Below are 45,635 nucleotides of genomic sequence, written 5' to 3' on the forward strand. Positions count from 1 at the left end.
GTAGGCTTTACTCATCGCTCTCACGGGGCTGTAGTCTTAGTAATCTCAGCCTAGACCGTGTGAGCTTTTTTACTGCCCAATCAACTTTTCAAACGCCCTCTTAGACCACAGATAAGGTGAGCGTTGTGGAGGAGTAGTTTTTTGACCAGCTCCCAACTGATATCCCCAACCATTAAAACGCTCACAATACCATAGAATTTCTTCAGGAGTATCTAAAAAATCAACTTCATCGGTATACTTCATTGCTAAGGCATCAGATGCCGAATGAGCCCATATAAAGGGAGGATTTCCATCAGTTGGTCTACCGGCAGGAACATTGCGGGTTCTTGAAGTTAATGGATCACCGTTGTGGAGATGTCCTTTGAAAGACAATGAAGATTCCAGATTATGGATAGCAGCAATTACAGGCCACCATATCCGACTCCCTTTTTGGGCCTCTTCATAAATAGCCTTGTTTTGCATAATTCTAGTGACAGCCTTGTCAGTGGATGAAATGTCGGTGACTGTCACAGTTGACCAAAGTGTACTGTAAGTCGCTTTGATGTCAGAAAATTTTACTCTAGCCATAGTTAACCTTCATTTTCCTAGATTAGAAATTGTGATAAGACTCATCCGTGACATTGGGCAAAACTCTCTCCGTCATAAAATTTCAGAGAGAGCTTGATTTTCTTCTATAAGGTAGATATGCAGATCACTTGCAGCCCAAGCGCCTTGGTAGGGTAGATAGGCAGCAAGTAACTTGCATAATATCTCTCGCCTAGATAGACAGGCAGAAAAAAATCCGTATGTTTTTAACTTTGCCAGGTGCATGCGCATAGGATCATGACGTTATATTTTGACGCCCGCCCTGGAGGTAGGGCATAAAACCGCGCCGCTCTAAAGCGTTCCTGCTGATATACGGTTGACGGGGAGCTTTTGTACCAGTACTTTTTTGCGTTAAGCCGTTCAGCAGAGCGGTGACCACACAGAACTCGGAAACTTTAGCGCTGCCGGAAGGTGTTTGCACCACCAACCGACAGCTGACCCCGCAAATCTACGCCGCAGATTGCGTGGCTAGGCTCATGGTACCCTAGCCCCCCAGTTTGCACCTCAAGCTGCGGGTGGCTAGGGTTTTCGCGTTCTGTTTCTTGCCACCCTACGTCAAGGAAACAGAACCGATGTTTGAATATCTCGAACCCGATAATCGCGGCGCATCTAACCTGCCGCCGTCTTCGCGCAGCAACCCCCAAACTCACCCCGAGAAAGTGCGTCACCTGCTTTACGGCAGCCTGGCCGCCATAGACCGCACCATCAAAATTCTCCATGCCCACGGCTACGCCGACCCCAACGACTGGAGCGACCCCATCCCCGTGCCACCGGGCGGAGTCGTAGGCACAGCCTCCCCAGACATGCCGTGGATGGTGATTTTGACTAAAACTCTACTTATAGAGGAGTAGCTCTACCGATCAGCGAAGCCGGGGCCGCGCTAGCTTTGGCCCAAACTGAGCTATGGGCCAAAGCACCCGGCCTCTAACCACCATGATTGAGCAAAGTGGCACAGCGGGTTACGTTCGCGCAGCGTTGCGAAGCAATCTGCATCCTCAGATCGCCAATGTGGCACAGCAGATCACCGATCTGGCACAGCAGTTTAGTGATCTGCACCCTTAGATCGCCAATGTGGCACAGCAGATCATCGATCTGGCACAGCGGTTTGGTGATCTGAGGGCGCAGATCGCCAATGTGGCACAGCAGATCGCTAATGTGGCACAGCAGTTTGGCATTGCAGACCCAAAGTACGGCTCTGCGGTAGGTTAGCTTAGGATATTTCGTTTTGCATTGAGATAGGGCTCACCATTTGACCAATGTTGGCCGCAAACTTGTCTGCGAAGCAGCCATTGCTCAATTCTCCCGCCTACAATAGCGGCATTCTACTTCCCTGCCCTTTCTGTGCTCGACGCAGTTCCTCAGCCGCTGAAATCTTCGCCGCCCCTGGCCAGCGACGGGTTTTTGGTGTGTGGGTTGGGCAGCCTGGGCCAAAACTGTGTAGCCAATCTCAAGAGCTTTGGGGTGCCGGTGCACGCCATCAACAACACCCTACCCGACCAGTGGGAGGTGCCCCACCTGCGACATTTAATTGACCACTTAGAAATTGGTGACTGCCGCTCGGCGGAGGTGCTGGAGAAGGCGGGTATTCGCCAGTGTCGGGCGGTGCTGCTGGTGACTCAGGATGAACGAGTCAATTTGGAGGCGGCGCTGACGGCGCGGGTGCTGAACCCTAAAGTGCGGCTGGTGATGCGATCGGATAAGCAAAACCTCAACGACCTGATGAAGCAGCAGCTTCAAAACTTTGTTGCCTTTGAGCCTACGCAGCTAGCGGCTCCGGCCTTTGCCCTTGGGGCCTTTGGGGAAGAACTAATCGGCTACTTTAGCCTCGATGGCCACCGCTTTCAGGTGGTGAAGCAGCGGCTGGAGCTGGGGCATCGCTGGTGCGATCGCCGCCAGATTCACGAGCTAGAGACCGGCCATCGCCGGGTGCTCTGCCATACTCCCGTTGAGATCGATCCAGCGAGGGTCGCTGTCAGCCCCTCTACGCTGTTCTATAGATGGCTACCCGACACCCTGCTGCGCCCCGACGACGAGGTCGTCCTGATTGAGTGCGACGCCCATCTGCGATGGTCAGGAACCGGCCCCCAGGGGCCATCGCTCCCCGGCGAATCTCCTAAACCACTACGCCGGGGGGTGTTTAAGGGTCTGAGGCGGGCGATCGCCCGCCTGCGCGACTGGCCCGCCCTGCGGCAAGACTTGTTCAGCCTTGGGCAGCCCAGCGCTGGAGGTCAGCTGCGACAGGTGGCCATTCTTTGCGGCATTACCGTGCTGGCCCTGTGTCTAGTCGGCACCCTACTCTTAGACGCCAATGCTCCCGACGACCTCTCCCTATTTCAGGCGTTTTTGTACACCTTTGTCACCCTGTTTGGCGGCTACGGCGATGTCTACACGGCCCTGGAGAACTTTGATCATCCGCGCCTGCTGCAAACCTTTGGGGTGGTGCTAACGGTGGCCGGAGCCGCCTTTGTGGGGGTGCTCTACGCCCTACTCACCGAAAAGCTGCTCACCCTGCGGTTTGAGTTTAGGGAGCGCCGTCCCCCGGTGCCCGAAAAAGACCATGTGGTGGTGATCTGGCTGGGGCGCGTCGGGCGCTACGTGCTGGCGGCCCTGCAAGAACTCAACCAGCCGGTTGTGGGTATTTCGTCCCACGGCCTGGATGCCGACGTGCTGCCCCAGGTACCGCTGCTGACCGGAGACGTCACCGCCGCTTTAGATCGGGCCAACCTGGCCACCGCCAAAAGTGTGGTCGCCGTCAGCGAAGACGAAATTCAAAATCTGGAGATGGGGCTCTTAGCCCACCGGCTCAACCCCCACTGCCGGGCCATCATTCGCACCTACGACCAGCAGTTTACCGATCGCGTCGCCCAGATCTTTCCCTTTGCCCAGGTGCTCTGTGCCTCGGCGCTGTCGGCTGAGGCCTTTGCCGGGGCGGCTTTTGGTGAACAGGTGATTGGCCTGTTTCGACTCTATGACCAGACGGTGTTGATTACCCAGTACCAGATCGAACCTGGCGACACCCTGGTGGGCCTGCTGCTGTCGGAGGTGGCCTACGGCTACGGCGTTGTGCCCCTATGGCATCAGCCCCAGGGCCAGCCCGGTAAAATCATGCCCTCTGACGATATTCGACTACAGCCGGGCGATCGCCTGGTGGTACTGGGCACCATCAGCGGCCTGCGCCGCATTGAGCAGCGCCAGATGGCTCCCCGCACCTGGCACATTCACCTCGAAAAGGCGCTGACCGCCGATGCCCTGTTTGACGGGGCCGCTGAAATCGCCCGCCTCTCGGGCTATCGACTGGGCGACGCGCGGGAGTTTATGACCCAGCTGCCCGGCACACTGCCGCTGCCCCTCTATCGCCACCAGGCTCTGCGCCTCAGCCGCCTGCTGACCCGAGCCCAGGTCAAGGCCAAGGTGGTGCCACCGCCTGCCTAGAGAATTTCTGAAGAAATAGATAGATTCGGCGGTTTTTCGGTCGGGGCCAAAGCCTTTGCGATAGAGTTTGCCCAGAGATATTTGCAGCAGGACGAGGCTATGGCTAAGCAGGGCAGACAGATGACGCAGCACCAAGAGCCTCAGCTTCGGCTGAAGGTGCTTCTCTGGCTGGGGGGCATCGGTGCGCTGGTGCCCTTTGCCCTGCCAGGGCTGGCCCTCACCGAATCGGTGGGTGCCCCAGGGATTGACGCGCTACGGCTGCACGGTGAACCCTACAACCTCACCGGCGCAAAAATTGCCATTGGCCAGGTTGAGATTGGCCGCCCCAGCCAGTTTGGCCTTGACAAAGTGGCCTCAGAAACCCTACCCGTGGTGGTGCGGCGCGTGCTGGTGCTTGACGGCTGGGCCGTGGCCGATGAGTATGTTGACGGACACGCCGCCAATGTGGCCAGCGTCATGATCAGCCAGGACAAGCTGCGTACGGGAGTTGCCCCAGAGGCCATGCTGTACTCTGGAGCGGTGGGGCCTTTAGGCGATCGCAGCGCCCAGCCCGAAGAATGCCTCGCCGCCCAGTCGGTGGCCTCGCAAAATGGCGGTGACGTGCGGGCGATCAACTTTAGCTTTGGCGAACCCCTGGGCCGCGATCCGCGCCCCAACGCGGTGCTCGACGGCAATGCCCTGCTCACTCAGTGCATCGACTGGTCGTCGCGGGTACATGGCGCGCTGTACGTAATTGCGGGCAACCAGGGGGGTGGCGGCATTCCCATTCCCACCGACAACTTTAACGGGCTGAACATCGCCTACTCGCGCCAGGTCAATGGCCAGTTCAGCAAAATCGACTACTCTAACCTGGGCAGCGAACCGACGATGCGATCGCGCCAGACTGCCCCCGAGACCAACGAAGGCCCGCGCCGCTCGATTACCCTGGTGGCCCCCGGCAGCGACATTGAGCTAATTGACCCCGACGGGCAGGTGCGGCGCTCTAGCGGCACCAGCTTTGCCTCACCCCACGTGGTAGGCACCATTGCCCTGATGCAGCAGTTTGTCGATCGCCAGTTTCGCACCGGGTCACCCAACTGGTCGCTCAATGCCCGTCACCCCATGGTGATGAAAGCCGTGCTGCTCAACTCTGCCGACAAAATCAAAGACAGCGGCGACGGTCTGCGCCTGGGCATGAGCCGCACCCTGGTAGACGACGGCAACCGCTCCTGGCTAGAGTCTGACGCCTATCGCGACCCTCAAATTCCGCTCCACAGCGACCTGGGTACAGGGCACCTCAACGCCTACCGTGCCTACCAGCAGCTAGCCCCCGGTGCCACTGGCCCCGACCAGGCGATCCCCGCCATCGGCTGGAACTTCGCCGAACTGGAGGCCCAGCCCGCCACTGTGCAAGACTACGAATTTGCCGATGCCCTGCAAGCGGGCAGCTTTTTGTCGGCCACCCTAGCCTGGGAGCGAATAGTAGAGCTGGCCGATGCCAACAACAACGGCCTCTACGATCTGGGCGAGGGCTTTAACAACAAGGGGCTGAACAACCTCAATCTGTACCTGATGCCCGCCGACGAAGACGACATCACCAAGAGCGTGTGGTCTTCAGTGAGCGAGGTTGACAGCGTTGAGCACATTTTTTATCAAATTCCGGAAACGGGTCGGTACAAACTGAGAGTTATCTATCAGCAGCAGGCCCATAGCGAACCCACCCAGCCCTACGCCCTGGCCTGGTGGTCGGTGCCTGCGCCCTAGACGCTCCAGCAGGAGTTTCAGCCACTTCTCTGCAATATCTCTAAGGAAACCCAAGCCCCTTTTGGAGGAATGCCCTATGGTTGACTACGCCGTTGCTCTCAAATGTGCTCGCCTGTGCCAGGAGGTCTACCGCGACTTTAGCGGCCTGCGGTTTTCGAGCTATCCCGACATTGAGCCGGTGTTTGTGGAAAGCCAGGACAATGGCGTCACCGACACCCAGGTGTCGATTTTAAATGAGATGACCAGCGATCGCCTCTACATTGTCTTTCGCGGCTCCGACAAATCCATCGACTGGATGAACAACGTTCAGTTTCGCCAGCAAATCTACCCTTACGCCGACGGCAATACCGAGGTGAAGTTTCACCAGGGGTTTATGAGTGCCTATTTTGCCGTGCGCCAGCAGTTGCTAGACGCCATGGAAAAGTTTGTCGGCCAGCATGTCATCGTCACCGGCCACAGCCTGGGCGGAGCACTCGCCACCATCGCCGCCCTCGATATTCAGTACAACCTGGGCAAAAAGCGCGACCTCAGCTTTGAGGTCTACACCTTTGGTGCGCCTCGGGTGGGCAACCGCGCCATGGCCGAGTCGTACAATGGCCGCATTCCCAACAGCTACCGCTTTATCTACGGCTGGGACATTGTCACCCGCATTCCCCGCACCTGGCAGGGCTTTGACCATGTAGAAAAAGCCATTCAGCTCGGCTCTCGCTGGACTTGGCAGGTGCTCAGCCGCCGCTTTAGCGACCACTCGATCGACGGCTACATTGCCGGACTAGCAGCGGAAGTCGAGGCTGCCTGAGGAAATATGGGAGAGAATTAAAGGCGATCGCACCACGCAAGCTGCTTATAGGCTCTGCCGTCTAATCGCTTCAAACTCAGCGATCGCTCAGACAGTTCTAGCTAGGGGTAGAGGCAATGGCCCCTTTTTTGATGGGTTCAGTCTCTGTGTCAGCCAGGTTTCCCATTCAGGGAAAACCTGACATTGCACCTCTAGACTTGACTTCATCCAGTTCTTTGTTGTAAGCATAAAAATCCCCCTGCCCATTAGATATGGGCAGGGGAAATCAGCAGGTGAATAAAGCCACAGCAAGCCGCTTTTCAACCGCTCTCCAAAGGCATAAAACGAATCACAAGATAACGCAGCGCTCGTCTACCTAGTACTGGTATTGAGCCTCTGAGCGAGTGTAATCCCGCAGAGGAACAGCGTGGTTGAGTGCCATGTTTTTAGCAAACTTAAACAGACTGTCGTAGTTACGCTGCCTACAAACTAGTCGCCCATCCCCAGAGTATTGATTGCCATCATCTCGAAGCTCAATAGCAAAATCCGACACGTACACAGAAAACACTCGGGTTGCAGCGTTCATGATGGTTAACGATCTTTCGCAAGAATTATGGATGAAATAAATTTTCCTCACACATTCATTCAAACCAAAGGCAAAGCCCAGATCGATCTGGCACCAACTCTACCCAAGGTCAGAACTCAGGCTGGTTTAACCCTGATCGAACTAACAAAAGGCTTTGATGTTGGCAGGATCTACGTAGTAGCAAGCAGAGCTGTCTAAACAGATACGCGCCCAGCCTGCCGCACTGACATCGACTAATTCGTAGGTTGTATCTTGTACAAAAAAGCCCCGATGATCGCGAGTTCCAGGCAGCACAGAAAAGCAGTAGCTCTTGTCGCTCAGGGTGTTCATGGTGGTTTCTTATAGTGAGGATTGAAATTTGTGCAGGAATCTTTTCCTACTTTTTAATCCTATATGAAGGAACTGTGAGGCAAGTCTTTTTCTTGCGAATTAATTTTAATCTTTACCCTAGATTGCGCGATTGTTACCTCAGCTACGTTTAGGGCAAATTCTTCATCAATAAACGTAACGATCGCAGCTTTGATCGATAGGCTACAGCGCCACAACGCGTTCGGCCACCCGCAGCTTGGCCGAACGGGCACGGGGATTTTGGCCCACTTCAGTTTCGGTGGCAATCACGGGTTTCTTAGTAATTACCTTCAGATCGAGAGCGTCTTTTAGGGTGTGCTTAACCAGGCGATCTTCTAAGCTGTGGAAACTGATGATCACCAGCCGTCCACCGGGGGTGAGCCAGCTCGGCGCAACTTTCAGCAGAGTCTCTAATACTTTTAATTCCTGATTGACCGCAATCCGCAACGCCTGAAAGGTGCGCGTAGCGGGATGAATGCGACCGTAGCGATAGCTACGCGGCACGCAGTAGGAGATGGCCTCAGCCAAATCGGTGGTGGTCTGCCAGGGGCGCTGGTCAACAATTTTGCGGGCAATGCGGCGAGAAAGCCGTTCTTCGCCGTAGGTATAGATCAAGTTCGCCAGCTCGGTTTCATCCCAGTGGTTGACGATGTCAGCAGCGGTAAGGTCTTGGCGCGGATCCATGCGCATGTCGAGGGGGGCGGTTTGGCGAAAGCTAAAGCCGCGATCGCCCACATCGAGCTGCACCGAGCTTACGCCCAGATCGGCTAAAACACCGTTGAATAGGTTCCCGGCGGGGTTAAAGTCGGCAAAATTGCCGTGCCACAGCGAAACTCTGTCGCCAAACTCGGCCAGGTTGGCTTGGGTGGCTGCGATCGCCGCCGCATCCTGATCCACCGCCACCACCCTCACCGTGGGGTCAGCTTCGAGGATCAGCCGACTGTGGCCACCGCCACCAGCAGTCGCATCTAAATACTGCCCACCAGGCTGAATGTTAAGCCCCTCGACCACTGCCTCAGGCAGCACCGGCACATGATAAAACTCTGGCTCTGCCATCAGCAATCTCAATCCCTGCTTCGTATGCCAACTGAGGCGATACCCATTAAGATACTCAAAGATACAGCAGAACTAGATTTTGACGATTGGGTAGCCCCTATGTCGATTATTGAAACTAAGACCGAACCCATGGTGCTCAACATGGGGCCCCACCATCCCTCCATGCACGGGGTGCTGCGGTTGATTGTCACCCTCGACGGCGAAGACGTGATCGACTGCGAGCCGGTGATTGGCTACCTGCACCGAGGCATGGAGAAAATCGCTGAAAGCCGCACCAACCTTATGTTTGTGCCCTACGTGAGCCGGTGGGACTACGCAGCGGGCATGTTTAACGAAGCGATTACCGTCAACGCCCCTGAAAAGCTGGCCAACATCGAGGTGCCTAAGCGGGCCAGCTACATTCGCGTCATCATGCTGGAGCTCAACCGCATTGCCAACCACCTGCTGTGGCTTGGCCCCTTTCTGGCTGACGTCGGCGCTCAGACCCCTTTCTTCTACATCTTCCGCGAGCGCGAGATGATCTATGACCTGTGGGAAGCCGCAACCGGCTACCGCATGGTCAACAACAACTACTTCCGCATTGGTGGCGTAGCCGCTGACCTGCCCTATGGCTGGCTCGACAAGTGCCTCGACTTTTGCGACTACTTTTTGCCCAAGGTTGATGAGTACGAAAAGCTAATCACCAACAACCCCATCTTTCGCCGTCGGATTGAGGGCATTGGCACCATTACCCGCGACGAGGCGATCTCCTGGGGGCTGTCAGGCCCCATGCTACGGGGCTCGGGCGTCAAGTGGGATCTGCGCAAGGTCGATCACTACGAGTGCTACGACGACTTTGACTGGGATGTGCAGTACGAAACTGCTGGCGACTGCATGGCCCGCTACCAGGTGCGCATTCGCGAAATGAGAGAATCCGTCAAAATTTTGCGTCAGGCCTGTGCCCAAATTCCGGGCGGCCCCTTTGAGAATCTTGAGGCCAAGCGCATGGCCGAAGGCCCGAAATCGGAGTGGAACAGCTTTGATTATCAGTTCATTGGCAAAAAGATTGCCCCTACCTTCAAAATTCCGGCTGGGGAGCACTATGTGCGCCTAGAGAGCGGCAAGGGAGAACTAGGTGTCTTTATCATCGGTAACGACAACATTTTCCCCTGGCGCTTCAAGGTGCGGGCCGCTGACTTTAACAACCTGCAAATTTTGCCCCACCTGCTGAAGGGAGTGAAGGTGGCCGATATTATGGCCATTCTGGGCAGCATCGACATCATTATGGGGTCGGTAGATCGCTAGGGGCCGCACCCCGGCTCAGGTTTCTGGGCCGATAAGCTACCATGGCGATGGCCTAGGCTTTGCACTGTCTAGAGGGCACTTGCCCTGCTCTTGCTGGTGCGTCTAGCTCCCTGTTCCTGAATCATGCTGCCGCCTGTGACCTCACTGCCTTCTAGCCCCTCTCCTACCCTCGTCCGGCAGCGCCGCATTCAAAAGGCAAAGCAGCGGCGAGCGGTGTTGATTGCCTTGCTGCTGCTGGGTGCAGGGGTAGTGGGAGTGCGATCGCTGCCCTATCCCTCGCTGCGGCAGATTCAAGAGAGCGTATGGGTTAGCCATCCTGAGCCGCTGGCCATGGCGGGGGGTGACCCCTACATTCGTGCCCTGATGCGCACGATTTCTGCCGCCGAGTCAAATACCAATCAGCCCTACAACGTGCTCTACGGCGGCAACACCGTACAGCAACTCAACCGCCATCCCAATATCTGCGTTGAGATTGTAGCGGGGCCAAATCAAGGGCACTGCACTACCGCTGCTGGGCGCTACCAGTTTTTGACCGGTACCTGGCAAGAAAAAGCCCAGCAGTACCATCCCAAGTCCTCTAGCTGGTTTAGCGCCTGGGGCGACTACAGCTTTGACCCCGAATCGCAAGATCTGGTGGTCTACCACTGGCTCAGAGACACTTCTGCCTGGGACTTAGATATTCCCAGTGCCCTGCGGGACGGTCGCCTCGATGAAGTGTTGCGCCGTCTTTCTGGCACCTGGACCAGCCTAGGCTATGGCATCGAGTCAAACAGCATGACCGCCCGACTGCCTCGCGTCTACGAGAACCTGCTCCAGGAAGAGCTGGCGCGATCTGCCTCCAGCAAGGCTTTGCCAACGACCTCTGGGCAACTGCCCTAAAATTATCAGCAAAAAACCGCTGCCCCCTCAGTATAGGTATACCGAGGGGGCAGGGTGACTCAACTTCAACTTTGCCAAAGATAACTACAGCGCCAGAGAGTACCATTTCGCAAAGAACCAGCTAATTTTGCGAATATTTCGTTAAACCCTCAACTCAAGCCAGTGGCGATCGCAGCGCAGTTAGCTCAATCTGAGGGCATGATGTGGGGCGATCGTCCGTTTTCGATCGGCCTCATCTACATCAGCCATCAGCGCGATGGCTGGAATTTGCTCCCCGGCGTCTGTCCTCAGCGATCAACCATCTTTCTAGGGCATGCCAAGATCGCAAATTAGCACGCTGTACCGATGGGATTGTCTTTCAGGGCAGCTAGGGCTTCTCTAAAGAAGGCCACAGGTATTAGGTTGACTGTACAGTGACAAATAAAGTGTCACTGTACATGAAACAAGGGCGGATGATGGGGCTCGAACCCACGAATGGTGGAATCACAATCCACTGCCTTAACCACTTGGCTACACCCGCCGTATTCGCGCTACTTAATATAGCATTGATGATCGCCCCAGTGCCACGCCCGCGCTAACTTTTGTTTTGATAGTTTCTAAGGCTCAGACTCCGTAGCGGGGGCTGATTTAAAGGCACCTGAGGAGACTGAGATTCTCCCCGTTGGAGGTGGCTATTTTTGCCTCCAGGGGGCAATGTTGTGCCGTATTGGGGTTATCTGTCTCAGGGGTTGCCATGCCGGTTTCAATCATCATCCCCACCTGGAATGAGGCGGCCTGTTTAGACCGTACCCTCAGTGGGTTGCAGGGTCTCAGCCCACCGCCGCGCGAAATTTTATTGGTAGATGGGGGCAGCCGCGATCGCACTCTGGCGATCGCACTCGCCTGGGTCGATCGCCTGCCATTGACGGTGCTTCAGGCTCCTGCCCCAGGGCGATCGGTGCAGATGAATTGGGGGGCTACTGCCGCTAAAGGCGACGTGCTGTGCTTTCTTCACGCCGACACCCTCATCCCCGATGACCTGGTACAGGTAGTCGAAAGCACCTTGGCCAATCCCAGGGTGGCTGGCGGCGGGTTTATTTCCCTGATGGCCGGGCCGCAAAAAATTCGCTGGGGCATTTCGCTGCACAATGCTCTTAAAACCTACTACGCGCCGCTGCTGTTTCGGCCCCATTTGTTTATCCGTGGGCTGCGCCTGCTGTTTGGCGACCAGGTCATGTTCTGCCGTCGGGCCGATTTTATGGCCTGTGGCGGTTTCGACCCGGCCCTACCGATCATGGAAGAAGCCGACCTGTGCCTGAAGCTTTGCCGCCGGGGCCGCCTGCGCCAGCTCAGCCGAGTCGTGCAATCCTCAGACCGGCGGGTGGCCGCCTGGGGAACTTTAAAGGCCAACGCCATCTACTTAATGATCGGGGTGCTATGGGGCATTGGGGTGCCTGCTACCACCCTGAAGCGATTTTATGAAGAGGTTCGCTAGGGTCGGTGGATATAGCAAAAGAGCAACGGCTATTACCCGAGGAATCCCAGTCACGGCTACTGGTTGTTGGGGCGGCGCACAATGGATCGCCATTGCGGGTAACGCAGACGGTTCCAGCACCTGCTCAATGGCCCCAAGCTCAACCGCAGGAGCGCACAATAGTCTGTCCAGTCGTCCTAACCCTAGTTGGCTGTCTAACTAACTAGGGCAACTACCGAGGACGCTGATCGTTTAGGCTCCAGTCGTAGGTTAGGTAGCGAATCTCAGTCAGCGCCGATAGGGACGGACTCGGACTGAGGTACGTGCCAATGTAGTCGGGCACCGAGGGGGCAACCCGCAAAAAGTCTTTGCTGTACCACTTAAAGATCTTGCTACAGTAGAGCACTCCAGCGTCGGCGTCGTAGCGCACCTTGTCGGGATTGTGGATGAAGCGGTGGGCGTCGGTTTCGAGCTGGGCCTCAACAATATCGGGCCAGTAGGCCTCGTTACGCAAAATGGGGCATCCCCCCGAGGCACAGACCAGGGCAAAGTGAATGCGCGGCTCTTTAAACTGGGGGCGCAGGAGGTCGTGTTCCAGATTGTTCAAGCTGACGGATTTGCCGTCGAGTTCGTAGAGGGAGCGGCTGAAAAATCGCCAGAAGGCTAGCCAGTTAGGTATTCCCAGCACCTTGGGCAAAATCGAGTCGATGGGGTAGCGGGATAGCACCTGCTGAATGGCGAGGGCATTGTAGAGGTTGATCAGCAGGGCCAGCGATTCTTCAGCGGTCAGGCCATCGCGGCTGTCGGGCAACGAGGTCAGCCAGGCGTCTAAATCGGGGGCAGCTTCGCGCTGCCAGCGGGCGTAGTCAACCCGGCCCTGGTCGTCGACGTAGGTCTGAAGCAGCGTATTCCAAGGAGTAAAATTCACCATGCCCATCTCCTGCGCCTGGCGCATAATGCCTATGTTCCCAATGCCAAACCCAATGGTGCCGCTACGGCCCTTAGCACAGACCTTGGCCTGGTGGGCAGTAGACCGCTGGGTGCAGCGGGCGTTTCCGGAGGTGCCAACTCTGACGACCCAACAGCTCGCCGATTGGCTGAGCCAGGCCAGAGCACCTTCCCCTATTCTGCTTGATGTGCGCCGAGACGACGAGTTTGCCGTTAGCCACCTGCCGGAAGCCCACTGCGCCGCCAGTCTAGAGGCGGCGCTGGCCCTGGGGTTAGACCGCGATCGCCCCATTGTGGCCTACTGTTCGGTGGGCTATCGCTCGGCTCGGCTGGTGGAGCAACTGCAAGGGTTGGGCTACACCGAGGTCTATAACCTGGCGGGGTCAATCTTTAAGTGGGCTAATGAGGGGCGATCGCTAGCTAGCCAAAGCGAGCCAGCACCCCGCGTGCATCCCTACAATGCCAGCTGGGGAATATTGCTCAAGCCTGGCCTCGCTGCCCCCCTGTCCAGGGACGATGGGGAGTAGCCTAAAACGGCATTGTCTAGATACCCCCGCTGACGATGCGCTCCCACTGAGGAAGATCGGCGGGATAGTCGATATCGGTGAGGGGGGTCAGCAGTTCAACGGTGAGACCTTGGGCCCTGGCGATCGCCAGGGTTTGCTCCAGCACCCGATCGGTACCCCAATCGATATCTTTGAGTAGAGCCGTCTCTAGCTGCCGCAGCCCAATCAGGTAGTAGCCACCGTCGGTGGCGGGGCCGATCGCCACATCGACCCGCTCTAGCGCCTGGAGAGCGGCGGCTAAGTGCTCAACGCCCAGGGCGGGGCAATCGCTGCCAATGGCGATCGCCCCAGGGCGGCCCAGATCAAAGCTTTGGCCAAAAGCGGCGATCAGGCGATCGCCCAGGGAACCTGAGCTTTGGGCGCAATAGGTGACAGCACTGCCCAGCCAGCCCTGCATTTGACCCAGACTGCCCCCCGCAAAATGCACCTCCACCGCCAGGGGCAAACCCTGGGCCGCCGCCGTCACTTGGGCCAGCACATGCTCAGTCATCTGACGCTGGAGAGTCGCCGCCCCCTCTGGCCCCAGGTGGGAAATCAGGCGAGTTTTGGTGCGTCCGGGCTCTGGGTAGCGGGTAAACATTAGCAGGCCAAAGAGCCTCTCGTCAGCACTGGCCTGTGATCGAGCCATCGTAGAACCTGCCCCTAACGGTATCTGTGCTATCTATCATGGGTCGGTGTTGCTCTAGAAACCAACTTGGGGCGATCGCAAGGCAACGAGCTATCAATATTCCGTTACCCAACGACGCCCCGCCGCCCTAGTCCACACCAACAAAAAGGCATTGCTGATCAACGGTATGATTTGCCCCCCTAGCCCCCCAATTCTGGGGGGAACCAGACGACTTCAAAGCCCCCCAAATTTGGGGGGTTGGGGGGCGATGCAGCAACTGTTGCTTTTGCAGATTCATTCCTCAATTCAGCAACACCAACAAAAAAGGCGCGACCGAGGCCGCACCTTGATGCATCGGTTCCACCGTGACGAGGGGAACCTGGTAGATGCATTAGCGAGTCGGCACGTTGCCAGGCCGCACCGTAATCGTTTGCTCACGACCGTCGCGCCGCAGGGTCAAGGCCAGATCTTGGCCCACGGTCGAGCCCTCCACCGCTTGCTGCACAGCGGCACTTTCTTTAACGGGCTGGCCCTCAACGGCCACAATCACGTCACCCTCACGCAGGCCACCTCGGGCCGCCGGGGAGTTAGGCATCACCTGCACAATCAGTACGCCCTCCTCTTCCTCCACGGTGAAAGGCCGGTCAGGACGGTTGTTAATGTTTTCCTTAATCTCGGGTGACAGATTCGCCATTTGAATGCCGAGGAAGGCATGCTCCACCCGGCCAGTTTCAATCAGTTGGGCGCTGATCCGCTGCACGGTGTTGATGGGAATGGCAAACCCAATCCCCTGCGCTCCTTGGATAATGGCCGTGTTGACGCCAATCACCTCGCCGTTGAGGTTGAGCAAGGGGCCGCCGGAGTTACCGGGGTTAATGGCGGCGTCGGTTTGAATAAATTCAACCCGCTTGTCGGGCACGCCCACCTCGCGGCTAGAGCGGCCAGTGGCGCTGATGATCCCGGCGGTGACGGTGCTGTCGAGGCCGAGCGGGTTGCCAATGGCGATCGCCCACTCACCCGGCTGAAGCTGATCCGAGTCGCTGACGGATACGGTAGGCAGGTCATTGGCCTCAATCTTAATCACGGCCACGTCGGTCACTTGGTCGGCCCCCAGTACCTCGCCAGTAAAGCTACGACCGTCCGTTAGGGTGACTTGCACTTCATCGGCCCCAGCTACCACGTGGGCATTGGTGATAATTTGCCCGTCGGCGGAGGTGATAAAGCCAGAGCCCACGCCCCGCTGCACCTGCTCCCCTTGAGGCATCTGCATATTGCCAAAGAACTGTCGGAAGAACGGGTCTTGGAACATCGGCGGCAGGTTAGTTTGTACCGTGCGGGCCGCATCAATGCGAACCACCGAGGGTTCTACCTGGCGCACAATGTCGGCGATGACGTTGGGACTAGACACCGAGGGTGCGATCGCCTGACCATTCTGAGCAACGCTGCCCTGGGGTTCGCTCTCTTGAGCTTTTGTCTCAGGGGCGGCTGAATCGCGATCGCCATTCCAGAAGCCATTGTCCCAAAAGACATCGGTCGTAGTCGGCTGGCTGTTGGTCGAAGGCTGCACCAGGGCGCTGATGGCCTGGCCACCGGCAGTGGCAATTCCTGCCCCTAACATCACCAGGGCTAACGACTTAGCGGCGGGCCGCACACTGCGCCTAGAACCCCGCTCAGAACCATCCTTCTCCATTGCTGTTACCTCGTTTGTATCTCGCTTGATGTTTACAACAATAGAGTTATGGTATGGCGCAGCAATGGCGGGTGGGTGGCGAAGCTGTGACACTTTGGCCCGTTTGACTGTGACGATTTGGCGCAGGAGGGATGGGGTATAGGTTTGAGGGTGTAAGGGTTAGGGAACGGTCTTAAACCTTGCTTCCAAGCCCTCTAGTATTTAATCCCGTCGCGATCCTTGTCCTTTTTGGGTACGTGGGGCGCGGAGTGTTTGGCTACAAAGTCAATAATCTTGCCCGCCACGTCTATGTCGGTAGCCTTTTCGATCCCCTCTAGGCCGGGCGACGAGTTGACCTCCATCACCACGGGGCCGTGGTTAGAACGCAGCAGATCGACCCCAGCCACCCGCAGGCCCATGGCCTTGGCAGCGCGAATGGCGGTGCTGCGTTCCTCGGGGGTAAGGCGCACTCGGCTGGCCGATCCACCCCGGTGCAGGTTAGAGCGAAACTCTCCCGGTGCCCCCTGGCGCTTCATGGCGGCCACCACCTTGTCGCCAATCACAAAGCAGCGAATATCCATGCCGCCCGCTTCTTTAATAAATTCCTGCACCAAAATGTTGGCGTCAAGGCCGCGAAAGGCTTCAATCACCGACTTGGCCGCCTGCTGGGTTTCAGCCAGCACCACGCCAATGCCCTGGGTGCCTTCCAGCAGCTTGATCACGAGGGGGGCACCGCCGACGATATCGACTAGGCCGTCGATGTCTTTAGTGGAGTGGGCAAAGCCGGTCACCGGCAGGCCAATGCCTCGACGGGCCATGATCTGAAGCGACCTGAGCTTGTCGCGCGATCGGGAGATCGCCATGGAGGTGTTGGCCGTAAACACCCCCATAATTTCAAACTGGCGCACCACCGCCGTGCCGTAGAACGTGTTCGACGCTCCGATGCGGGGAATCACCGCATCAATATCGATCAGGGGTTGGCTTTGATACATCACCTTGGGCTGGTGGGAGGTGATGTTCATGTAGCAGCGCAGGTGGTCAATCACCTGTACTTCGTGGCCACGTTCTTCCCCCGCCTGCTTCAGTCGCCGCGTCGAGTAGAGGGTGGCATCCCTGGATAAAATCGCAATTTTCATGGCGCTTCTAGGAGTCATCCTTGGGGGTAGTGCTTAGGGGTAGATATCGGCAAAGGGGTCTGTTCGGGCAAGGGGTGCAGGTACGATCGCCCCGGATCCACCAAATAGCGGCGGCGTACCGCCTGGCGACCCAGCAGCATGCGAAAGCCCATCTCATCTCGATTCGTCAGCGTCAGCTCAATGGCCCATACCGCACCGCCTACCTGCACCAGGGTTTCAATCACCGGGCGCAGTTCCTCCTGCCCGCCTGAGTTGCGCACCATGCGCTCCTCTAGCAGAGCGGCCTCGGCGGTAACAATATAATCGTCATTGTGCTGGATTGGGTGGGCGTGAAAGCGCACCATAGCCCTGCCTGCCCGCTCAAATCGCTCCACAGCAAAGGCATGGAGAGCCGACGACCGCGCCCCGGTGTCAATCTTGGCTTTGATGACCTGAACTCCCAGCGTCGGCAGGGCTATCCACTCTCGCCAACCAATAATTGCAGCCGTTGCAGCACCAGAACGCATACCACCTCTGAGAGCATAACAGGACAAGGGACGGTTTTAGCCTAGGGGTTCCCCGTCTGGGGAAGAGGAGTCAAAGGCTGGTCTGTCAGCGGGTCTGGGGAGTCGCCCTCCAGTTCAGGATTGCGATCGGGTGAATTTTGCAGACCCTCAGGAGTGAGGGTGGCCAGCAGGCTCAGCAAATAGGGTTCACCGCCAAGAGCCGCCGCAAAGGCGGGAGTCAGAGCGGGCTGAAACCGCTGATCGCCCTCTAGGGTGAGCTTAAAGTAAGCCAACCCTAGCACCTGCATGTAGAACCACACCTGCTCAGGGTTTGGCCCCACAATCTCGGGCGGAATCGTCAGCGGCTGATCGCTCTGGGCAATATCGCCAATCGTTGAGAAATGAGTGCCCCGGTTGATCAGCAGCAGGTAGCGATCGCGGGCGGTCAGCCAGGTAAACGGCTCAATCTGTTCTGGAAAGGCAGGTGCCACCGTATCAGCCGTGCCCGCCACCACCATGATCGGCACCTCGATCTGGCCGTAGCCAGTCGGCCCAAACAGGGCGCTGCCAATGGGATTCATCACAAACACCGACTTGACGCGGGGATCACCCAGACCGCTGCCTGGGTTGCTCAACCGCGCCGCCTGACACTGCAACAGCAGCGACGGATTAAACGACAGCGTGCTAGGGGGGCAGGCCATCGCCAGCCCCGCCTCATCAAAATTCGCCCCGGTCAGCGCCAGGGCTGTATAGCCCCCAAAGGACTGACCAATCACCCCCACTCGCTCCAGATCGAGCCGCCTGCGCAGGGGGGAGGGGCTCTGGTTCAACCGCGCCAGTGTGTTGAGGGTTAACGAGACATCCCGAGGCCGACGCAAAAACTCTTCGTCCTGAACCACCGCGTCAGAGCGCCCCGCCAGCAGGGCATAGAGCTGCTGATCGTTGCTGCCAGGGTGCTCCAGGGTAGCCACCGCAATGCCCCCGGTGGCCAGATATTCTGCCAGATAGCTGTAGCTGTTGAGGGTGCCCCCCAGCCCGTGGGAGATCACCACCAGGGGAAACCCAGTGGCCGGTACTCCCTGTCGCCCCGGCAGCACCTCGGGCAAATAGATCTGCACCGGGCTGGGCAACCCCGGCACCACGACCTGAATGCGATCGACGCCATATTGACGCTCGCTCTCCACCAGTTGCAGCAGCGCGGTGGCATCGACTGGGTTGGCAGCGGCCTCGGCGGCGGCGATCGCCTGCACCTGGTTAAAGGCTGCTTCCGACTGCAAAATTGTCTGGTTGATCTCCTGGGCGATTGCCAGCCCCTCGATCAGGTCGATGCGCATGGCCTCGGTGGGGTAGGTCTTGAGCACATTGACCAGGGTAAAGCCGCCCTCGGGGTCAGCAGCGGCCAAAATCAAAGCCCCGCGCAGGGCCTGCACATTGGCCTGGCGCACGGGGGTTTGCACCACCCGACCAATCTGCTCCAGCAGCAGCACCCCCTGCTCGGTGTAGAGAAACTGGGCCACCGCCACCGGGCTCAGCCCCGCTGGGGTGCTCAACACCTCTCGAATTTGGCCGAGCTGCTCATCGGAAATCTGGAGCTGTCGTCGATAGGCTTGCAGCTGAGGCGTGAGCTCGCCCGTGGCCGCAAATCGTTCTAAATCGGCGATCGGAATGGAGCGCTGCAAAATGCCAAAGGTGACAATCAGGTTTTCGGCAGCGGCGCTTGGCAGGGCCGTCGCCAGCGCCCCTAAAAGCCCTAGAGACCAAGACAGCCAAAGCCGCCGCCAGGGGCGCGGGGTTTTCATAAAAGAAAGCATGGCAGGGCCTTGTCAGGTCACGGTGCGCAGAGAAGCCGCTAATGGGGAATGGCCACAGGCTGTGCTGAAATGTGGTCAAGCAGCCCTTCGCAAGCATCTAGCAGGAGATCGATGACGTAGGTAAACCCTTCAGGGCCACCATAGTAGGGATCAGGAACGTCTTTGTCGGGGTGGGTGCGGCAAAAGTCACACATCAGCCGCACCCGATCGCGATACTGGCCAGCGGGGTCGAGGGCCAAAATATCGCGGTAATTCTGGCGATCCATCGCCAAAATGTAGTCAAAGCGGTCAAAGTCAACGGGGTCAAACTGGCGAGCGCGACCCACCAGGTCAATGCCGTAGGCCTGGGCAGCCTGGGCCATGCGGCGATCGGGGGCACTGCCCACATGGTAGCTGGCGGTGCCCGCTGAGTCACACACTACCTGATCGCTCAGCTGCCGCTGCTCAATCAGGTGATTCATAATGTTTTCTGCCGAGGGCGACCGGCAAATGTTGCCCAGGCACACGAATAAAAGGCGCGTTGTCATAGCACTGACAGCCGAGCCTATAGACCGGGCAGGTTGAGGCCGCCGGTGAGCACTTCCATGCGATCGCGCATGGTGGCCGTCGACTTTTCATAGGCGTCTTTCATAGCGGTGGCCACCAGGTCAGAGAGCACCTCGGCCCCTTCGTTGAGAGCTTCGGGGGCAATGGTGACGCCCTTGGGCTCCTGGTTGCCGCTCATGGTGACCTTGACTAGGCCACCGCCCGATTCTCCCTGGATCTCCATTTGCTCCAGCTCTTCTTGTAGCTGCTTGGCCCCCTCTTGAATCTGCTGGGCTTTCTTGAAGGCTTCAGTGAGTTCCTTCATCTTGCCTAACCCAAACCCAAATCCTTGACCTTGTGACATGGAGTTTCTCTCGAACGTACAGCGCGCTGGCGGCGTGAATTCAATGGTGCCAATCAGCTATTAGATTCTAGCGCCCAGCGGCAAAATCTTAGAGTTTCAGAGTATTTCGTCTAAAAAAACCTCCCATTGAGAGACGTAGGCTCGGCCCGTCGGCCTAGCTGCGTTGAAACTACAGATAGGTATAGCAAGCGTCGGCTGATTAGAGCGCTTGCGAGCCTGTAGCGTTCCAGTGGTGTGTTTAGCTATCAGCCCATGTCCTGAGCCGTCGGGCCAACGCGATCTCTAGCTGAACACGCTAAGTAGGGTTATCTACCCTTGGCCGGGGGTTGAGCTAAACCTTAGGCTTTATAAATAGAGATACATTCGGTTGCCCGCGAGTGTGTCGCAGTTGCTCACGCTAGGGCTAAGCGTAGAACCATGGGATTTTTTGACTCAGAGATTGTTCAACAAGAGGCTATGCAGCTGTTTCAGGACTATCAGTCGCTGGTGCAGCTAGGCAGCGGCTACGGTAAATTCGATCGCGAGGGCAAGAAGATGTATATTGCCCAGATGGAAGCCATGATGGAGCGCTACCACATCTTTATGAAGCGCTTTGAGCTTTCCGAAGACTTTCAGGCCCAAATGACGGTTGAACAGCTCAAAACTCAGCTAGGCCAGTTTGGCATGACCCCTGACATGATGTTCCAGCAAATGCATCAGACCCTAGAGCGCATGAAAGCCGAGCTCGAGGCAAGCCCCAGCTAAGTCCTTCTTTATTAAAAACAGAGTCTAGAGCAGCTAGCACCGCTACGCCGGTACGATAAGCCGCTTAGTATTGACTTCGCGCAACCTGCCCGGAAGCCATATCCTGGGGAAAGCTGGAGTTTAGAGTTCTCCATCGAGTGAACTTTTCCAGAAAAATTATTCACGCAAAGCATGGTTGGAATGCGCGATCGCACCCCAGAGTTAGCCACCGTCCAGAGTGAGGTGCAGCAATATAGCCAGCTAATCGACGGGCTACTGCTCTATCGGTCGGTGTTCGAGCCACCCGTGGGGGCGACCTTTTTGGCGCTGCTAACGGCTTTAGAATCGGGAAATACGGCCCTCAGCCTGCGCGCCTACGGCAACTGGTTTCAGGCGCTGGCCGCCAGCGAAGCCAGTTGGAGTAGCTACCTGCTGCGGCAAATCGCCTACGTCGAAAATCCGTTTACGCTGCAAGCCCAGCGCACAAATTTTGACCAGTTGCCGACTGCCCTGGTGGAGGCCGCCCGCCGCGATTTAGACACCCTTCAGGCGCTTTATCAGCTTGGCGGCGACACCGTGGCAGGGTGGGTGCAGGCGATCGCCCAAATTTCCCAAGCCCCGGTAGCCTGGACTATGAACGAGACAATTCCACCGCCGCTGACGCTCCCCTCAGACGAGCCCTGGGCCAATGCCGTCGCCTCACTAGCTGCTCACTATCGCCGTCACGGCGCAGGATTACTGGCACAGTACCGTGCCTTTACCTGGCACCAGGGGCAGCTCTGCGGCATTGCCGACCCCGACCCCATTCGACTGGGGAACCTCACGGCCTATGACTACCCCCGACGGCAGCTAGTGCAAAATACCGTGGCGCTGCTCAAAGGCTACCCAGCGCTCAACGTGCTGCTCTACGGCAGTCGCGGCGTGGGCAAGTCATCTCTAGTCAAAGCTCTGGTAAACGAGTACGCCGACCAGGGGCTGCGGCTGGTGGAGGTGGCCAAGGCTGATCTGCAAGCCCTGCCGCAGATTGTGGGGGAGGTGCGATCGCGTCCCCAAAAATTCATCATCTTCGTCGACGACCTCTCCTTTGAAGACGACGACGACACCTTCAAAGCGCTCAAGGTCGTGCTGGAGGGCAGCACCACCGCCCGCCCCGCTAACGTGGTGGTCTACGCCACCTCCAACCGTCGCCACCTGGTGCGCGAATTCTTTAGCGATCGCCCCCGACCCAAGGATCAAGACGAAGTGCAATCGTGGGATACGATGCAGGAAAAGCTCTCCTTTAGCGATCGCTTCGGCCTCACCCTCACCTTCGAACCCGCCGACCAGCCCACCTATCTCGCCATCGTCTACCACCTAGCCCAGCAAGCCAACATTTCTCTCAGCGAGGAAGACCTCACTGCCCGCGCCTTACAGTGGGCCACCCGCCACAACGGGCGATCGGGCCGTACGGCGCGGCAGTTTATCGACTGGCTCACGGCAGATCTGGGTTTGGGGTAGCGATCGCCCTAGAGCCTGATCAAATCAAAGAGTTAAAGATTTTGTAGGTTGGGTGAAACGCAGTGCAACCCAACAGCGGTAAGTTGTGTTGGGTATCGCTTCACTCTACCCAACCTACAAAATCCGCTGCGGTTGGATGCCACGTCCACCCCCTACCCCCTACCCATCCACTCCTCAACTAAGGGCAGGCACGCCATAAAGTTCCTCAATCAGCGCCAGATCCCAGTAAGAGGCCTCAATTTTGTGGCCATCTAGGTCGCGCACAAAGCAGCCGTAGTAAGGTTCGCCATAGTCAGGCCGGGGACCAGGGGGGCCGTCATCCTGGGCTCCAGCAGCGATCGCCGCCTCGTAGAAAGCATGCACCGATTCTTTTGTGGGGGCAATGAACCCGATATGGGTGCCGTTGCCCACGGTGGCGGTCTGGTTGTCGTGGGGCACCCCGATCCAAAACTCGGGATAGACTTTGCCGTAGGCGATCGCTCCAGGGTGCTCCATAATGCGCTTGCAGCCCAGGGTGGGCAGGATGCGATCGTAGAAAGCTACGGCCTTTTCAAAGTCGTTGGTGCCAAGGGAAATGTGAGACAGAATGCTCGGGCTATCGGTCGCCATAGGAAAACCTCAGGGTTCTGCGGTAGCAAGTCACCATAATAGTTCAGACATACCAATCTCTCTCTAGAGTTAATTAACGTTGAAGGTTTAGTCGGGGCAGCGATCGCGACTTGTATCAGACCCCTCACCACTCAAGGGGATGATACAAAGGCCATGACCAAAGGGATCAGCCCCGGTAATAGGTGATCCCTGAGATAGGACGACTCAACAAATTAGCTGGAGCTTTGCTTCATAACGGCTAACAATCGATGCAGGTTGCGCTGGGCCTGGGGTTCTAAGCGTTCTCGCAAAAAATCAGTGGCAAAGATAGAAGGTCGATTTAGCAAGCTCTGGAGAATCTCAGCCCGCTTTTGACAAAACAAAGGCTCAGGCACCCAGGCGTACTCCTGCCGGATTTGAGCGTCGTACTGAGCAAAGCGATCCATCTCCGCCCCCAGAATGGCTAGGTCGATATCTACAACGAGGCGCATATCTACAGCGCTAGGCGTGGCATCGTGCTTTGTAGCCAAAATCATGTCATGAACGGATTGCTGTAGCCAAGAGCCGCCGCCCACACTGTTAACCACTTGAACAGCATAATCAGCGCTTTGCTGCTCGTTGTCTGCCCTATGGGTATCGTAAATAACATCGTGAAACCAGAGGGCAAGCTCTACCGCTGCTGGGTTTTCGGCCAGATCACAAGTACGGTCAAACCATCCAAGGCATTCGTTTAGGTGTTGGAGGGTGTGGTAGGCGCGCTGGGACTCAGTGTAGCGATCGCACAAATCCCCAAACACCTGCGGGTTGGGGAGAGGCAAATTTAGCTGGTGCCAGAGGACAGACCAACGAGCCGATAGATTCACAGTGATTAGCAGACCTAAGTCTAGCTGTCTATCCTAGACCTAAAAACGTAAAAGGGGGCGATCGCGCTAGCTGCGATCGCCCCCGCGCCTTAGCCGGGATCAAGCCTCAGAGGCTCAGCTTTAGCGCTTTTCGGTACCCTGGTTGGGCGCACCTTCGGGGCCTGCGCTGCTACTGCCGCTTTCGGGCTTGGCAGTCTCTTTGGCATCGTTGGCTTCATACATGCCAGTGTGACGCTGGCTCTCATCAATGGGGGTGTTATACCCATCGCTAGACTCAGGAGCTTGAGTCTGTTGGTCGCTTTCGGTGTTAGCCATAGTGGCGGGTCTCCCAATGAGGTGGTTATGTAGGCATATTAGTTAACTCCGCGCCTCGAACTGATCTCTCCAGAGGTAGGGGTAAGGCAACCCGTTAGAGAGAGATCAAGGGAGAATGGGCCTGGATTTGCCCTGGTTGCCCTGGCCAACCCCCCTCATGCCATCTCGGTTTGGCCCTATAGCAGCCCCCGATATCGAATAAACAGCAGCGTAACGGCCCACGATCCCAGCGCCACCTTGAGCGCCACCAAAATATTCAAAATAGGGATGATGCCGCCGCTTAGCAGTGTGCCGAATTGCCCCAGGGGCAGCTCCCCCCCCACCAAAGTAAACACCGCCAGCGCAATGAAAATCAGCACCGACACCTTTTCCCAAGCGGCGGCTTGCCAGCGCTCGTAGCTTGCCTGCATCCAATCTGGCGAGGCTGCTGTGATCGCAACCAGGCCGATCGCCGTGCCCCCGGCCACCCCTGCCGCGAACCCGCCCCCAGGACTGAGGTGGCCGCGAATCGCCAGCTCGATGCCCACCAGCGCGGCGATCGTCGCCCCCAAGCGGGCCAGTACAATGGAGGGCCGGTCGGTAAACCGATGAAATGTGGTTACTGGCGTCTCATCGGCCAGCAGATACTTGCCGCCCATAATGGCGATGGTAAACACCACTACTTCAAAGATAGTGTCGTAAAGGCGATTGCGGAAAATAATGCCGGAGACCGCGTTGGGAATGCCGGTATCGGCGGCGATCGCATCCACCACCGCCAGCTCGCCCCCAGCCCCAACCGGGTCGGGCAAAATCAGCATCTTCATAAAGAAAAGCACCCCCGCCACCAGGTAAACCCAGATCATCAGTGCTCCTCCCTTAGGGTTGAGGGTTGGGACAATGGTGCCGCATCTCCAGGGCTATGCAGGCGGCTCTCGGCGATCGCCACCGGCAGCTCAGCCGCAAAAATTTCGTACAGCCGCTGCACCCGCAGCACAATGCAGGGGGCATCCCCATCACTGTCGTAGGGTTGCTCCACCGCAGAGGCTAGACAGATGCCGTGCACGTCCTTAGCGGCTAACGCCTGGTGCAGGGCTCGCTGGTCGGCGTAGGGCACTAGCTCTAACCGCAGTTGGTAGCGCTTGAGCAGCGATCGCAAATAGTCGAGCAGCGGCTGCCCCAGAAAACCGGGCTTCAGGCCCTCCCCCTCCAGCACCCCCAGTCGCATCACCAAGGACGATCGCACCGCCACTACGTAGAGGGTAACCGCCAGCATCGTGCCCACCAGTGCCTCGGTCAAAGCCACATCGGCTCCACCCAGCATGACGTAAATCAGCGCAGCCACCGCCCCCAAAATACCCCGCATAATCAGCGCCTGGTAGGGGTTCGCCTGAAACACCACCATCGCCGCCGACAGCGGTAGCAGCAGCATAATCGCGTAGACGTAGCTATTGGCCATCGCTAACCTCCCGTCCCACCTCGCTGGTGGCGCAGTAGGCCAGCACATAGCCCAGCACCGTGTTCCAAATCGCCAGAGACAGCAGCGCCAGCACCAGCAGCGGCCACTCATGGGGAATGCGCAGCAGCAGCCCGACCATGATCGCCATTGACCCCAGGGTATCGGCCACCGACAGGCCGTGCAGCTTATACAGCACCGAGCGCTGCCCCAGCAGCGGCCAGGTGCCCCAGTACCAAAACACCAGGCCAAGAACAATACAGATATAGCTCAGGATATTAATCACGATCCCTCCGTCGCCTCGCTCAGGCGTTTGATAATGTGGGACAGCAGCATCAGCGACGCATTGCCCACGCTGAGAATTAGCACCCCCACCACGCCGATCATCCAGTCATCCTGCAAGACCGCAATCACCAAAATCATCACCGAGGTTTTGGTCGCAATGCTGGCAAATGCGAGCATGCGCTGCCAGATATCCTCATCGCGCAGCGCCTCAATCATGGGAATCAACAGCGCTCCAATCATTGCAATCAGCACTAGGGTCATGGCAGTGTCCCCCGTTCAATGTGGTGTACCTCATACCAACCCTGATTGTGGTAGCGCTGCACTATCGTTTTAGGCGTAAAGGCAATCAGGAAAATATCCAAAAAAATCAGGCTAGGGGTGCGCCGAGGCTTCGCGCGCTCCAGGGTGACCCGCTCTCGATGGTGCGGGTAAAGCATGATCTCAAACGCTTCTCTGTAAGATCGAGGAATTGCCACAACCACCTCCCAAAGGGTGCGTAACCAATCCTTCAGCAGACCAGGATGTTTGCTCTGGTGGGGCAGCACCAGGGCAATGCTCACCCCAATCAAAATGTTGGCCCAGCTAAGGTCGGCGGTGAGCAAAAACCAAATGGTCAACCGCAAAATTATGTTTAGGTAGCCGGTCATGCAAACACCATGCCAAACAACAACACCAGCATCAAACTCATGATTCCGATCAAATGTTCGAACTCTTCTAGCACCTGGGGCAGCTTCACCACCACTCGCTGCAAGATCAGCCGGTAGGCCAGCCAGCCCAGCCCAATGGTCGCCAGGGGTTTAACAATATTCGCCAAGGAATAGGCATCGTAGTAGGCCACATTGGCCACTACCAACCCCGCCAGCAGCAGCACCACCGCTGGCCAAAACCCTCGCTTCACGGTTTGGGTCGGGTCTGGGCCCTGGGGCAAAAAGATAAACTTGGCAAAGGAAATGGCGGTGCCCAGGGCGGCGATATTCATGGCAATCACCTGCCAGGGCAGCAGGTTTTTCATGGTCAGCACCTTGGCCCCAAAGCCCGAGAGCAGCGGAAAGCCGGAGATCGAAAAGCTGGCGATCACAAGCGCCACCCAGATCGGGGTGCGAATGGGCTGACTGTGCAGCAGCTTAAAATCGCGGCTTGGCAAAGCACCGGCAATTAAAAACAGGGCCGCCTTCACCAGGCCGTGGGTCAGGGCGTAGAAGCCTCCTACCTCGGGGGCCGCTAGCACAAAGCCCATCTGCGACACGGTGTGAAAGGCCAGCATGCGCTTGGTGTCTTTTTCAAACACGGCGTAGGCGACCCCCAATAGCGCCGTAGCAGCGCCAAAAATCCGCACGATCGGGTCGAGTTCCTCCAGCATTAAGGCGATGCGCACCAGGGGAAACACCCCCGCCTTGATCACCACCCCCGACATCAGCGCCGAAACCGGCGTCTCTGACTCTGAGTGGGTCAGGGGCAGCCACAGCCCCGAGACAAAGATGCCCCCCTTGGTCAGCAGGCCCAAGAAAATCAGGGCTAGGGCCTCGGTAGGGGCACCGGCCAGCGCCGAAAACGCAAAGGATTGATTGGTTTGGTAAACCAGCGCCGCGCCGATGAGATAGAACAGCATGGCGGTATTGCTGACAAACAGGTAGCGCAGGGCCACCCACAGGCTGCGATCGCTGCGCGGATAGGCAATCAGTAAAAATGTTGCAATGCCAATTACCTCCAGCGCCACGTACATACTGAGCAAATCGGCGCAGATAAACGCGGCATTGACGCTGCCGTGAAGGATGATGAGCTGAGTATAAAAAAAGGTGGTTTTGCCGCTGTACCAGCAGTAGAGAATCACCGCCGCCGTCACCAGCGCATTGGTGAGGATGAAAAAGGCGCTGAGCTGGTCAGCCATCAGCGTGACGCCAAAGCTGTCGAGCAGTTGCCAATCGAGGGGCGTAGCCAGCCAAAACAGGGCGATCGCATAGGCCAGCGACACCAGAGCAACCCCCAAAGACAGGATGCGATCGGCCTGGGGCAGCAAATAAATGCTAAAGCCCACAAAAAACGGCAGCGCTATCCACAGCATTGTCCAAAGCGTCATGGCCGGTACTCCTGCTCGATTGCGCGGGTCTCTAGGGTCGGGTTATCCCGCGCCAGCTTCATCACCCCCACCAGCATCAGCGCCTGAATCGAAAAGCCAATCACGATCGCCGTCAAAATCACCGCCTGGGGCACCGGGTCAGCATAGGCCGCCGGCGGCGCACCGTTGACAATTGGCGTGTAGGTACCATCGTGGGCCGCAACCAGCAAAAATAGGGCAATCACCCCGGTGCTCATCACATCCATCGCGATGATTTTCATAACCAAATTTTCCTTCAGCAAAATGCCAAAGAAACCGAGAAGAATAGTGGCGTAAACGCAGGCGTAGAGCATTTTGGGTGGATGAATGGATGGTAGGCGGGTAAGTGAGTAGATGGGTGGGCGGGTGGATGAGTAGGGGGTGGGAGTAAGGGGATGAGGGGGCGAGGCTGATCGCAGCAGCCAAAAGGCCCATTCGCAAGACAGAGGTTTAAACCAATGATCAATCAGTCCTTTCCGCGAGGTGAAGGACGACGGAACGTCCTTCTCGACGGGGGTCTGGGGCCATTTCGCTGGCCCCAGTAGTAGATCTGGCTATTGCCCCCACTGTGCGCCGCTAAACCCACTGCATAATCAACCTAATCGTGGTGGGCAGTGCCCACCCTACAGTGGCGGCAATCGCTAGTTCAAAGTGAAGGTTTCCTTTCTTAGAAACCCCCTAAGAAGCCACATCAGCGGGTTCAGGAATGGCTTCTGCGATCGCAGCCGATTCACTGCCCTTAAACGCAATTCGCAAAAACGGCGGCGCTAAAAACGTCGTGGCAATCACCATGATGATAATTGCCGCCTCCAAAGGCTTTGTCAGCACCCCACTGGCCGAGCCAATGCCCGCAAACACCAGCCCCACCTCGCCCCGAGGCACCATACCAATGCCGATCGCCAGACGGTTCAGCGGCTGACCAAACGTTGTCCAGCCCGTCACGACCTTGCCCACGATCGCCACTGCCAGCAAAAACACCGCAATCACGAGGCCTTCCCGGTTGGCTGCTACCGCCGGGTTCAGCACCCCCAGATCGGCCTTGGCTCCCACCGTCACAAAGAAGATCGGCACCAAAATGTCGGCAATGGGCATGATCTGGCGATCGAGTTCCTTGCGCTTGTCGGTTTCATCCAGCACCAGACCCGCTGCAAAGGCCCCAAGAATCGCTTCTAGGTGAATCACATTGGCAAAAAAGGCCATCAAAAACGCAAAGGTAATCGCCGGAATCACCAGGTTGCCACGGGTTTGCAGCTTGTCTGCGATCGCCACAAACGAGCTATTAAAAAACTTGCCTAAGAAAATCGCCCCTAGCAAAAACCCCGTGGCGCTGATGATCAGATACACCACATTCATCACATCTACTTCGCCGGTCTTGGCCAGGCTAGCCACCACCGCCAGCACAATGATGCCCAGCACATCGTCAATCACCGCCGCCCCGACAATAATCTGACCCTCTGCCGATTTTAGCTGACCAATTTCCGACAGCACCTTAGAGGTAATGCCAATGCTGGTCGCCGTCAGCGCCGCCCCTGCAAAAATTGCCGGAATCGTCGGCACGTGGAACAGCAGCATTAACCCCGCTGTGCCCAGACCAAAGGGAGCCGCCACCCCAACTACAGCCACGATCGCCGCCTGGTAGCCCACCTTTTGCAGTTCCCGCAGGTCAGACTCGAGACCAATCTCAAACAGCAGAATGATCACCCCCAGCTCGGCCAGCACCGAGACCACCTCGCTCTGGCTGCGAAACACCTCCGCCACCGCTTCGGAGCTGAGCCCGCCCAGCCACTGCAAAATCCCCATGAGCTGAGAATCCGCTGCGATCGCCCCACTTTCTGGAAACACGATCAGATGCAGGGCCGACACCCCGACTACTACCCCGGCCACCAGTTCTCCCAGCACCGGCGGTAGATCTAACAGCTTAGAAATTTCGCCCCCCACCTTGCTGGCTACGTAGATGACCACCAGACTGAGCAGCACCCCAGCCAAGACCATCGAGCCAGTATCGGCCTCTGGGGTCGCCGCCAACAGCGGTACCATCCATGGATCTCCCGACCAGGGCAGCCAGGGCGCAAAAACAGCATGAGACATCAGCATAGATACCTTCTAAACCTCTCAACACAAACATTTACGACCGATTCAACTGGTGTGGATAGGCGGCACCCACCAGCCTTAGATCAGAGCCAGTTGACAGGGCATCAGCAACGATCCGAGGCGGCACTAGGCCATCCTGGGCGGCCAGCAGGCACAGAGAAACCCTCAACGCTTCGGTGGCGGACGTTAATCTGATGTGTGATGCCCATCGCCAGCACTTAATTCTTTCTATTGAGCCGAATAAATGACTACAAATTTAGCATCGACAAAACTCTATGGAAAAACTGTAGCATTTCTCCCTCAAAAATCTCACCAGGTGAGCAATTGGTTTTTTCAATAGCACTAGCAGGGTTAGGTCTTTGTTAGCTAGAGCAAAGCCAGGGAGCGGATGGACAACTCCATCTACGCCCTGGCTCTAGTGTTGGATTGAAAATTTGAGACAGCCTAGACTACAGCAGCAACCTTTTTGCGCGGGAAGAAGTGCTTGAGCTGCACAGTCACCAGAGCCGTGACTAAGGTGCCAGCGGCGATCGCCACAATATAGAGCCCGACATGCTCCACTGCGTTGGGTATCGCCAGCACAAAAATGCCGCCGTGGGGAGCCCGCAGGGTGCAGCCAAAGACCATTGATAGCGCCCCGGTCACCGCCGACCCCGCAATGCAGGCAGGCAAGATCCGTAGCGGATCGTTGGCCGCAAAGGGAATCGCCCCTTCGGTAATAAAGGAGATGCCCAGCACCGAGGCTACTTTTCCGGCCTCCTGCTCCGCCTGGTTAAAGTGCTTTTTAGAAACAAAGGTGGCCAGGGCCAAGCCCAGGGGCGGAGTCATTCCAGCCGCCATCACCGCAGCCATCGGCGCGTAAAGGTTGCTAGCCAGTAGGCCCACCGCAAAGGTGTAAGCGGCTTTGTTGACCGGGCCACCCATATCAACCGCCATCATCGCGCCCAAAATCAGGCCCAGCAGGAGGGCGTTGGTGCCGGTTAGCCCTTCGAGGTAGGCAGTCATACCCTCCATGATGAACCGCACCGGGCCACCAAAGACATAGACCAGCAGCAGCCCCACCACCAGGGTCGCCAGCAGCGGTATCACCAGCACCGGCTTGAGCCCCTCAAAATTGGCGGGCAGATTTACCTTGTCGCGCACAAACTTGGCCACATAACCGGCCAAGAAGCCAGAGAGAATGCCGCCGAGGAAGCCCATCCCTAGGTTCGCCGCCAGCATGCCGCCGATCAGGCCAGGGGCAATACCGGGGCGATCGGCAATGGAAAAGGCAATGAAGCCCGACAGCACCGGCACAATTAGCGCAAAAGCCGCGCCGCCGCCAATCTGCATCAGCGCATCGCCAAAGGTGCCCGCTTCAGGATTGATGCCAAACACAAAGGACAGGGCGATGGTTAAGCCGCCCGCCACAATCACCGGCAGCATGTAGCTCACCCCGGTCAGCAGGTGCTTGTAGGGGCCAGATCGGCTTTCGGAGCGATCGGCCTTAGCCCGGTTCACCTCGTCAACGTAGCTGCCCCCGCCTTTGCCACCACCGGCCACGGGCGCATCCATCGCCGCAGTCACCACATCTGCCCCGTTGTGAATCGCCGCTTTAGTCGAGGTTTCGTATAGACGCTTACCGCCAAATCGCGATAGATCAACGTGGGTGTCGGCGGCAATAATCACCGCCTCAGCACGGGCGATTTCGTCATCGGTCAGGGCATTCTGCGAACCCACCGAACCCTGGGTTTCGACCTTGATGTCGTGCCCCAGCTTGAGAGCTCCCTGCTTGAGGGCTTCAGCCGCCATAAAGGTGTGGGCGATACCTGTGGGACAGGAGGTAATGCCTACAAAGAATTTGCTGGCCGGGGCGGCTATTGGGGTAGCCACAGCTCCCGAATCAACTTCCCTCTCGACAGTGGGCAGTTCCCCTGGCAGCGGGTCGTGGGGATGGGGCGTGGTCTTGATCGCCCCCAGGCTGGGGACGTGACCCACCAGGGCCACAGCGCTTTGAACCACCATTTCAGTATTGCGAATGGCTTCGCTGGTAGAGACGGCGTAGACGGGTTTGGTGGAGAAGCGATCGCGCTCCACCGGCCCATCCGCCCCTACAATCACCACATCGGCCTGGCGAATATCGTCATCGCTGAGGGCCGTAACGACAGCGCCCCCCTGGGCCTCAGTCACAATCTCGTGGCCCATCGCCTGGGCGGTGCGCCTGAGGGCTTCTGCCGCCATCTGGGTATGGGCCTCGCCAGCGGCACTGGCAGTAACGGCAACAATTTTGGTCATGGGCTTGTTTGGGTAGAAGGGTTAAAAGTGGATGGGTAAGGGGTAAGGGGGCGTAGGGTGCATTCGCGGCCAGTTACCCCAGGCGTCCGTCAGGCCAATTTCGAGCTGCAATGCACCAATCAACTGATGGCTTGTGGCATGGTCTACCAACGGTGCATTGCTTCGCGAATGCACCCTACGGGAATCACCTCACTTCCTGCACGGTGACTAGGTGCCGCATGGCGTGAATCTGTTCCATGGGCGGCAGTCGCGGGCCGATCTGACCCAGCGCCCCCATGGAAAAAGCTGTGGCCAGGGTCGCACAGGCCCGCAGCGATTCGCCGCCCAGCAACCCCGCCACCGTGCCCGCCACCATGGCGTCGCCTGCGCCGACGGTGCTTTTGATCTCAACTGCTGGGGGCTGGGCGTGAAAGGCTTGGGTGCGATCGATAAACAAGGCCCCATCCCCCCCCATCGACACCACCACATAGCGAATGCCCGAGTCAATTAGCTCGCGGGCGGCGGCAACGATCGCACCATGGCTTTCCAGGCGGGTGTTCAGCACCTCCTCCAGTTCCACCCGGTTAGGCTTGATCAGATCGGGTTTGGCGGGCAGGCCAAAGCGCAGCGCGTCGCCGCTAGTGTCAAGAATTACGGTTTTGCCCTGGGCCTTGAGGGGGCCGATCAGCTCGTCATAGATGTTGGTAGACAGCCCCGCTGGCACGCTGCCCGAAAAGACAAACCAGTCGCAGCTCCCGGTCAGGGCATGCACCACATTCCGCAGGCCATCGACATCTAGGTGGGTGGGCGATTGGCCGGGATAGTTGATGTCGGTGACTTGCCCCTGGGCATCATCCACAATTTTGATGTTGACACGGGTTTCACCGGGCAGATTGACGAAGTGGTCGTCGATACCCTTTTGCTGAAAGAGCACCTTAAATAAGGCATTGTTTTCTCGCCCTAAAAAGCCCGTGACGCTGACCTTATGACCGGCTTCGGCTAAGAAAGACGCCACGTTCACGCCCTTGCCGCCCGCGTCGTCCTGCTTCCAAGCGACCCGGTTCACCGCATCGGCCTGAAAATTAGGAATCGAGACGGTCTGGTCGATCGCAGGATTCAGCGTCACCGTAGCAATCCGTTGCGTTCTGGGTGGGTGGGTCATAGGGCTCTGACCTCCTCGGCGGTGCGACAGGCGATCGCCTTCTGCGCCAGCCGCTTCATCTGCTTCATCGACGCGCCCCGCAGCCGCGCTTTGACTTTCGGAATGCTGGGGATATCCATGCTCAGCTCTTTCACCCCCAGCCCAGCGAGAATCATTGCGCCCTGGGGCTCTCCAGCCAGGCCGCCGCAGACGCCAACCCACTTGCCCGCCAGTTTGGCCCCCTGCACCGTCTGGTAGATCGCCCGCAGCACGGCGGGGTGCAGAGCATCAGCCTGCTTCGCCAAGGTGGGGTGGCCCCGATCCATCGCCAAGAGGTACTGGGTCAGATCGTTGGTGCCCACCGAGAAGAAGTCAACTTCCTGGGCAAATTCTGCCGCCATCAGCACGGCGCTGGGCACCTCGACCATCATGCCGATTTCCACAGGCGGCCCGTCGATCGCCGCCCGCACCGACTCCAGCACCGTCTTGGCCGCACGAATATCCTCCAGCGTGGCAATCATCGGGAACATGATGCGGATGTAGCCACCGCGCGCCGCCCGCAGAATCGCCCGCAGCTGCGTCTCAAATAGATCGGTGCGCTCCAGACAGAGACGCACGCCGCGAATACCCAGGAAGGGATTTTCTTCAACGGGCTGGCTCAGGTAGGGCACGTGCTTGTCGCCGCCAATATCCAGCGTGCGCACGATCAGCGGCAGACCGTTGAGAGCCTGGGTCATCTGACAGAGCGCGTCGTACTGTTCTTCTTCGCTGGGGGGCGCGGTGCGATTGAGGAAGAGAAATTCTGTGCGCAGCAGCCCCACCCCTTCGCCCCCAGCATTCACAGCCGGGGCGGCTTCCGCTGGCCCGCCGATGTTGGCGACCACCTCAATGCGGTGGCCATCGGTAGTAATAGCGGGCTGAAACCGGGTTTGCTGCTCCACATCGCGGAGCTGGGCGCGATCGCCCATCGCCTGCCGTGCCTTCTCCAAATCTCCTTCTGTAGGATTTGCGTAGAGCTGGCCTTTATCGCCGTCGAGAATGGCGATCGCCCCTTCCCGCAACTCCATCACCCCATGACCCGCCCCCGCCACGGCAGGAATGTTGAGCGATCGCGCAATAATCGCCGTGTGGCTGGTCGCTCCACCCGCCGCCGTGCAGAACCCATGAATTTTGGCTGGATCTAGCCCCGCCGTATCTGAGGGGGCCAAATCGTCAGCAATCAAAATCACGGGATGATCGGGCAGACCCGCCCCGGCATCGCCCCCACCCACCAACCGCGCCAGCACCCGCTGGCCCACATCTCGCACATCCGCCGCTCGGCCTGACAGAACCGGATCAGCCAAGGCTTCCAATTCTTTGGCCTTGGCCTCGATCACCTGCTGCCAAGCCCATGGCGCACTGTGGTTGGGCGGAATCCGGTTCAGCGCCTCTTGCTGAAACTCTGGATCAGCGAGAAACTCACGGTGAGCCTGAAAGATTGCCGCCTTAGCTTTGCCGGAGCGTTCTTTAATGGTGGTGTAGAGGTCGGTTAGATCGATGTCAGCGAGGGCGATCGCATCCCTCAGACGATCCTGTTCTGCCGCAGCATCCGGAGCAGTCTCGGCAAACTCTAGTTTGGTATGGCGAAACCGGTGCAGAGGGGCAATGGCTAAGCCCGGTGAAGCTGCCACCCCGCCTATAGCAAGGCTCTCCAAGTCTAAGGCAGGCAATTCTAGCGCCGGACTGGCTGCCGCTTCATCCTCTTCCTCCAGGCCATCTTCCACCGCTTGCTGTAGGGCATTCAGCGCCTGGGTGGCATCACTCCCTTTGGCCAGCACCCGCACCACGCCATCCCGCTCGACCCCCAGCTTCAGCAGCGACATCAGGCTTTTGCCGTTAGCTACCTGATCGCCGTAGCGCACCCGCACCTCAGCGCTAAAAGATTTTGCCAAATCCGCAAACACGGTGGCGGGGCGAGCGTGCAGCCCCGTTGGCGCGTCAATGGTGACATCGACAAATTGGTCGAAGCCTTCGGTATCCAGCCCTTTGCTGCTGGGGGATGACTTGCCGGTGAGGCGATCGCAAATCACCTGGGCATCCTCCGTCTCCACCAGTGCCTGCACCGCCGCCGGGTCATCCAGCACGTGGGTCAAGTTGGTGAGAATCTGCAAATGCTCGTCCGACTTCGCCGCAATGCCCACCACCAGCCGCACCACCTCGCCGGGGTTCCACTCCACCCCATCGGGGATTTGCAGCACCGCAATCCCCGTCGTCACAATCAGGTCGCGCTGAGCAGGCTGCCCGTGGGGAATGGCAATGCTGTTGCCCAGGTAGGTATTGGCCTGGGTTTCCCGCATCTGCATGCTGTCCACATAGCCCAACTGAATGCGACCACGGTTAACCAATAGTTCTCCCACCTGCCGAATCGCGTCTTCTTTGCTCTGGGCAGTGGCCTTAAGCTGCACGTCCTCCGGCATTAGATTAATCATTCAAATCATCTCTCCATGGGGGTTATCTACGAGGAAATGTAAGCGGGTTAATTAGCAGACTTAAAACGCGCAAAATCCACTTAGAATCTCAACGTTCTAAGCCAGGGATCGAGCCGGGATCAATTACCTACAAGGCGTTTTCTAATGTCTTAATTGTTCAAGACCAAAGGCAACCTGAGAGAGCTTTGTTATATTTCCTTAGACATTGCTTAAAGATTTGTATCGCCCAGGGGCTAGCTCACCAGAGTTCACAAAAATCCAGCTTCACTGGCCCTATAATTTGGCCACAAACCTTCCCTTGGAGACATGACATCAGCTCAGACTACCCCTTTGCCTCGCTGCTCTCCTGGCGAAACTGTATCCCTGCATACAGTACACATTCAGAGAGAATTTTATAAGTGGTCTGACCGATCGATGAGGTGAAATTGACTTTTATCGAGCTGTTTTTCCGCGCCATCCCGCTCTAAATCACGGCCCCACTATGCAAGATATTCAAATCGAACCTGTGCTTACCGTTGAGGCGGTGCCTGAGGAGCTTCAGGCAGATGCCAAGGGTGTTTCCCTGCGGGATGTAACCAAAAAATATGGTTCGTTTGCAGCGGTTCAAAACATCACGCTTGATATTCCAGCCGGTTCATACACCTGTTTGCTCGGCCCTAGTGGCTGTGGCAAAACCACCACCATGCGCATGATCGCAGGCCACGAAGATATCTCTGAGGGCGACATTTATATCGGCGAAACGCGCATCAACGGCATTCCCGCCACCCAGCGCAACACCGCCATGATGTTTCAAAACTACGCGCTGTTCCCCCACAAAACCGTGTGGGATAACGTCGATTTTGGCCTCAAAATGCGCGGCATGACCAAGGCCGATCGCCAGCACCGCGTCGGCGAAATGCTAGAGGTGGTGGGGTTGAGTGGGTTTAGCGATCGCAAACCCGCCCAGCTCAGCGGTGGCCAGCAGCAGCGCGTCGCCCTCGCCCGCGCCCTCGTCACTCGCCCCCAGGTACTCATGCTCGACGAGCCCCTCAGCGCCCTCGACGAATCGCTGCGGGTCAAAACTCGCGGCGAGCTGCGCAAGCTCCAACGCCAGTTCGGCATGACCTTCATCCAAGTCACCCACAACCAAGACGAGGCCTACTCCCTCTCCGACCAAATTGTGGTGATGGATCACGGTCGGGTAGACCAGGTCGGCACCCCCGCCGAGATCTTCTCCAAGCCTCTGTCCAAGTTTGTGGCCCGCTTTACCGGCGACAACAACATCTTCCCCGGCACCGTCACCAGCGCCGTGCAAGACACCAATGGCCAACTGATTCAGCTCGATGTGCCCTCCCTGGGCACCCTGCTGTGCCTCGGCGACTATGCCCAGGTGGGCACTGAGGCCGCCTGCTGCATCCGCGCCGACCTGATGCAGATCAAATCCCTTGCTGAAGCCGAAACATCAGTCTGCGGCCCGGCTACCAACCGCCTCACCGCTCGCATTACCGCCGTCGAGTTTACCGGCTACGTCACCCGCGTCTCGCTAGTGCTTGAGCGCAGCGGCGTGGAAGTGCTGTACAAAGCCCGCACCCCCGACTGGCTCACCACCACCTTTACCGAAGGGCAGGTAGTGGTGCTTGACTGGGCCGCCGCCGACTGTGTTTTTCTACCCCACTAGGTTTGGGCCAGGCCTCGCCAGCGTTCTCCTCCCACGCTTTCTCAACCATTCGTTATTACTGAATTGCTAACCATGGGTAAGTTTTCTCGCCGCCAAGTGATTCGCACCAGCCTCGCCGCTGGCGCATTCCTCACCGCCACCCGCTGCGCTGCGCCCTCCGGCACCCCCAACAACCCGGCCCCCGGCCCCCAGGTCAACACCAACCAAACCAAAGATGTCACCCTGCGGCTGATCGGCACGGGCGTGTCGCAAATCAACGACATTCGCGACAAAGCCCAAGAAGACCTGGGCTTTAAGTTCGACATGCGGGCGCTGAGCACTGAAGAAAACAACCAGATCGCCATCACCCAGCCGGGCCAGTACGACATCTTCGACGGCGAATATTTCAGCCTGCCCCTGGTGGTGCCCTCCGGCAACCTCCAACCCATCGACATCAAGCGCATCACCAACTACGACCAGATTGTGTCCTTTTTCAGAACCGGCGAGTTCAAAGGTCTGCCGGTCGAAACCTCCCAGGGCACGGCCCCCTTCAAGGTGCAGTACCTCACTGGCCCCGACTCCAAAGAGTTTTCTGACACCCCCACCGACTACGCCACTCTAATTCCCTTCCAATACAACGCCGACACCCTGGGCTATCGACCCGATCTGGTGGGTCGCACCATTGAGAGCTGGGGCGAACTCTTCAACGAAGAATTTAGGGGCAAGACCTCCATCCTCGACATTCCGCAAATCGGCATTATGGATGCGGCCATGGTGGCCGAGTCGCTCGGTCTAATGACCTTTGCCGACAAAGGCAACATGACCAGAGCCGAAATTGATCAGATTATCGAAATCCTTAAAGAGCAAAAGGCCAACGGTCAGTTCCGCGCCTTTTGGAAGACCTTTGACGAGTCGGTCAACCTGATGAGCTCTGGGGAAGTGGTGCTGCAATCAATGTGGTCGCCAGCGGTGACGGCGGTGCAGTCCCAGGGCACTGAGTGCATCTACGCCCCCCTCAAGGAAGGCTATCGGGGCTGGGGCGGCGGCATTGGACTCTCAAAAAACTTGGAGGGCGTTAAGCTCGACGCCGCCTATGAGTACATCAACTGGATGCTCGACGGCTGGGTAGGAGCCTTCCTCGGACGCCAGGGCTACTACAGCGCCGCGCCCGAAACCGCCCGCAAGTTTATGTCTACCGCCGAGTGGGACTTCTGGTACGAAGGCAAGCCCGCCGCCGAGGACATGGTCGACCCCTTTGGTAAAACCCTGGCCAAGGCCGGTGTCAGTCGCGACGGCGGCTCCTTCGACGAGCGCTTTGGCAACATCGTCTGCTGGAACTCGACCATGAAAGAAAACACCTACCTGGTGCAGAAGTGGAACGAGTTTATTGCCTCTTAGTCAAATAAATTGAAAATTTTGAGTTTTGAGTTTTAAGTTCTTGATGAAGGACTTTAATTCAAAACTCAAAATTCAAAACTTAAAACTCCTCCTCCATCACTCTCAACTCCATCACCCCCCTCCCCCCATGTCTGAAACCTGGAAAGCCCTTAAGCCCTACGCGCTAATTACGCCGCAGACATTGGTGTTTCTACTATTTCTGGTATTCCCCATTCTGATGATTGGGGTGGTGAGCTTTTGGGAATTTAACGGCTACTCGATGACTCCGGCCTTTACTCTGGCTAACTACCAGGGTATTTTGACCGATGTCACCTTCAAGACTTATCTGAATACGTTTAAGTTTTTGGGAATGGTGTGGCTTGCAACGCTCTTAATTGGCTACCCAGTGGCCTATTTTTTGGCGTTCCATGTGCCTAAGCTAGAGTGGCAAATTTTGCTCTTTTTGGTCTGCACAATTCCGTTTTGGACCTCAAATATTATTCGCATGATTTCGTGGGTTCCGCTGCTGGGGCGGGAGGGATTGGTCAACCAAATGTTTATGGGCGTTGGCCTGATTCAGCAGCCGATGGAGTTTTTGCTCTACTCGGATTTTGCGGTGGTGCTGGGGATGGTGCACCTCTACATCATTTTTATGATCGCGCCCATCTTTAATAGTCTGATGCGAATTGAGCGATCGCTCGTAACCGCCGCCGAAGATCTTGGCGCGTCTGGCTTCCAGGTTTTTAAAGAAGTAATTTTGCCGCTGTCGGCACCGGGCATTGCGATCGGCTCAATCTTTATTGTCACGTTGGTCATGGGCGAATTTGTAACTGTTCGCCTGATGGGAGGCGGGCAGTCAGCGTCGGTTGGCAAGCTGATTCAAACCCAAATTGGTAGTTTGCAGTATCCCTTGGCGGCGGCTAATGCGATCGTCTTACTGGCCGTGACCATGCTGATTATTATTTCAATTCTGCGCGTACTAGATATTCGCAAAGAGCTTTAGAGCAGGCCAGATCGTTTTAGGGCGGGCAGTGCCCACCATTAACCCTTAAAAAACCCCCATGCAAAAACGTTCCCTTTCCTTCTATTTATTGCTGGCCTTCTTCTGCCTGTTCGTGCTGTTTCTCTACGGCCCGATGATCACCATTTTTATGCTGTCCATGCAGGGGCCGGATGGTGGGTTGACTTTCCCGATGCGGGGCTTGAGTTTCTATTGGCTGGGGCAGGTATTTCAAGAGCAGCGGGTGGGTAATTTTATTGAGCCCTTTGTGCGATCGCTCATCCTGGGCGCTGCTGTCATGGCGATCACCATCTCCGCCTCAGTGCTCGCCAGCATGGGCTTTCGCCAGCGATTCAAAGGCTCCACAGTGATCTTTTATATGACCATTGCCAGCCTGATCGTGCCGAGCATTCTAGTTTCTTTGGGGATTGGGGTTGTGTTTCAGGTGATGGGCTGGCCGACAAACTGGTTTACCTCCGGCCTAGGTGCTCATTTGACCTGGACTCTGCCCATTGCCTTTTTGATCATGCTGGGCATTTTCAACCGCTTTAACCCCTCCTACGAAGAGGCCGCCCGCGACCTGGGGGCTACTGATTCAAAAACCTTTTGGGAAATTGTGATGCCGCTGATTGCCCCCAGCTTGCTGGGAGTGGGGCTGCTCACCTTTACCCTCTCCTACGACGAATTTACCCGCACCTCCTTAGTGTCGGGCCAGAGCAACACGCTGCCGCTGGAAATCTTTGGGATGACCACTAACGTTACGTCGCCTGCCCTCTATGCTTTGGGTACATTGACGACTATTTTCTCGGCGTCGCTGATTTTGATTGCCTTCTTTGCCTACAACGCTGTGGTTAGACGGCAACAGGGTAAAGCCTAAGGAAAGGTTGGTTTTTAGATTTTAGCCGGAATAAGCTGTAAGGCCCGGAATGTTCAAACCGAGTACCCCCTTCAAAATCTTAAAAATGTTTCTCCACCGCCCCATCTCCTAGCCCGTACTTCTACGATGGGCCAATGGACAAAGACACGTTTTTGAGTCTGTTACGGCAGCACCGGGCGATCGCCGTTATCCGCACCCCTGACCTCAATCGAGGGCTGGCTATGGCAGAAGCCGCCGCCACGGGCGGTATTCACCTGATTGAGATTACCTGGAACAGCTATCATCCTGGGGATCTAGTCAGCAAGCTCAGGCACCGATTACCCCACTGCACTATTGGCGTTGGCACGGCCCTATCTAAGGCCGATCTCAAAGCCGCTGTGGGAGCCGGAGCACAGTTTTGCTTTTGCCCCCATAGCGATCCAGCCCTGATTCAGCTGGCCCAACAGGTTGAGATTCCTATTGTGCCTGGTGCCCTCACCCCTGGCGAAGTTGTTGCTGCCTGGCAGGCTGGAGCAACGGCGGTGAAGGTTTTTCCAATCAGCGCCGTGGGCGGAGTCAGCTATGTTCGCAGTCTCCAGGGGCCACTGGCTCACGTTCCGCTGATCCCCACGGGCGGAGTAACGGTCGAAAACGCCAGCGCTATGGTGCAGGCGGGGGCGATCGCCGTGGGCCTCTCCACCAGCCTATTTCCCACCACCGCCGTAGCTGAGCAAAACTGGGCGGCCATTACGACTCTGGCTGCCCAATTGGTAAATACCCTAGCCAGCACAGATGCCTCGTTTTAACTGGCCAGCTTAAAGCCCTCGACGCTCAGGGCGTAAATAGTCCCAATCTTAAAGCTGTTGATGCAGTCTAGCCAAACCGGTTTTGGCACCGTTTTTATCAGGGCTGGGTCGCGCCAACGACGACTGTACACGAGCCAGCTGATCAGCTCTGCCACTAGCACTATAAACGCTGAGACAACGGTGTCTTGCGCAGCGGCTTGACCGGCGATCGCCGCCAGAGACACCGCAAAAAAGTAGCCCAGCAGGAGGCTCAGCAACACCAGCGACACCCGCCGCCAGGGGTTAATCAACCACAGGTTAAACTGATCACCTAAGTCGTCAATTAGGGTACTTAAACGAGTGCGCTGCATGGGTCAACCCCTAAAATGCTTCTGCCATATTTAGACCATTCGTGGGCAGTGTTTTACCGTTCTACCAAGCATTAAAACTCGGCCCGGCATGCAGGGTGAACGCCTCCCTGACCACAGATATACTCTAGCTGCTCGCCCTCAAGATTCAACGCCTGAGAAAAGTCTACTCCCACTAGCAGTTCAGTAGTTTCTGGGGCCACGATAGTAGTGACAAACGCATCTCCCTGCGATCGCTCCGGCGTAAAAAATCGTGCCCCAGCCAGGTTTACTCCAGCCAGGTTCGCCTTCGCCAATACCGCCCCCTCCAGGTTGGCTCCTTCCAGGTTGGCTCCTTCCATGTTAGCCTGGCTGAGATCAACCCCTCGTAACAAGCCATTGGCAAGGTTAGCCTGCCGCAGGTTAGCCGCCGTTAAGTCCGCCTCGCTTAAGTTGGCGTCAGCCAAGTCCGCTCGGGTTAGATCCGCAGAGGTCAGAGTTGCCCCAGCCAGATACGCTTGTCGTAGGCGAGCATCCACAAAACTGGCTTGATTCAAATTGGCATCAGTCAAGTCTGCTCCCACTAGACTGGTACCGTCAAACTTGCCATGGCTGACATCCGCAGCAATAAACCAGGCACTGCTCGCATTGGCTCCAGAAAAATCGGCATAGGCCGCTAGCGAATTACTCAAGTTAGCCCTCAGCAGGCTAGTATTTCGAAACACCGTATGACGCAGATGTGCCGCCACCAGACTGACCTCTGTTAGGTCTGAGCCACTAAAGTCAGTCGTCCAATCATCAAAGGTATCCTCGCGACCATCTGCCCCCGCATCAAAAAGCTTGGCCTTGCGCATGCGCGCCCCCGACAGCACGGCGTTGCGCCAGGTAATCCCTGCCAAATGCTGCTGCTCCAGCACCATGGTAAACGCGTCGGGGCTTTCGATGATGTAGCTCAAGTTGGTGCCGCTAAGGTCAACCTGGTTGAGACTGCCGCTGTGTAACACCAAAATTTTAGTCAAGGTTTGCTTCACCGTGCGCTGTCGCAGCTGTGGCAGCAGCCGTTGCTCAGGGGGCAGAGCCAGCAGATCATTAGCTAAAGCTAGATTGAGCCGTTGCAAATGAGGAATAGCCGACGGCCCCAGCGTAACCAGGGCCTGCTGTAAAGTATCGAGTAGGCCAGGATCACTGGTCTGAGCCAGCATATCTACCAGTAGCGGTATAGCACGGCCATCCTGACTGCTGGCTAGCGCTAAAGCCGCCGCCTGGCGATCGCTAAACGAAGCGGCATTGCGGCTCAGATTTTCCACCAAAGCCAAAAACAGCACATCCCCTTGATTGGCCTGGGGCAGCCGGCGATCTAGCCACACAGCTCCCAGGCCACCCAGCACAACCACTCCGGTTAGAGCGCTAATTACGGGCAAATGTTGCCGCCAGCCCTGTGCTCCTAGCACCGCCACTGACTCAGCCGGAGACAGCACAATGGCCCTGAGACCGCCATATTCCTCTGGAGTCAATCTCACCAGCGGCGACTCCGCTGGCGCGGCTGAAGCCTCTTCAATAGCAGAGTCATGACTCTGGCTGTCAGACACAGCATGATATCGACTCGCTATCTGCCCGCCCCGCAACAACACAACCCGAGTGCCTGCCAGCTCGTCGTACCATGCCCGGCGCGAACGTCTCATCTGGCTGATAGCCCCCGACCCCAGGCCACAGGCGAGAGCCAGCCCACCGAACCACAGCAAACTGGGAAACGCTCCACTACTCAACCAAATTCCATAGGCCACCACTGTAGGCCCCCCCCAGCGGCCCAACTCCCTCACCAAAACCTTGTGAGCGCTAGGTAACGGTCGATCGCTTGCCACCACCTGTATTCCTAACCAGTCCTTCGGCCAGGTTTTACCCCGGATTGCCAGACCATAGAGTTGGCTACCCACAAAGACTCCTGGCAGCACCAGGGTGCCAAACCACAACACATTGGTTAGAGGCGGCACCTCCGTCACCAACCGCTGGCGCGATCGCCCCAGTGGACGGGCGATCGCCCCTTGGGCAACTGTTACCGCCGAATTTACAGGTACTAACTCAGCAGTAGAATGCCGACGAACCAACTCTCCTGCCCCCCAGGGAAGCGCTATGCTCCCCACCAGCAGCCCTACTTCTAGCCCCCAGGCCACCAGTCGCCGCAGAGCTAAACTGCGGGCAGCCGATAGCCGCCCTTGCACCCGGGCGGCAGATACCTGAGCTGCAATCGGTTGAGAATGAGAGGTTTGTGCCATAGAAAGCCCGATACAATCCAGGTTTTGAAGTTACCAAGGAGTACTGAGCGATCGCCGCCCGGAAAGCTGACCCTAGTCTTCACCATAATTGCCCTTCATAATAGCGAAGGCCTCCCATCTCGGCGGGTTTTGGCCCTCAACATTTCAACCATTCATACAGAGCCTAGGCACCTTGAAATCTGGCACATTTACTGTCACATCTACCTGTATCTCTGAATACTATAGAGGCATAGACAAACGCTCCTATAGGGAGGACACGCTATGAAAACTCTGATTAAATCTTTAACTTTGCCCGCCGCCGCCCTTGCTTTGGCCCTGGGCACCGGTGTGGCCTCAGCTCAGCCCGTTGCTCAAACTCCCCTGAGCCAGCCCGTACAGACCAGCGGTTCCATCAACCCTAGCCGCCCCTCTAGCTGTGGCGTTCTTGGCGATGGTGCAGTCCAAGTTTTGCAGGTTAATCAAGACTTTGCCGCCGTTGACCTTGCCGTAAGTGGCACCAGCGGCCTAACCCTGCTAATTCAAGGCAGCAATGGCTTCAGTGAGTGCCATACTGGCGGTGGCGGCACCATCAACGCACCGGGGCTGCTCAATCAGGGCACCTATTCCTTCTTCATCGGCAACAGTAGCCAAACCCCCACCAGCTACAACCTCACCATTCGGGAAAACTGATATCACATCCGCTTATTCAGGAATAATAGCCTTACGGCCTCTAGCAACCAGTGAAAGCCCGTTAGCCCTTGAATAAACGCCTGTCGGTTGAGCAACACCCGACACCGCTGGCCCCAAATCATGCGATCGCCCTAGACAGTCAACCCTTCTTCATTCAATTCAGCGGTCAGCAATCCACAGCACAGCCCCGCTAGTTCCTCCAGCTACGGCAGTTCTCGTCTGCACCGGGCAAATGCAGAATGGCTGGCAGTATTTGGGGGCTACGGTTACCAATCAACGGTTTTACAGAAATTCGCTGGGAGCGACCGGGCGCGAGCCTACAGTGTCAACCCTACGGTTTGTCGCAATAATGCCTAGGGCAACCTGTTAATCGAGAATTTTTCGAGCTGCGATAGAGCTAGCACTAGTTGACCTCAGCGGCGACAATCTTCGCTCTGGCTCACAGATATCAATTGGTGTAGAAGAGTGGGGTTGGTTCCAAAGAAACAGTCGCTAAATGAAAGTGGACACTGCCCGTCCTACAACAGGTTAAAATCAGCCCAAAATCAAAGAGTCCCCTTCTTATGCAAGAAGGGGACTTTTTGAAATAAGGACCTGGCATCGAGCTATTTTGACAAGGGGCAACCCCCTCACTATCTTCGCCGCAGCTGCGTTTCACGACTGAGTTCGGGATGGGTCAGAGTGGG

The 45,635-nt window shown here is 57.3% G+C and carries 47 protein-coding genes, 1 tRNA gene and 1 rRNA gene; 20 read left to right on the top strand and 29 right to left on the bottom strand.

Annotated elements, in window-relative coordinates; all coding sequences use genetic code 11:
* Window positions 1-69: 69 nt before the first annotated feature.
* The gene (locus H6G07_RS24965) at window positions 70-567 is read right to left on the bottom strand and encodes a hypothetical protein (protein ID WP_139297202.1); all 498 of its coding nucleotides are present in this window, start codon (window positions 565-567) and stop codon (window positions 70-72) included.
* A gap of 590 nt (window positions 568-1,157) precedes the next feature.
* Between H6G07_RS24965 and H6G07_RS24970 the strand changes: the two genes are divergently transcribed.
* The 6 genes from H6G07_RS24970 (at window position 1,158) to H6G07_RS24995 (ending at window position 6,559) form a co-directional block, all read left to right on the top strand.
* The gene (locus tag H6G07_RS24970; protein WP_073611040.1) at window positions 1,158-1,436 is read left to right on the top strand and encodes a hypothetical protein; all 279 of its coding nucleotides are present in this window, start codon (window positions 1,158-1,160) and stop codon (window positions 1,434-1,436) included.
* Window positions 1,437-1,488: 52 nt separating this feature from the next.
* Complete coding sequence (locus H6G07_RS24975) at window positions 1,489-1,647, top strand: hypothetical protein (protein WP_190740806.1); 159 nt, start codon at window positions 1,489-1,491, stop codon at window positions 1,645-1,647.
* 9 nt (window positions 1,648-1,656) lie between these two features.
* A complete protein-coding gene (locus tag H6G07_RS24980) occupies window positions 1,657-1,794 on the top strand; it encodes a hypothetical protein (RefSeq protein WP_171973107.1) in 138 nt (45 codons plus the stop codon).
* 132 nt (window positions 1,795-1,926) lie between these two features.
* Window positions 1,927-4,017: a potassium channel family protein gene (locus H6G07_RS24985; protein ID WP_073611039.1), complete on the top strand. Its 2,091-nt coding sequence runs from the start codon at window positions 1,927-1,929 to the stop codon at window positions 4,015-4,017.
* A 120-nt stretch (window positions 4,018-4,137) separates the two neighbouring features.
* Window positions 4,138-5,760, top strand: a complete 1,623-nt coding sequence (locus tag H6G07_RS24990) for a S8 family serine peptidase (protein WP_073611038.1) — start codon at window positions 4,138-4,140, stop codon at window positions 5,758-5,760.
* Between the two features lie 76 nt (window positions 5,761-5,836).
* On the top strand, window positions 5,837-6,559 hold the full coding sequence (locus tag H6G07_RS24995) for a lipase family protein (RefSeq protein ID WP_073611037.1): 723 nt from the start codon (window positions 5,837-5,839) through the stop codon (window positions 6,557-6,559).
* A gap of 706 nt (window positions 6,560-7,265) precedes the next feature.
* Here H6G07_RS24995 and H6G07_RS25000 read toward each other — a convergent pair.
* A complete protein-coding gene (locus H6G07_RS25000) occupies window positions 7,266-7,454 on the bottom strand; it encodes a hypothetical protein (RefSeq protein ID WP_084173659.1) in 189 nt (62 codons plus the stop codon).
* 201 nt (window positions 7,455-7,655) lie between these two features.
* Window positions 7,656-8,528, bottom strand: a complete 873-nt coding sequence (gene rsmH / locus H6G07_RS25005; RefSeq protein WP_073611035.1) for a 16S rRNA (cytosine(1402)-N(4))-methyltransferase RsmH — start codon at window positions 8,526-8,528, stop codon at window positions 7,656-7,658.
* Window positions 8,529-8,627: 99 nt separating this feature from the next.
* Between rsmH and H6G07_RS25010 the strand changes: the two genes are divergently transcribed.
* From H6G07_RS25010 to H6G07_RS25020, 3 genes are all read left to right on the top strand, one after another.
* Entirely contained in the window at window positions 8,628-9,812 is a 1,185-nt protein-coding gene (locus tag H6G07_RS25010) for an NAD(P)H-quinone oxidoreductase subunit H (RefSeq protein ID WP_073611044.1), read from the top strand.
* 135 nt (window positions 9,813-9,947) lie between these two features.
* Entirely contained in the window at window positions 9,948-10,691 is a 744-nt protein-coding gene (locus H6G07_RS25015; protein WP_244901966.1) for a glycoside hydrolase family 24 protein, read from the top strand.
* A gap of 162 nt (window positions 10,692-10,853) precedes the next feature.
* Entirely contained in the window at window positions 10,854-11,024 is a 171-nt protein-coding gene (locus H6G07_RS25020; RefSeq protein ID WP_171973106.1) for a hypothetical protein, read from the top strand.
* A gap of 114 nt (window positions 11,025-11,138) precedes the next feature.
* Here the strand turns inward: H6G07_RS25020 and H6G07_RS25025 are convergent.
* Window positions 11,139-11,211, bottom strand: a tRNA-His gene (locus H6G07_RS25025).
* Window positions 11,212-11,424: 213 nt separating this feature from the next.
* Here H6G07_RS25025 and H6G07_RS25030 point away from each other — a divergent pair.
* A complete protein-coding gene (locus tag H6G07_RS25030; protein WP_073611034.1) occupies window positions 11,425-12,165 on the top strand; it encodes a TIGR04283 family arsenosugar biosynthesis glycosyltransferase in 741 nt (246 codons plus the stop codon).
* Window positions 12,166-12,376: 211 nt separating this feature from the next.
* Here the strand turns inward: H6G07_RS25030 and H6G07_RS25035 are convergent, their stop codons facing one another.
* Window positions 12,377-13,099 carry a DUF547 domain-containing protein gene (locus H6G07_RS25035; RefSeq protein WP_242026985.1) on the bottom strand — a complete coding sequence of 241 codons (723 nt, stop codon included), beginning with the start codon at window positions 13,097-13,099 and terminating at the stop codon, window positions 12,377-12,379.
* 7 nt (window positions 13,100-13,106) lie between these two features.
* On the opposite strand from H6G07_RS25035, the gene H6G07_RS25040 reads away from it, so the two are divergent.
* On the top strand, window positions 13,107-13,619 hold the full coding sequence (locus tag H6G07_RS25040; RefSeq protein ID WP_199312436.1) for a rhodanese-like domain-containing protein: 513 nt from the start codon (window positions 13,107-13,109) through the stop codon (window positions 13,617-13,619).
* A gap of 16 nt (window positions 13,620-13,635) precedes the next feature.
* Here H6G07_RS25040 and H6G07_RS25045 read toward each other — a convergent pair whose 3' ends face one another.
* The 7 genes from H6G07_RS25045 to H6G07_RS25075 form a co-directional block, all read right to left on the bottom strand.
* Window positions 13,636-14,286 (bottom strand): TIGR04282 family arsenosugar biosynthesis glycosyltransferase, encoded by a 651-nt coding sequence (locus H6G07_RS25045; protein ID WP_073611032.1) that lies wholly within the window; start codon window positions 14,284-14,286, stop codon window positions 13,636-13,638.
* Window positions 14,287-14,656: 370 nt separating this feature from the next.
* A complete protein-coding gene (locus H6G07_RS25050) occupies window positions 14,657-15,955 on the bottom strand; it encodes an HhoA/HhoB/HtrA family serine endopeptidase (protein ID WP_073611031.1) in 1,299 nt (432 codons plus the stop codon).
* 194 nt (window positions 15,956-16,149) lie between these two features.
* The gene (gene rimK / locus H6G07_RS25055; protein ID WP_073611030.1) at window positions 16,150-17,070 is read right to left on the bottom strand and encodes a 30S ribosomal protein S6--L-glutamate ligase; all 921 of its coding nucleotides are present in this window, start codon (window positions 17,068-17,070) and stop codon (window positions 16,150-16,152) included.
* 14 nt (window positions 17,071-17,084) lie between these two features.
* Complete coding sequence (locus H6G07_RS25060; RefSeq protein WP_073611029.1) at window positions 17,085-17,576, bottom strand: ATP-dependent zinc protease family protein; 492 nt, start codon at window positions 17,574-17,576, stop codon at window positions 17,085-17,087.
* 41 nt (window positions 17,577-17,617) lie between these two features.
* Window positions 17,618-19,366 carry an alpha/beta hydrolase gene (locus H6G07_RS25065; RefSeq protein ID WP_084173657.1) on the bottom strand — a complete coding sequence of 583 codons (1,749 nt, stop codon included), beginning with the start codon at window positions 19,364-19,366 and terminating at the stop codon, window positions 17,618-17,620.
* A gap of 38 nt (window positions 19,367-19,404) precedes the next feature.
* A complete protein-coding gene (locus H6G07_RS25070; RefSeq protein ID WP_073611027.1) occupies window positions 19,405-19,893 on the bottom strand; it encodes a low molecular weight protein-tyrosine-phosphatase in 489 nt (162 codons plus the stop codon).
* Window positions 19,894-19,910: 17 nt separating this feature from the next.
* Window positions 19,911-20,255, bottom strand: coding sequence for a YbaB/EbfC family nucleoid-associated protein (locus H6G07_RS25075; RefSeq protein ID WP_073611026.1), 345 nt, complete (start codon window positions 20,253-20,255; stop codon window positions 19,911-19,913).
* 417 nt (window positions 20,256-20,672) lie between these two features.
* Here H6G07_RS25075 and H6G07_RS25080 point away from each other — a divergent pair, with 417 nt between their 5' ends.
* Window positions 20,673-20,999 (top strand): DUF1825 family protein, encoded by a 327-nt coding sequence (locus tag H6G07_RS25080; protein WP_073611025.1) that lies wholly within the window; start codon window positions 20,673-20,675, stop codon window positions 20,997-20,999.
* Between the two features lie 171 nt (window positions 21,000-21,170).
* Window positions 21,171-22,475, top strand: coding sequence for an ATP-binding protein (locus H6G07_RS25085; RefSeq protein WP_242026986.1), 1,305 nt, complete (start codon window positions 21,171-21,173; stop codon window positions 22,473-22,475).
* 174 nt (window positions 22,476-22,649) lie between these two features.
* On the opposite strand, the gene H6G07_RS25090 is transcribed toward H6G07_RS25085, so the two are convergent.
* The 14 genes from H6G07_RS25090 to ptsP form a co-directional block, all read right to left on the bottom strand.
* Window positions 22,650-23,084, bottom strand: coding sequence for a VOC family protein (locus H6G07_RS25090; protein ID WP_073611023.1), 435 nt, complete (start codon window positions 23,082-23,084; stop codon window positions 22,650-22,652).
* Between the two features lie 212 nt (window positions 23,085-23,296).
* Window positions 23,297-23,926 (bottom strand): HD domain-containing protein, encoded by a 630-nt coding sequence (locus tag H6G07_RS25095; RefSeq protein ID WP_073611022.1) that lies wholly within the window; start codon window positions 23,924-23,926, stop codon window positions 23,297-23,299.
* A 120-nt stretch (window positions 23,927-24,046) separates the two neighbouring features.
* Window positions 24,047-24,241 carry a hypothetical protein gene (locus tag H6G07_RS25100; protein ID WP_073611021.1) on the bottom strand — a complete coding sequence of 65 codons (195 nt, stop codon included), beginning with the start codon at window positions 24,239-24,241 and terminating at the stop codon, window positions 24,047-24,049.
* A 176-nt stretch (window positions 24,242-24,417) separates the two neighbouring features.
* Window positions 24,418-25,083: a Na(+)/H(+) antiporter subunit B gene (locus H6G07_RS25105; protein ID WP_073611020.1), complete on the bottom strand. Its 666-nt coding sequence runs from the start codon at window positions 25,081-25,083 to the stop codon at window positions 24,418-24,420.
* Window positions 25,083-25,676, bottom strand: a complete 594-nt coding sequence (locus tag H6G07_RS25110) for a DUF4040 domain-containing protein (RefSeq protein WP_073611019.1) — start codon at window positions 25,674-25,676, stop codon at window positions 25,083-25,085. The genes H6G07_RS25105 and H6G07_RS25110 overlap by 1 nt, the downstream gene beginning before the upstream one ends.
* Window positions 25,666-25,959, bottom strand: coding sequence for a monovalent cation/H(+) antiporter subunit G (locus H6G07_RS25115; RefSeq protein ID WP_073611018.1), 294 nt, complete (start codon window positions 25,957-25,959; stop codon window positions 25,666-25,668). Before H6G07_RS25115 ends, H6G07_RS25110 begins: the two co-directional genes overlap by 11 nt.
* On the bottom strand, window positions 25,956-26,219 hold the full coding sequence (locus H6G07_RS25120; protein WP_073611017.1) for a hypothetical protein: 264 nt from the start codon (window positions 26,217-26,219) through the stop codon (window positions 25,956-25,958). The genes H6G07_RS25115 and H6G07_RS25120 overlap by 4 nt, the downstream gene beginning before the upstream one ends.
* Window positions 26,216-26,605: a cation:proton antiporter gene (locus H6G07_RS25125; RefSeq protein WP_073611016.1), complete on the bottom strand. Its 390-nt coding sequence runs from the start codon at window positions 26,603-26,605 to the stop codon at window positions 26,216-26,218. Before H6G07_RS25125 ends, H6G07_RS25120 begins: the two co-directional genes overlap by 4 nt.
* Complete coding sequence (locus H6G07_RS25130) at window positions 26,602-28,035, bottom strand: cation:proton antiporter (protein WP_073611015.1); 1,434 nt, start codon at window positions 28,033-28,035, stop codon at window positions 26,602-26,604. Before H6G07_RS25130 ends, H6G07_RS25125 begins: the two co-directional genes overlap by 4 nt.
* On the bottom strand, window positions 28,032-28,367 hold the full coding sequence (locus tag H6G07_RS25135; protein ID WP_073611014.1) for a cation:proton antiporter subunit C: 336 nt from the start codon (window positions 28,365-28,367) through the stop codon (window positions 28,032-28,034). Before H6G07_RS25135 ends, H6G07_RS25130 begins: the two co-directional genes overlap by 4 nt.
* A gap of 364 nt (window positions 28,368-28,731) precedes the next feature.
* On the bottom strand, window positions 28,732-30,141 hold the full coding sequence (locus H6G07_RS25140; protein WP_073611041.1) for a cation:proton antiporter: 1,410 nt from the start codon (window positions 30,139-30,141) through the stop codon (window positions 28,732-28,734).
* 447 nt (window positions 30,142-30,588) lie between these two features.
* Window positions 30,589-32,418, bottom strand: coding sequence for a PTS fructose-like transporter subunit IIB (locus H6G07_RS25145; RefSeq protein ID WP_073611013.1), 1,830 nt, complete (start codon window positions 32,416-32,418; stop codon window positions 30,589-30,591).
* 184 nt (window positions 32,419-32,602) lie between these two features.
* Window positions 32,603-33,559, bottom strand: a complete 957-nt coding sequence (gene pfkB, locus H6G07_RS25150; RefSeq protein ID WP_073611012.1) for a 1-phosphofructokinase — start codon at window positions 33,557-33,559, stop codon at window positions 32,603-32,605.
* A complete protein-coding gene (gene ptsP, locus H6G07_RS25155; RefSeq protein WP_073611011.1) occupies window positions 33,556-36,006 on the bottom strand; it encodes a phosphoenolpyruvate--protein phosphotransferase in 2,451 nt (816 codons plus the stop codon). The genes pfkB and ptsP overlap by 4 nt, the downstream gene beginning before the upstream one ends.
* A 481-nt stretch (window positions 36,007-36,487) precedes the next feature.
* Here ptsP and H6G07_RS25160 point away from each other — a divergent pair, with 481 nt between their 5' ends.
* From H6G07_RS25160 to H6G07_RS25180, 5 genes are all read left to right on the top strand, one after another.
* A complete protein-coding gene (locus tag H6G07_RS25160; RefSeq protein ID WP_073611010.1) occupies window positions 36,488-37,663 on the top strand; it encodes an ABC transporter ATP-binding protein in 1,176 nt (391 codons plus the stop codon).
* A gap of 72 nt (window positions 37,664-37,735) precedes the next feature.
* The gene (locus tag H6G07_RS25165) at window positions 37,736-39,040 is read left to right on the top strand and encodes an ABC transporter substrate-binding protein (RefSeq protein WP_073611009.1); all 1,305 of its coding nucleotides are present in this window, start codon (window positions 37,736-37,738) and stop codon (window positions 39,038-39,040) included.
* Window positions 39,041-39,167: 127 nt separating this feature from the next.
* Window positions 39,168-40,022 carry an ABC transporter permease gene (locus tag H6G07_RS25170; RefSeq protein WP_073611008.1) on the top strand — a complete coding sequence of 285 codons (855 nt, stop codon included), beginning with the start codon at window positions 39,168-39,170 and terminating at the stop codon, window positions 40,020-40,022.
* 58 nt (window positions 40,023-40,080) lie between these two features.
* Window positions 40,081-40,896: an ABC transporter permease gene (locus H6G07_RS25175; RefSeq protein ID WP_073611007.1), complete on the top strand. Its 816-nt coding sequence runs from the start codon at window positions 40,081-40,083 to the stop codon at window positions 40,894-40,896.
* Window positions 40,897-41,030: 134 nt separating this feature from the next.
* Entirely contained in the window at window positions 41,031-41,681 is a 651-nt protein-coding gene (locus H6G07_RS25180; RefSeq protein WP_073611006.1) for a bifunctional 4-hydroxy-2-oxoglutarate aldolase/2-dehydro-3-deoxy-phosphogluconate aldolase, read from the top strand.
* Here H6G07_RS25180 and H6G07_RS25185 read toward each other — a convergent pair.
* Both H6G07_RS25185 and H6G07_RS25190 read right to left on the bottom strand, forming a co-directional pair.
* On the bottom strand, window positions 41,678-42,031 hold the full coding sequence (locus H6G07_RS25185) for a DUF565 domain-containing protein (RefSeq protein ID WP_073611005.1): 354 nt from the start codon (window positions 42,029-42,031) through the stop codon (window positions 41,678-41,680). The two genes, H6G07_RS25180 and H6G07_RS25185, sit on opposite strands and share 4 nt — an antisense overlap.
* Window positions 42,032-42,102: 71 nt before the next feature.
* Window positions 42,103-44,280, bottom strand: coding sequence for a pentapeptide repeat-containing protein (locus tag H6G07_RS25190; RefSeq protein ID WP_073611004.1), 2,178 nt, complete (start codon window positions 44,278-44,280; stop codon window positions 42,103-42,105).
* 261 nt (window positions 44,281-44,541) lie between these two features.
* On the opposite strand from H6G07_RS25190, the gene H6G07_RS25195 reads away from it, so the two are divergent.
* Together H6G07_RS25195 and H6G07_RS26785 are read left to right on the top strand one after the other, a co-directional pair.
* Window positions 44,542-44,949, top strand: a complete 408-nt coding sequence (locus H6G07_RS25195; protein ID WP_073611003.1) for a hypothetical protein — start codon at window positions 44,542-44,544, stop codon at window positions 44,947-44,949.
* A gap of 68 nt (window positions 44,950-45,017) precedes the next feature.
* Window positions 45,018-45,143, top strand: coding sequence for a hypothetical protein (locus tag H6G07_RS26785; protein ID WP_277882113.1), 126 nt, complete (start codon window positions 45,018-45,020; stop codon window positions 45,141-45,143).
* Window positions 45,144-45,541: 398 nt separating this feature from the next.
* Here the strand turns inward: H6G07_RS26785 and rrf are convergent.
* A 5S ribosomal RNA gene (rrf, locus tag H6G07_RS27215) occupies window positions 45,542-45,635 on the bottom strand; the annotation flags it as partial.

Source organism: Phormidium tenue FACHB-1052 (assembly GCF_014696675.1).
GTDB lineage: Bacteria > Cyanobacteriota > Cyanobacteriia > Phormidesmidales > Phormidesmidaceae > Nodosilinea > Nodosilinea tenuis_A.

Excerpts from the sequence above, each read along its gene's own strand:
- H6G07_RS25130 (WP_073611015.1), bottom strand. The coding sequence starts at position 28,035 with ATGACGCTTTGGACAATGCTGTGGATAGCGCTGCCGTTTTTTGTGGGC.
- H6G07_RS25190 (WP_073611004.1), bottom strand. The coding sequence starts at position 44,280 with ATGGCACAAACCTCTCATTCTCAACCGATTGCAGCTCAGGTATCTGCC.
- H6G07_RS25060 (WP_073611029.1), bottom strand. The coding sequence starts at position 17,576 with ATGCGTTCTGGTGCTGCAACGGCTGCAATTATTGGTTGGCGAGAGTGG.
- rimK (WP_073611030.1), bottom strand. The coding sequence starts at position 17,070 with ATGAAAATTGCGATTTTATCCAGGGATGCCACCCTCTACTCGACGCGG.
- H6G07_RS24995 (WP_073611037.1), top strand. The coding sequence starts at position 5,837 with ATGGTTGACTACGCCGTTGCTCTCAAATGTGCTCGCCTGTGCCAGGAG.
- H6G07_RS25110 (WP_073611019.1), bottom strand. The coding sequence starts at position 25,676 with ATGGCCAATAGCTACGTCTACGCGATTATGCTGCTGCTACCGCTGTCG.
- H6G07_RS25135 (WP_073611014.1), bottom strand. The coding sequence starts at position 28,367 with ATGCTCTACGCCTGCGTTTACGCCACTATTCTTCTCGGTTTCTTTGGC.
- H6G07_RS24965 (WP_139297202.1), bottom strand. The coding sequence starts at position 567 with ATGGCTAGAGTAAAATTTTCTGACATCAAAGCGACTTACAGTACACTT.
- H6G07_RS25075 (WP_073611026.1), bottom strand. The coding sequence starts at position 20,255 with ATGTCACAAGGTCAAGGATTTGGGTTTGGGTTAGGCAAGATGAAGGAA.
- H6G07_RS24970 (WP_073611040.1), top strand. The coding sequence starts at position 1,158 with ATGTTTGAATATCTCGAACCCGATAATCGCGGCGCATCTAACCTGCCG.
- pfkB (WP_073611012.1), bottom strand. The coding sequence starts at position 33,559 with ATGACCCACCCACCCAGAACGCAACGGATTGCTACGGTGACGCTGAAT.
- H6G07_RS25080 (WP_073611025.1), top strand. The coding sequence starts at position 20,673 with ATGGGATTTTTTGACTCAGAGATTGTTCAACAAGAGGCTATGCAGCTG.
- H6G07_RS25160 (WP_073611010.1), top strand. The coding sequence starts at position 36,488 with ATGCAAGATATTCAAATCGAACCTGTGCTTACCGTTGAGGCGGTGCCT.
- H6G07_RS25125 (WP_073611016.1), bottom strand. The coding sequence starts at position 26,605 with ATGACCGGCTACCTAAACATAATTTTGCGGTTGACCATTTGGTTTTTG.
- H6G07_RS25140 (WP_073611041.1), bottom strand. The coding sequence starts at position 30,141 with ATGTCTCATGCTGTTTTTGCGCCCTGGCTGCCCTGGTCGGGAGATCCA.
- H6G07_RS25185 (WP_073611005.1), bottom strand. The coding sequence starts at position 42,031 with ATGCAGCGCACTCGTTTAAGTACCCTAATTGACGACTTAGGTGATCAG.
- H6G07_RS25100 (WP_073611021.1), bottom strand. The coding sequence starts at position 24,241 with ATGGCTAACACCGAAAGCGACCAACAGACTCAAGCTCCTGAGTCTAGC.
- H6G07_RS25065 (WP_084173657.1), bottom strand. The coding sequence starts at position 19,366 with ATGCTTTCTTTTATGAAAACCCCGCGCCCCTGGCGGCGGCTTTGGCTG.
- H6G07_RS25035 (WP_242026985.1), bottom strand. The coding sequence starts at position 13,099 with ATGCGCCAGGCGCAGGAGATGGGCATGGTGAATTTTACTCCTTGGAAT.
- rsmH (WP_073611035.1), bottom strand. The coding sequence starts at position 8,528 with ATGGCAGAGCCAGAGTTTTATCATGTGCCGGTGCTGCCTGAGGCAGTG.
- H6G07_RS25090 (WP_073611023.1), bottom strand. The coding sequence starts at position 23,084 with ATGGCGACCGATAGCCCGAGCATTCTGTCTCACATTTCCCTTGGCACC.
- H6G07_RS25040 (WP_199312436.1), top strand. The coding sequence starts at position 13,107 with ATGTTCCCAATGCCAAACCCAATGGTGCCGCTACGGCCCTTAGCACAG.
- H6G07_RS25000 (WP_084173659.1), bottom strand. The coding sequence starts at position 7,454 with ATGAACACCCTGAGCGACAAGAGCTACTGCTTTTCTGTGCTGCCTGGA.
- H6G07_RS25175 (WP_073611007.1), top strand. The coding sequence starts at position 40,081 with ATGCAAAAACGTTCCCTTTCCTTCTATTTATTGCTGGCCTTCTTCTGC.
- H6G07_RS25010 (WP_073611044.1), top strand. The coding sequence starts at position 8,628 with ATGTCGATTATTGAAACTAAGACCGAACCCATGGTGCTCAACATGGGG.
- H6G07_RS24975 (WP_190740806.1), top strand. The coding sequence starts at position 1,489 with ATGGGCCAAAGCACCCGGCCTCTAACCACCATGATTGAGCAAAGTGGC.
- H6G07_RS25045 (WP_073611032.1), bottom strand. The coding sequence starts at position 14,286 with ATGGCTCGATCACAGGCCAGTGCTGACGAGAGGCTCTTTGGCCTGCTA.
- H6G07_RS25180 (WP_073611006.1), top strand. The coding sequence starts at position 41,031 with ATGGACAAAGACACGTTTTTGAGTCTGTTACGGCAGCACCGGGCGATC.
- H6G07_RS25050 (WP_073611031.1), bottom strand. The coding sequence starts at position 15,955 with ATGGAGAAGGATGGTTCTGAGCGGGGTTCTAGGCGCAGTGTGCGGCCC.
- H6G07_RS25070 (WP_073611027.1), bottom strand. The coding sequence starts at position 19,893 with ATGACAACGCGCCTTTTATTCGTGTGCCTGGGCAACATTTGCCGGTCG.
- H6G07_RS25105 (WP_073611020.1), bottom strand. The coding sequence starts at position 25,083 with ATGATCTGGGTTTACCTGGTGGCGGGGGTGCTTTTCTTTATGAAGATG.
- H6G07_RS25195 (WP_073611003.1), top strand. The coding sequence starts at position 44,542 with ATGAAAACTCTGATTAAATCTTTAACTTTGCCCGCCGCCGCCCTTGCT.
- H6G07_RS25165 (WP_073611009.1), top strand. The coding sequence starts at position 37,736 with ATGGGTAAGTTTTCTCGCCGCCAAGTGATTCGCACCAGCCTCGCCGCT.
- H6G07_RS24990 (WP_073611038.1), top strand. The coding sequence starts at position 4,138 with ATGACGCAGCACCAAGAGCCTCAGCTTCGGCTGAAGGTGCTTCTCTGG.
- ptsP (WP_073611011.1), bottom strand. The coding sequence starts at position 36,006 with ATGATTAATCTAATGCCGGAGGACGTGCAGCTTAAGGCCACTGCCCAG.
- H6G07_RS25145 (WP_073611013.1), bottom strand. The coding sequence starts at position 32,418 with ATGACCAAAATTGTTGCCGTTACTGCCAGTGCCGCTGGCGAGGCCCAT.
- H6G07_RS25030 (WP_073611034.1), top strand. The coding sequence starts at position 11,425 with ATGCCGGTTTCAATCATCATCCCCACCTGGAATGAGGCGGCCTGTTTA.
- H6G07_RS25085 (WP_242026986.1), top strand. The coding sequence starts at position 21,171 with ATGGTTGGAATGCGCGATCGCACCCCAGAGTTAGCCACCGTCCAGAGT.
- H6G07_RS25120 (WP_073611017.1), bottom strand. The coding sequence starts at position 26,219 with ATGACCCTAGTGCTGATTGCAATGATTGGAGCGCTGTTGATTCCCATG.
- H6G07_RS25170 (WP_073611008.1), top strand. The coding sequence starts at position 39,168 with ATGTCTGAAACCTGGAAAGCCCTTAAGCCCTACGCGCTAATTACGCCG.